Raw genomic sequence first — 57,671 nt, forward strand, 5'->3', positions numbered from 1 at the left:
ACCGATCCTCGCAATCGCAGCGACCATGCGAAAGATCATCATAACCCTCAACGCAAGGCTCAGAGACAATCAAAACCATCAGAGTTGATGACGATTAAGTATTTGCCGGAGCAAGTCAGGTTCGCAAACAGGATGAAGGACGTTGTCCGCAACTGCGTGCCCGATATGCGATGACCCTGAAACCAACCGCCCTTGCCGGTCGGGGCGGCATCGGTTAGGACAGCGCGCGGCGTGGCGAAAGCCCGCCGTACGCCATTTCATGCCCGAACCGCCGAGTACCCATCATGGCCGAACGACCGGAAAAGATGAAAGCGCGTCTGCCGCGCGGCTTTGTTGACCGCAGCGCTGACGATATCCGCGCCGTCGACCGGATGATGGCGAAGATCCGCGAGGTTTACGAGCTTTACGGCTTCGAGCCGGTTGACCAGCCGCTGATCGAATACACCGACGCGCTGGGCAAGTTCCTGCCCGATCAGGACCGGCCGAACGAGGGCGTCTTCTCCTTCCAGGACGACGACGAGCAATGGCTGTCGCTGCGCTACGACCTGACCGCGCCGATGGCCCGCTTCGTGGCCGAGAATTATGAGCGCCTGCCGAAGCCGTTCCGCTCCTATCGCGCCGGCTGGGTGTTCCGCAACGAGAAGCCGGGTCCGGGGCGCTTCCGCCAGTTCATGCAGTTCGATGCCGATACGGTCGGCACGCCGGGCGTGGCCGCTGATGCCGAGATGGCGATGATGATGGCCGACGTGATGGAAGCGCTGGGCATTGCACGCGGCGACTACGTCATCCGCGTCAACAACCGCAAGGTGCTGGACGGCGTGCTGGAGGCCATCGGCCTTGGCGGCGACGACAATGCCGGCCGCCGGCTGACCGTGCTGCGCGCCGTCGACAAGCTCGACAAGGTGGGCGCCGACGGCGTGCGCGACCTGCTCGGCAAGGGCCGTCTGGACGAGAGCGGCGACTTCACCAAGGGCGCGGGGCTGGACGAGGCGCAGGCGGATCGCGTGCTGCTCCTGACCTCCTCGACCGGCGACGACCTTGCCGGCGCGCTGGCCGCCATGCACGATGCCGTCGCCGGCTCGGCGCGCGGCGAGGACGGCGTGCAGGAACTGGCCGACATCGGCGCCATGGTCGCGGCCGCCGGCTATGATGACGGCCGCGTCAAGATCGACCCCTCCGTGGTGCGCGGCCTCGAATATTACACCGGCCCCGTTTACGAGGCCGAACTGCTGGCCGAAATTCCCAACGAGGACGGCAGGATCGTGCGCTTCGGCTCGGTCGGTGGTGGTGGCCGCTATGACGGGCTGGTGTCGCGCTTCCGTGGCGAGCCGGTGCCGGCGACGGGCTTTTCCATCGGCGTTTCGCGCCTGATGACGGCGCTGAAGAACCTCGGCAAGCTCGACATGTCCGATGTCGTCCAGCCGGTCGTGGTGCTGGTCATGGACAAGGACACGGAAAGCCTCGGCCGCTACCAGAAGATGGTGTCGGATCTGCGCCGGGCCGGCATCCGCGCCGAAATGTATCTCGGCGGCGCCGGCATGAAGGCGCAGCTCAAATATGCCGACCGTCGCGGCTGCCCGGTGGCCGTCATCCAGGGCGGCGACGAGCGCGCGAAGGGCGAGGTCCAGATCAAGGACCTGATCGAAGGCGCGCGCATGTCGGCCGAGATTTCGGACAATGCCGAATGGCGCGCCGCGCGTCCCGCGCAGGTCACCGTGCCGGAAGCCGATCTGGTCGCCGAGATGAAGAAAATCCTCGATGCGCAGGCGGCCGACCGGGCCGGCCAATGAGCGAGGAACGGCGATGACATCGCGATCCCCTTCCGTCGTGGGCGACGTAAAGGCGCTGTTCGTCGCCAAAAGCGTCGATCTGGTCGAGGTCGGCGTCTTGCAGCCGGCCGACCCGTTCCTCGACATTGCCGGCGAGGATCTGCGGCGGCGCATCTTCCTCACCGAGAGCGAGACCGGGCAGGCACTGTGCCTGCGGCCGGAATTCACCATTCCCGTCTGTCTCGACCACATCGCCTCGCAGGCCGGCACGCCGCGCCGCTACGGCTATCTCGGCGAGGTGTTCCGCCAGCATCGCGACGGGTCCAACGAGTTCTTCCAGGCCGGCATCGAAGACCTTGGCGACACGGATACGGCATGCGCCGATGCGCGGCTGGTGGCCGATGCGCATGAACTGCTGGCGAAGGCCGTTCCGGGCGCCGGCCTCAAGGTGACCATCGGCGACCAGTCGGTGTTCGAGGCGGTGCTGGCCGCGCTCGGCCTGCCGCGCGGCTGGCGCATGCGGCTGGCGCGCGCCTTCGGCTCGCATGCCATGCTGGATGCCGCACTTGCCGATCTCGCCAATCCGCCGCGCAACGGCCAGCTTGCCGGGCCTGTGGCGCTGCTCGCCGTCGACGGCGATGCGGAAGGGCTGGCCGATCAGATCGCCAGGGGCATGGAGCAGGCCGGCCTGCCGCTGTCTGCCGGCCGCACGCCGGCCGAGATCGCCCGCCGGCTGATCGAGAAGGTGCAGTTGCGCAGCGTGCGCCTGTCCGACGACGCCTTCACCGCCCTGAAGACCTTTCTGGCCATCGACACGCCGCTTACCGGGGCGACGGCCGCGCTGCGCGGCTTTGCCGCCGAGGCCGGGCTGGAGCTTGGCGCGGCGCTCGACCTGTTCGCGGCGCGCGCCGAGGCCATTGCCGGCCACGGCCTGGCTTCCGATGCGGTGCGGTACGACGCCGCCTTCGGCCGTCCGCTCGACTATTACACCGGCCTCGTCTTCGAGATCGGCGCCGAAAATGGCGAGGACCGCCCGCTTGCCGGCGGCGGCCGCTATGACCGGCTGCTGACGCTGCTAGGCGCGCGCCAGCCCATCCCCGGCGTCGGCTTCTCCGTGTGGCTCGACCGGGTCGAAGCGCTCAGGGAGGCGCGGGCATGAGCGTGACGCTGGCCATTCCCTCCAAGGGGCGCCTGAAGGAAAAGACGCTGGAAATTCTGGCGCGTGCGGGGCTTGCCGTCAGCCTGCCGGAGGACGACCGCCGCTATCATGCCCATGTCGAGGGGCGCGCCGATATCGAGGTCGTGTTCATGTCGGCCTCCGAGATTTCGGGCGAGATCGGCAGCGGCGGCATCGACCTCGGCGTCACCGGCGAGGATCTGGTGCGCGAGAACCTGGCCGACTGGGAAAGCCGCGCCGAGATCGTGGCGCGGCTCGGCTTCGGCCATGCCGATGTGGTGGTGGCGGTGCCGGACATGTGGCTCGACGTCGATACGATGGCTGACCTCGACGACGTGGCCGCCGATTTCCGCCAGCGCCATGGCCGGCGGCTGCGCATCGCCACCAAATACTGGCGCCTCACGCAGCAGTTCTTTTCCGGCAAGCACGGCATTCAGGTCTATCGCATCGTCGAAAGCCTCGGCGCCACCGAGGGGGCGCCGGCGGCTGGGTCCGCCGATGTCATCGTCGACATCACCTCGACCGGCTCGACGCTGCGCGCCAACCATCTCAAGGTGCTGGGCGACGGGGTGATCCTGCGCTCGCAGGCCTGCCTGGTGTCCTCGCGCAAGCAACGCCCGGCCGCGGACGAAACGCTCATTGGCGAGATCGCCGCCGCCGTCGAGGCCGCCGTGGGCGCGCCGGCCGCGTGAGGCAGAAGGCCCGCTCGTCGGTGGTTATCTACCCTGGATCACGCGGATGAAGCGGGGGCTCTTGGTGCGGAAATCCTCATAGGTGATGCGGCCGCTGGCGATGCCGTTGAAGGCGCGCGTGCAATAGGTGCGCGCCACATTGCTGCGCGGGCTGACATTCATGATCTTGGCCATCTGCGCCTTGCGGGCCGGCGTGGCGCGCGAGGCGCCGCTGTAGCAGCGGTCGATCGCGTCCCGCTTCATGGCCGGGCTGCCGCGCACGATCTCCTGCGCCTGCTTGTAGCTGGATTCGGTGACGCAGCCGCTGAGCATGGCGGTGGCCGCGATGGCCGTAAGCACTGCCGAAATGCGCATCTCGTTTCGTCCTCCTCTGCGAATGCACGGAAAAGTTGCCGCATGGAGGTGGTCCTGTCAAAGCCGGGCTGACTTGCCCCTGCCTCAGGCGACGACCTGAAGCTCGGTCACCACCCGGTCACGGCCGTTGTTCTTGGCCCGGTAGAGCGCCGCGTCCGCCCGCAGGAACACGCTCTCGAAGCCATCGTCCGAGGCGAGCGCGATGGCGATGCCCGCGCTTGCGGTGCTGGCGACGGCGCCATTTTCGGCTTGCAGGGAGCTTGCCGTGAAGGCGGCCCGGATGCGTTCGGCCGTGGCGATGGCGGCCGGCAGCGACGCCCGCCTGATCAGCAGGACGAATTCCTCACCGCCCATGCGTGCGGCGAGGTCGCCGTCCCTCAGGTTCTTGCGAAGCTCCAGCGCGAACTGGCAAAGGATCCGGTCGCCGGCATGATGGCCGTACTGGTCGTTTATCGACTTGAAGCGATCGAGGTCGAAGACGACCACCGCGTCGCCCGGGTTGATTCGGTCGATCGCCAAATTGTCGAACAGGGCGCGCCTGTTCAGGATTCCCGTCAGCGCGTCCGTTCGCGCCTCCAGCCGGTGCCGCCGTGCCGCCCGCGCCTGGTTGAGGCCGATCGAAAGCGCCCCGATGCCGGTTATGCCCGCTATGGACATGATCGCGTTGAAGTTCTCGGCCCAGTTGTTGGGCCGGGCGTCCAGCATCCATTTGCCGTCGCTGAGCAGCACCGCGCCGCAGGCGGCGAAGGACAGGGCGGTGAGCAGATAGAGCAGGGTGATGCCGGAAATCGAAACCGGCGATTCGCTGCGCGTGCCCCAATATTCCCACGCAGTCATCACCAGCATCACGGCCGCGAACAGATTGTAGATGGCGATGCCGATCCCGTCGAGGTCGATGGCGATGAGCGTGGCGACGGGAAGCGCAAGGCCGGCGCACAGGAGGGCGATGGTGCCCCGCCGTGTCTGTTTGCCGACGAACAGCCGGGCGGACACGTAAACCGCGACGAAGCCGATGATCTGCAAGGTGAAGCCGATCACCGAGGCCGGTTTGACGGCGATCGAGATGGTCGAATAGATGACGACGCCGCTGCCCAGCAGGGCCATGCTCAGCATCCAGCCGATGAGGAAGCGATCCATGCGGTTCTGGAGCCATACGCTCAGCATGGTCAGGGCCAGTGCGGTGGCGCAAACGCCGGCAGCGAAGAAAAGCGTGCCCGAATCCATCCCCATGCCGACCGCGCCCCTAGCCGCGACTCCCCATTCCATCACCTCTAGCACATCGAAGCGCATTGTCGGAGAGCGACTGCAAACGAGGTGAATGGAACCTATAAATAATTCTGTGCGGAGGCGCTCCATGCCGCCGCGTGCGGGCACTGGAATTGGCCACGGTCGATCTGGTACCTTGCCGGAAACGTCACTGGAAGTCACCCATGGCCCCTTCCGAGATCGCGCCTGTCGACCTTCACGCCCCCGGAACCGGGCGCCTGCCCGCCTTCACCTTCTACAATTATTTCCGCTCCTCGGCCGCCTACCGGGTGCGCATCGCCCTCAACCTGAAGGGCATCGTGCCGGCCCGCACCGTCGATCTCGATATAAGGGTGGGCGAGCAGAAGGCCGAGGAATTCAGCGAGGCGATCCCGCACGGCCTTGTGCCCGCTTTTGCCTGGGAGGGCGGCTCGCTGACCCAGTCGCTGGCCATGATCGAGTGGCTGGATGTGCTGACGCCCGATCGGCCGCGCCTGATCCCCGCCGATCCCGAACAGGCGTCCCATGTGCGGGAGATCGCGCTTGCCATCGCCTGCGACATCCATCCGCTCAACAATCTGCGGGTGCTGAGCTATCTCGGTGGGGAACTGGAGGTTCCGGAAGCGCGCCGCCTGCAATGGTACAGGCACTGGATCGCGGAAGGCTTCACCGCGGTCGAGCGAATCCTGCAACGGCGGCGCGGTGCGGCTACCTTCGCGCTCGGGGCGCAGCCGACGCTGGCCGATATCTGCATCGTGCCGCAGGTCTTCAACGCCCGCCGTTTCGATGCCGACCTGACGGCGTTTCCCCTCATCGTCGAGGTGGCGGAAAGATGCGAGGCGCTGGACGCCTTCGCCAGGGCCAGGCCGCAGGCCGGCTGATGTGAAGGCCGGGCGTCGAATCCCGATCGGGTGCAGGTAAGAGGAGGCATGAATGAGCGGTGAAGGACGTCTGAAGCGGCCGTTGCAACCGATGAGCACCCTGGTGCGCGAAGCGTTGGAGGCTCGTGGTCTGATGGACAAATACGCGGCCCGCCCCGCCTATCAGCGCAACGACTACCTGTCGTGGATCAATTCGGCCAAGCAGGAGGCCACGCGGCAGAAGCGGCTCGACCAGATGCTCGACGAGCTTGAGCGGGGCGGCGTCTATATGCGCATGAAATGGAACGGGCCGGCCGCCTGATCAAGGCCGCCGAAGGCTGACGTGGGCTCAGCAGGCCGCTGCGTGCGACCGGGGACAACCTGCCGATATTCGTCATGGCCCGCCGACTCGGGAAGGACCTGTTAACCATCGCTTCCTATTGCTTGGGGAGCAGTCAAACGGCGAGTCTCAAGTATGTCATCCATGCGTCTTTCCCGGGCCAATTTTTCGGACATGGTTTCGCAGGGCGGCACTCCTGAGCCGCGACCCGAGGCGCCGCGCGGACCGGTGCTGCAGCCGCCGGCGCAGGCGTCCCGCATGGTCGACCTGCACCGCACCGGCACCAGCTATGTGCAGGCGAAGGGCAATGGCGACGTGTTCCCGAATTTCGGCGGCACCGAAGGCGAATTCGCCCGTCCCGACTGGCAGAACTATTTCTTCCTGGCGCCCAATGTGCGCTTCACCCGCACGCCGGATCGCGAGATCAGGAAGCTGCGCGACGAGGATGACGGGCACAGCACGCCGGCGGACGAGGCTGCCGCGCAGCCGGCGGCTGTTGAGCCCGCAACGCCGGCGCCCGTCGTCGCGCCCGTCGTAAAACAAGCAGTTTCCGTGGCGGTCCCGGCATCGGCGAACAATGCCGTGGCCCGGGGGCCGCAAGCGCCGCACTCCGCTCCGCAGCGACCTGTGGCAGCGGCCGCCGTGCCGGCCCGGCCTGCATCGGTTCGCTCCCCTGAAACGCGCCTCGTGCCGAACCGGCGCTGGGCCTATATTTCGGACCATGCCTTTTTCGAGTTCGCGGCCGGGAACGCCGTCGATGTGCCGCCGCCGGCCCGCCCTGCGGTGCCGTTCACGCCGCCGGTGGTCGCGCCCGCCCCCGTTGCCCGGGCGCCTGTCGATCCGCGCGCCTTGCGCAATGCCGACATCACCACGCTCTACCGGGTCATCGAATGCGCCGTGGCCGGCAAGGCCTTCGAGGCGCAGCCGCAGCCCATTGCCGCGCAGGCGGCGGTAGAGCCCGCGGTCGCCAAGACGGAAACCCGGCCGCAGGAAAAGCAGGTGGCTTCGGTGGCGGCCGCCCCGGAAGCCGTAGCGGCGCCCGCCCGCCCGGCCCGCTCGGTCGAAATCACAATGCCTGTCCCACGTGCGCCGACGCCACGCGCGCCGGGGCTTCCGAAAGCCGGCCGCGTGGCGCAGGTTTCGTCCGGGGAGTCCTATGAATTTCCGTCCGAGGAATTGTTGCAGGAGGCGCCGGAGGGACAGGGTTACTACATGTCGCAGGAGCGGCTGGAGCAGAATGCCGACCTGCTTGAGAGCGTTCTCGAGGATTTCGGCATCAAGGGCGAGATCATCCATGTCCGCCCCGGTCCGGTCGTCACCCTCTACGAGTTCGAGCCGGCGCCGGGCGTGAAGTCCTCGCGCGTCATCAATCTGGCCGAAGACATCGCCCGCTCCATGTCGGCCATCTCGGCGCGCGTCGCCGTGGTTCCGGGCCGCAACGTCATCGGCATCGAACTGCCCAACGAGACGCGCGAGACGGTCTATTTCCGCGAGATGATCGAATCGCAGGATTTCCGCAAGAGCAGCGCAAAGCTGGCGGTGTGCCTGGGCAAGACCATCGGCGGCGAGCCGGTGATCGCGGAACTCGCCAAGATGCCGCATCTGCTGGTCGCCGGCACCACCGGCTCGGGCAAGTCGGTCGCCATCAACACCATGATCCTGTCTCTGCTCTACCGGCTGAAGCCGGAGGAATGCCGCCTCATCATGGTCGATCCCAAGATGCTGGAACTGTCGGTCTATGACGGCATCCCGCATCTTCTGACCCCCGTCGTCACCGATCCCAAGAAGGCGGTGACGGCGCTGAAATGGGCGGTGCGCGAGATGGAGGACCGCTATCGCAAGGTGGCGAAGCTCGGCGTGCGCAACATCGACGGCTACAACCAGCGCGCCGCCGCCGCCCGCGACAAGGGCGAGACCGTGGTCATGCAGGTGCAGACCGGCTTCGAGAAGGGCACCGGCGAGCCGCTGTTCGAGGAGCAGGAGATCGACCTGTCGCCGATGCCCTATATCGTCGTCATCGTCGACGAGATGGCCGACCTGATGATGGTCGCCGGCAAGGAGATCGAAGGGGCCATCCAGCGCCTCGCCCAGATGGCGCGCGCCGCCGGCATCCACCTGATCATGGCCACGCAGCGCCCCTCGGTGGACGTCATCACCGGCACCATCAAGGCCAATTTCCCGACCCGCATCTCCTTCCAGGTGACGTCGAAGATCGACAGCCGCACCATTCTGGGCGAGCAGGGCGCGGAACAGCTTCTCGGCCAGGGCGACATGCTGCACATGGCCGGCGGCGGCCGCATCGCCCGCGTGCACGGCCCCTTCGTCTCCGACGACGAGGTCGAGCAGGTCGTCGCACATCTCAAGACGCAGGGCCGTCCCGAATATCTGGAGACGGTCACTGCCGACGAGGACGAGGAGGAGCCGGAGGCCGACGACGGCGCCGTCTTCGACAAGAGCGCCATGGGTTCCGAGGACGGCGACGGCCTGTTCGAGGAGGCGGTGAAGGTGGTGATGCGCGACAAGAAGTGCTCGACCTCCTACATCCAGCGCCGCCTCGGCGTCGGCTACAACCGCGCCGCCTCGCTGGTCGAGCGCATGGAAAAGGAAGGGCTGGTCGGCGCCCCGAACCATGTCGGCAAGCGCGAGATTCTCATGGGCCGTCCCGACCGCGCCGATTGACGCAAATCTTATCGGACCGAAAGCAGGGTCCCGCTTTCGGTCCGATCAAAGCGTCGGATCGTCCTTGTGCGTCCGGAAGGACGCGTGGCGCTCCAAGGGGCAATCTGAAGCGCGTCGCGATCTTTCAGATTCGCTGCCTACGCTTTAAGCTGTTGTTTTTACGCGTGTCGTTATCCCGAAACCGGTTCCCACTTTCGGGCGACATGCTCTAGGAAGAAACCTTTTGTGCCCGCCGGGGGGGCGAGGTCTTTTCCTTGTTCGTTGCCGCCTCCGCCTCCTGTTCCAGACGGGCAGCTCTCAGGCGCGCCGTCTTGGCGTTTCGCCGCGCGACTTCCGTGTCCATGATCTCGCGGGCGACGCGGGCCGATATGTCCGCCTTGGTTTCCATGCGGGTGAGCTTCGGTACAAAAACAGCATTGACTGCGTCGTGGTCCATTTCGCTACTCCTTTGCACAAACGAAAAAAGGCCGGGTGCACAAATGAAAAAGGCCGGGAAATTCCCGACCTTCTCCGCTTCGCCTCAATGGCCAGTGCCAGTACATCCGTGGTCAAGGACCAGAGGCGATATCCCGTCAGGCAGCCTGAAGGTTCTCGGCGGCGCTCTTGCCGCTGCGATTGTCCTTCACGATGTCGAAGCTGAGCTTCTGGCCCTCGACGATGGAGCGCATGCCGGCGCGTTCGACGGCCGAGATATGGACAAACACGTCCGCCTGGCCATTGCCCAGTTCGATAAAGCCGAAGCCCTTGGTGGTATTGAAGAACTTTACGGTTCCAGTGTTCATGGCGATTTCCTTTCAAATCGGCACAGATTGTCGCCGCTTGGCCGAGTGCCAAACGCCGTAGTCTTTCGAAATTGAGAGGAGAAGATCGTCAGAACGCCGAAGCGCGAAAACAAAGTTCGTCAGCAAGATCGATATGGTAATACATATATTCCAATCATGTTGATTGCAAGGCTTGCCTCAAAGAATTTAATTTCTGAAGGCTTTTCAGCGTTTCGGGGCTGTAATCCTCTGATTGTATATAGTCGGTGAAGGTATAAGTTTGCCGGCCACGAGGCGTGATCCGATCATGGCGCAGCCGGAAGGTCCCGGCCATGCCGTGAAGCGCGGCGACGCTGGCCTTCGGCGCGGATTCTCCGCTTTGGATACCGCTACAGCGGAAAATCGCCGGATCAGGGCGCTTTGGAAATCAAGGCGGTTGGAGAATTTGGTGGAGCCAAGCGGGATCGAACCGCTGACCTCCTGCATGCCATGCAGGCGCTCTCCCAGCTGAGCTATGGCCCCACACCCGGTTTTACGGGCACCGTTTCCGGTGAGGTGATCGGGTCGGCGCGTCGCCGTCCCGATGTGGGCGGCTTCTAGCGCCGCCCGTCGTCAATAGCAAGCCTCTTTGGCCGCTTTTTCATGCCGCGCACATAAAAAATCGCGGCAGGGGGACGGATCAGATTTCGTCTTCCTCGTCGTCACCGACGCCGATCATGTCGGCAACGTCGTCGTCGCCTTCCTCTTCGTCGGCAAGGAAGGTGTCGTCGTCGTCGTCGCCCAGATCGACATCGTCGTCGTCGCCGAGATCCGGCAGGTCGTCACCCTTCGCCTCGTCGTCGGCTTCTTCGAGGGACACCAGCTCGGCGCCTTCGTCCTCGTTGTCCAGTTCCTTCTCGGCGGTCTCGTCCTCATCCTCGATGATGGAAGACTTGCTGTCCTCGAAATAGGAACGCGGATAGGTCTTGCCCGTATAGGGCGAGACGATCGGATCCTTGTTCAGGTCGTAGAATTTCTGGCCCGTTTCCGGGTCGATACGTTTTGTGCCAAGTTCGGGTTTAGCCACGGCAAGCCTCGTCGAAAAAAGTCTGGTCCCCTTAACGGCTCCCTGCAAGCCTGTCAAAGCCAAATGCTGCCAAGGGAAAACGAGCTTTCCGCCACTGTGCCGAGGGGGATGACCGTCGCTGCGGGTCGTGATACGAGACCGCCGCGCTGCCTTTGAAACTGCCCGCCAACCGGGATCTTCGCAAGAGGAATAGTCATGTCGCATACCGCCGCCCCGCAACCGGCCATCGCACGCCGTTCGTCTCCGCTCAAGGGCGAGGCGCGCGTGCCCGGCGACAAATCGATCTCGCACCGCTCCTTCATGTTCGGCGGGCTGGCCTCCGGCGAGACGCGCATCACCGGCCTGCTGGAAGGTGAGGACGTGCTGCGCACCGGCGAGGCGATGAAGGCGATGGGCGCCCATATCGAGAAGGCGGGCGACGAGTGGATCATCCGCGGCACCGGCAACGGCGCGCTGCTGCAGCCCGAAGGTCCGCTCGATTTCGGCAATGCCGGCACCGGCTCGCGCCTCACCATGGGCCTGGTCGGCACCTATGACATGGAGACCACCTTCATCGGCGACGCCTCGCTGCAATCGCGGCCGATGGGGCGGGTGCTCGACCCGCTGCGCCAGATGGGCGTGCAGGTGCTTTCCGCGGCCCCCGGCGACCGCATGCCGCTGACGTTGCGCGGCCCCAGGCATGCCGCACCGATCACCTATCGCGTGCCGATGGCTTCCGCGCAGGTGAAGTCGGCCGTGCTTCTGGCGGCGCTCAACACGCCCGGCATCACCACCGTCATCGAGCCGGTGATGACCCGCGACCACACCGAAAAGATGCTCAAGGGCTTCGGCGCCAGCATCAATGTCGAGACCGACGAGCGCGGTGTGCGCCATATCTTCATCGAGGGGCAGGGCAGGCTCGCCGGCCAGACGATTCGCGTGCCCGGCGACCCGTCCTCGGCCGCCTTCCCGCTGGTCGCCGCGCTGATCGTGCCCGGCTCCGACATCGTCATCCGCAACGTGCTGATGAACCCGACCCGCACCGGCCTGATCCTCACCTTGCAGGAAATGGGCGCCGATATCGAGGTGCAGAACCCGCGCAACGAGGGCGGCGAGGACGTCGCGGACCTGCGCGTGCGCCATTCGCAACTGAAGGGCGTGACGGTGCCGGCCGAGCGCGCGCCGTCGATGATCGACGAATATCCGGTGCTGGCCGTCGCTGCCGCCTTCGCCGAGGGCGAGACGCTGATGCAGGGGCTGGAAGAGCTGCGCGTCAAGGAAAGCGACCGGCTGGCTGCGGTCGCCGCCGGCCTCAAGCTCAACGGCGTCGATTGCACCGAGGGCGAGGCGACGCTTGCCGTGCGCGGCGTGGCCGAAGGCAAGGGGCTGGGCGGCGGCGAGGCGGTGAAGACCCATCTCGACCATCGCATCGCCATGAGCTTCCTCGTCATGGGGCTGGCCAGCGAGCATCCCGTGACGATCGACGACAAGGCGATGATCGCCACCAGCTTCCCCGAATTCATGGACCTCATGGCGGGGCTGGGTGCGCAGATCGAGGCGTCGGACGGGCCGGCGTGATGGCCACCCCGCTCGCCGCTTCTCCCCTGGTCATCGCCATCGACGGGCCGGCGGCGTCCGGCAAGGGCACGCTGGCGCGGCGGCTGGCCGATTATTACCACCTGCCGCATCTCGACACCGGCCTCACCTACAGGGCGGTGGCGCACATGCTGCTCACGAAGGGCTGGCCGCTCGGCGATATGCCGCACGCGGTGGAAGCCGCCAACCTCGTCGATCTGAGCCGGCTCGACCGCACCGCGCTTTCGGCCCACGCCGTGGGCGAGGCGGCCTCCAAGGTCGCCGTCATTGCGGAGGTGCGGCGCATACTGGTCGACAAGCAGCGCGCCTTCGCCGCGCAGCCCTCCGGCGCGGTGCTCGACGGGCGCGACATCGGCACCGTGGTGTGCCCGCATGCCACGGTGAAGCTCTATGTCACCGCCAGCGCCGAGGTGCGGGCGCGGCGCCGGCTGGCCGAGATCGAGGCCAAGGACGGCACCGGCGACTTCGCCACCATCCTTGCCGATATCGAGCGCCGCGACGAGCGCGACATGGGCCGCGCCGATTCGCCCTTGCGCCCGGCTGCCGATGCGCACTTGCTCGACACCAGCGAAATGGATATAGAAGCCGCGTTTCTTGCCGCCAGAACCATCGTTGATGATATAGTGGCGACAGGAAGCGAAGCCTGAGCGGGACTTGATCGGCGCATTCGCCTGAGAAATCCCCGCTCGGCACCGGACTGAAACCGCCTGCCGGCACTCCACGCGCCGTATTTCCGACCGCCCCTTGGCGGTCTGGGCCCGAAGGGTCCGGAATGTCGGTCAGGCAAACGCAACGCGAACCCACGGCGCCGCCTCCTTCACGAGAGGCATTTCAGGAGAACATATGTCAGTTTCAAACCCTACTCGCGACGATTTCGCGAGCATGCTCGAAGAATCCTTTGCCGACGGTCACGCCGGTGAAGGCCAGGTCGTGCGCGGTATCGTCACCGCCATCGAGAAGGACATGGCCATCATCGACGTCGGCCTGAAGGTCGAGGGCCGCGTTCCGCTGAAGGAATTCGGCGCCAAGGCCAAGGACGGCACGCTGAAGGTCGGCGACACCGTCGAGGTCTATGTCGAGCGCATCGAGAACGCGCTGGGCGAGGCCATGCTGTCGCGCGAGAAGGCTCGCCGCGAGGAAAGCTGGGTCCGCCTCGAGGAGAAGTTCTCCAAGGGCGAGCGCGTCGAGGGCGTCATCTTCAACCAGGTCAAGGGCGGCTTCACCGTCGATCTGGACGGCGCCGTGGCCTTCCTGCCGCGTTCGCAGGTCGACATCCGTCCGATCCGCGACGTCACCCCGCTCATGCACAACCCGCAGCCCTTCGAAATCCTCAAGATGGACAAGCGCCGCGGCAACATCGTCGTTTCGCGCCGCACCGTGCTTGAAGAGAGCCGTGCCGAGCAGCGCTCCGAGATCGTCCAGAACCTCGAAGAGGGTCAGGTGGTCGAGGGCGTGGTCAAGAACATCACCGACTACGGTGCGTTCGTCGACCTCGGCGGCATCGATGGCCTGCTGCACGTCACCGACATGGCATGGCGCCGCGTGAACCATCCGACCGAAATCCTCAACATCGGCCAGACGGTCAAGGTGCAGATCATCCGCATCAACCAGGAGACGCACCGCATCTCGCTGGGCATGAAGCAACTCGAGAGCGATCCGTGGTCCGACATCGGTACCAAGTTCCCGATCGGCAAGAAGATCACCGGCACCGTCACCAACATCACCGACTACGGCGCGTTCGTCGAGCTGGAGCCGGGCATAGAGGGCCTCATCCACGTTTCGGAAATGTCGTGGACGAAGAAGAACGTGCACCCCGGCAAGATCCTGTCGACCTCGCAGCAGGTGGACGTGGTGGTGCTCGAGGTCGATCCGGCCAAGCGCCGCATCTCGCTCGGCCTCAAGCAGACGCTTGAGAACCCGTGGGAAGCTTTCGCCCGCAACCATCCGGTTGGTTCGGAAGTCGAGGGCGAGGTCAAGAACAAGACCGAGTTCGGCCTGTTCATCGGCCTCGAGGGCGATGTCGACGGCATGGTCCACCTCTCCGACCTCGACTGGAACCGTCCGGGCGAGCAGGTCATCGAGGAGTACAACCGTGGCGACATGGTCAAGGCCCAGGTGCTCGACGTCGACATCGACAAGGAGCGCATCTCGCTCGGCATCAAGCAGCTTTCGCGTGACGCGGCCGGCGACGCCGCCGCTTCCGGCGAACTGCGCAAGAATGCCGTGGTGACCTGCGAGGTCATCGGCGTGAAGGATGGCGGTCTGGACGTTCGTCTGGTCGAAAGCGGCCTGGAGACCTTCATCAAGCGCTCCGACCTGTCGCGTGACCGCGACGAGCAGCGCCCCGAGCGCTTCACCGTCGGCCAGAAGGTCGATGCCCGCGTCATCCTCTACGACAAGAAGAACCGCAAGGTTCAGGTGTCGATCAAGGCGCTGGAAATCGCCGAGGAGAAGGAAGCCGTCGCGCAGTACGGTTCGACCGACTCCGGCGCTTCGCTGGGCGACATTCTGGGCGCCGCGCTCAAGAAGCAGGGCAGCTAAGCAGCTTCCGCCATTCGGCCGCGCCGTTTCCACGGCGCGGCCGACAGGAACAAAAAACCCGCCGGAGCGATCCGGCGGGTTTTTTTGGTCGGTAAAGCAGAGCTCGCGTAGCCGGCCCGTCAGGCCCTGCCATAGAGCGGCACCAGCGCCCCGCTCATCGCCTGATTGGCGGGCGACGCCAGATAGGCGATCGTCTCGGCCGCCGCCTCCAGGCTCACCCAGCGGGTGAAATCGGCATCCGGCATGGCCTCGCGGTTGGCCGGCGTGTCGAGCGTCGACGGCGCGATGGCATTGGCCAGGATGCCCTTGGCCTTGACCTCCTCGGCCAGAGCCACGGTCATGGCCGCCACGGCCGCCTTGCTCGTCGCGTAGGCGACCATGCCCGCGCCGCGCCGCGGGTCGAGCCCCGGGCGGGCGGCGACATTGACGATGCGCCCGGCCGTGCCGCTGGCGAGCATGGCGCGCAGCGCCGCCCGGCAGCAGAAGAAGGCGGTGTGGATGTTGGTTTCGAGAAGCTCCTCGAACGAGGCCGCTTCGGTCTTGTCGAGGGGAGCGGCGGCAAAACCGCCGGCGAGATGGATCGAGGCCCACAGTTCGGGCACGTCCGCATAATAGGCGTCCACGGTCCGCACGTCGGCCAGATAGATGTTGTGGCTGAGCCGGACATTGGGATGGTCTGCATGGGGAAAATGCGGCGGCGGTTCCGCATGGGTATTGGGCACGTGGCATATGGCGCCTTGTTCGACCAGTCTCCCGACGACGACGCTGCCCAGTGCGCCGGTTCCGCCGGTTACGATGATATGCTTGCCGTCAAAAGCTTTCGTCATCAGCGATAGATCACTCCTCACCCTGGCATATCCCTCCACCGTGGCCCGTTTTGGAGTGCCACTCAAATGCTATTTCCGTGAACCTGCCTTGCCTTTTCGCATGGCGGCCTTGCGTTTTTCGGTGACGGACTGTCACCCTCCGGAAACTTGAAATGTAGCTCAACTTTATTTCATTTGACCGTGAAGACCGCTTGAGGCGTTAGGAGCGCCTCCGCAACAGGAAGAAGATCGATGTCCATAACCACCGAAACCGGGCGCCCGCGCCTCATCATTCCGGCCCTTGGCGGCCTTTATGCCGCGCTGCACGAAGGTTCGGAGACGCTGCTTCGCGTCGTCACCGGCGGCATTCTCGCCATCCACGGCTCGTCCAAGATCGTCGATCCCTTCGGCGCGGCCCAGATGGTCGAGGGGCTGGGCTTCTATCCCGGCGCCTTCTGGTCGCTGCTCCTGTCCTGCACCGAATTCTTCGGCGGCATCTTCCTGATGCTGGGCTTCCTCACCCGGCCCTCCGCCTTCGCCGGCCTGTTCGTGCTGCTGGTGACGGTGTGGTTCCACTGGATCACGCTGGGCCAGGGTTATTCCGGCGCCGAAAAGTCGATCCTGTGGTCGGCCATGCTGTTCTACTTCGTCATCCGCGGCGCCAACCGCCATTCGGTCGACGCCCGCATCGGCAAGGCTTTCTGATCCGGGGCGATCGGCGGCAGCGACCACCGATCGCACTTTGCCTTCGGCGCGAAACGGACTATGAAACGGCTTCAGCCAGACCCCCGGCCGGGCCGGGGCATTTAGCCGGAGCCACTCATGACCGAAATCCTGCAAACCCCCAAGCTCGTGGTCGTCTTCGGCGGGTCCGGTTTCGTGGGACGGCATGTGGTGCGCGCGCTGGCCAAGCGCGGCTACCGCATCCGCGTCGCCTGCCGCCGGCCCGACCTTGCCGTACATCTGCAGCCGCTCGGCAATGTCGGCCAGATCCAGGCCGTTCAGGCCAATCTGCGGTTCCGCCGGTCCGTTGACCAGGCGGTGATCGGCGCCGATCACGTCATCAACCTCGTCGGCGTCCTCCACGAGGGCAGCCGCCAGAGGTTCGGCGCGGTGCATGAGTTCGGCGCCCGCGCCGTGGCCGAGGCCGCGCGTGCCGTCGGCGCCCGTCTCACCCATGTTTCGGCGATCGGCGTCGACGAGCGGTCGCCGTCGGCCTATGCCCGCACCAAGGCCCGCGGCGAGAAGGCGGTGCTGGAAACCGTGCCGGACGCCACCATCTTCCGCCCTTCGATCATCTTCGGCCCCGAGGACGAGTTCTTCAACCGCTTTGCCGCCATGTCGCGCTATGCGCCCGCCCTGCCGCTGATCGGCGGCGGCACGACGAAATTCCAGCCGGTCTATGTCGGCGACGTGGCCGAGGCCGTGGCCCGCGCGGTGGACGGCGTGGCGGTCGGCGGCCGCATCTACGAGCTTGGCGGGCCGGTGGTCGCCACCTTCCGCCAGTGCCTGGAGGAGATGCTTGCCGTGATCGAGCGCAAGCGCCTGCTGGTGCCGCTGCCGTGGTGGGTGGCGGACCTGGCCGCTTCCTTCCTCGGCCTGTTGCCCAAGCCGCTGCTCACCCGCGACCAGGTGGCGCAGCTCCGCTCCGACAATGTGGTTTCGCAGGCGGCGCAGTCCGAGGCGCGCACGCTGGCCGGCCTCGGCATCGAGGCGCAGGCAATGGCCACCATCCTGCCCAGCTATCTGTGGCGCTTCCGCGCCGCCGGCCAATTCCAGCGCCGGCAGGCGGCCTGAATTCACGCCTGTTGACCGGCTGAAGGGATTTCGTCAGCCGACGATGTAGAGGGCGGCGAGGCCGACTGTGCCCACCACCAGCCGCCACCAGCCGAACAGCCTGTAGCCATGGCGGCTGACATAGCCGAGCAGGCTGCGCACCACGATGACCGCCGCCACGAAGGCCGAGAGGAAGCCGGCCACGATGATGTTGAGGTCCGAGGCCGACAGCGCGTTCCAGTTCTTGCAGAGATCGAGCGTGAAGGCGCCGAGCATGGTCGGCATGGCGAGGAAGAAGGAGAACTCGGCCGCCGCCCGCTTGTCCGCCCCCATCAGCAGCCCGCCGACGATGGTGGCGCCGGAGCGCGAGGTGCCGGGAATCATGGCCAGGCACTGGAACAGGCCGATCTTGAGATAGAGCGACAGCGGAAATTCGCGCACTTCATGGTATTTCGGCCGGAGGTCGAGCCTGTCGATCCACAACAGCACGATGCCGCCGAGGATCAGCATGATGCAGATCAGCTTCGGCGTCTCGAACAGCACCGACTTGATGAAGCCATGCGCCAGCACGCCGATCACCGCCGCCGGCAGGAAGCCGATGGCGAGGCCGACCAGCATGCGCACGGCCGGGTCGTCGGGAAGCTGCGGCGGCACGAACAAATTGGGACGCCGGCGCCGCACGATGGCCGAGACGAACTCGACGGCGCAGCCGCCCATCCAGATCAGGGTGGCCAGGATGCCGATCACCACCTCGCTGATGACATGGAGCCGGTCCCGCCGCTTCATGAAGTCCCAGAAGCGGGCCGCATAGACCGACAATATGGCGAGGATGGCGCCAAGCTGGATCAGCACCTCGAAGGCCTTGCCGGTCGATTCGAAGCCGAGAAAATGGCCGGCGAGCAGGATGTGGCCCGTCGACGAGACCGGGATGAACTCGGTCAGCCCTTCCAGCAGGCCGAGCAGAAGGGCCTCGATGATCGTCTGATTTTCCATATGGGCGGATGATCCCAGTTTGCTTGTCAGGACGGCGTTCTGACCCTATAGGTCGCAAAGCTTGACAGTCCGTTGGTGCGGGCGGCAAGGCTTACCGGTGCCGGCATCGATTTGCCAGTGCGCTTTTTTGACCCAAGGAACCATGCTGACGCTTTTTCATCATCCGATGTCCGCTGCCTGTCGTTTCGTCCGAATCGCATTCGGCGAATATGGCGAGGAATTGGCGTTAATTGAGGAGAAGCCCTGGTCGAGGCGCAAAGAGTTCCTGGCCCTCAACCCGGCCGGCACCCTGCCGATCCTGCTGGCCGAAGGCGACGTGCCCGTGGTGGGCGCCGAGGTGATTGCCGAATATCTCGACGAAACGCGCGGCGTGCTGAAGCGCGACCGGCGGCTGCTCGCCGAAAACCCCATGGACCGGGCCGAGATCAGGCGCCTCGTCGACTGGTATCTCGTCAAGACCGAGAGCGAGGTGACCCGCCATCTGGTGCGCGAGCGCGTGCTGAAGCCGCTGATGCCGGATGCCGCGGGCGGCGGCTCGCCCGATTCCACCGCCATCCGCGCCGCGCGCGCCAATATCAGGCAGCATCTGAAATACACCAACTGGCTGGCCGGCACCCGTCACTGGCTGGCCGGATCGCGCCTCACCTATGCCGACCTTGCCGCCGCCGCCACCTTCTCGGTGCTGGATTATCTGGGCGAGATCGACTGGCGCGAGCACGCCGCCGCGCGCGACTGGTACATGCGGGTGAAATCGCGCCCCTCCTTCCGCCCGTTGCTGTCCGACCGCGTGCGCGGCCTGGCGCCGGTGTCCCACTATGCGGACCTCGACTTCTGATTCCGGCAAGCTTCGCGCGCTGATCGACAGGGAAGCCCTGCGCGCCGGCTTCGACCTCGTCGCCGTCACCTCGCCCGATGCCATTCCGAAGGCCCCGGCACGGCTGGCGCAATTCGTGGCTGACGGTTTCCACGGTTCCATGGGCTGGATCGAGGAGACGCTGGAGCGGCGCGCGAAACCCGGCGTGCTGTGGCCGGAAGTGCGCTCCATCATCGTGCTGGCCATGAACTACGGGCCGGATCACGATCCGCGCGAGCTTCTCGCCCATCCCGACCGGGCCGCCATCTCCGTCTATGCCCGCAACCGCGACTATCACGACGTGATGAAGGGGCGGCTGAAGGAGATTGCCGGCAAGATCGTTTCCCGCGCCGGCGGGGACGTGAAGGTGTTCGTCGACACCGCGCCGGTGATGGAGAAGCCGCTGGCCGAGGCGGCCGGGCTCGGCTGGCAGGGCAAGCACACCAATCTGGTCAGCCGCATGCATGGCTCGTGGCTGTTCCTCGGCTCCATCTTCACCACCGCAGAGCTGGAGCCGGACGAACGCGACGTCGATCGTTGCGGCTCCTGCCGCGCCTGCCTCGACGCCTGCCCGACCAACGCCTTTCCGGTGCCGTACCGGCTCGATGCGCGCCGCTGCATCTCCTATCTCACCATCGAGAACAAGGGGCCGATCCCGCTTGAGTTCCGCGCGGCGATCGGCAACCGCATCTATGGCTGCGACGACTGCCTTGCCGCCTGCCCGTGGAACAAGTTCGCCCAGGCCGCCTCCGAGGCGAAGCTGGCCGCGCGCGACGACCTGCGCGCCCCGAAGCTCGCCGATATGCTGGAACTGGACGATCCGGCCTTCCGCGCCTTCTTTTCCGGCTCGCCGGTCAAGCGCGTGGGACGCGACCGCTTCATCCGCAACGTGCTGATCGCGGCCGGCAATTCCGGGGATGCCGGGTTGACCGGTGCGGTGCGCGCCCTGACGCTCGACGCCTCGCCGCTGGTGCGCGGCGCTGCCGTCTGGGCGCTGTCGCGGCTTCTGCCGCAAGGCGCGTTCGACAGTCTGGCGCGCGCGGCGCTGCCTGAAGAAGAGGAGCCGGACGTGCGGATGGAATGGGTGCAGGGCATGGGTTCGGCCGGGGAGGACAGGATATGAGCATGGAGCAGGTCTTTATCTTCGGCGCCGGCTACTCGGCCCGCGCCTTTGCCGGTCTGTGTCCGAAGGATGTGCCGGTGTTCGGCACAACGCGCGCGCCCGGAAAGTTCGAGCTGCTGCGCGCGGCCGGCATCTCGCCGCTGCTGTTCGACGGTGTGGTGACGGGCGAGGTGCGGGACGCGCTGGCCGGCACCACCCATCTGATCGTCTCGGCGGCACCCGGCGAAGCCGGTGATCCGGTGCTGAATGGAGCGCGCGAGATCCTTGCGGGCGAGATGCCGAAGCTGCGCTGGATCGGCTATCTTTCCACCGTCGGCGTCTATGGCGATCACGCTGGCGCCTGGGTGGACGAGGAAACGCCATGCCGGCCGGTGTCGCGCCGCTCGGTGCTGCGGGTCGAGGCCGAGCGCCAATGGCTGGCGCTTGGCGAGGCCATCGGCCGGCCGGTCGCGGTGCTGCGCCTTGCCGGCATCTACGGGCCCGGCCGCAACGCCTTCGTCAATCTGCGGGACGGCACCGCCAAGCGCCTGGTCAAGCCGGGACAGGTCTTCAACCGCATCCATGTCGCCGACATCGCCGGCGCGCTGCTGCACCTCGCCAATGCCGCGCGGGGCGGCATCTTCAACGTCGCCGACGACGAGCCTTCGCCGCCGCAGGATGTCGTGACCTATGCCGCCGGGCTGATGGGGGTCGAGCCGCCGCCGGAAATTCCCTTCGACCAGGCCGAGCTGACGCCCATGGCGCGTTCCTTCTATGGCGAGAACAAGCGCGTCTCGAACGCCGCGCTCAAGGCGTCGGGCTATGATTTGCGCTTTCGCGACTATCGCGCGGCCCTTCGCACCCTGTGGGATGACGGCAACTGGGACCAGGGAGAATCGCGGGCCAGGATGCGCCTGCCTTGATCGTGGCACAGTTGGCGGCATCATGTGATTCGCTTTAAAGCATGTCGCCCGGTTTCGGGATGATGACATGCGCAAAAACAACAAGTTGGAGCGTACGGAGCGAATCTGAAAGATCGCGACGCGTTCTGATGGCCGTGCGCGGCGCCGGACTGGAGAGAGGGCATGCGAGCATTGCGGGGGACGATGGCGAGAGGCGTGGCCATGCTCGCCGCACTGTCCACGCTGACCTTTGCGCAGGACGCGGTCGCGCAGGAACTGGCCAAGAACCTGTTCGGGGCCCACCAGCTGCCGGCCGCGACCCAGCCGCAATCCATCGGCTTCTATTCCAAGGGTTGCTTTTCCGGCGGCGTCGCCATCGCCACCGATGGCCCCACTTGGCAGGCCATGCGCCTGTCGCGCAACCGCCGCTGGGGCCACCCCGCGATGATCTCGCTGATCGAGAAACTGTCCCGTGATGCGGTTCAGGATGGCTGGCCGGGCCTGCTGCTCGGCGATATCTCGCAGCCGCGCGGCGGGCCGATGCTCACCGGCCATGCCTCGCACCAGATCGGCCTCGATGCCGACATCTGGTTCACCCCCATGCCCGACCGCCGCCTGACGCCGCAGGAACGGGAGAACATGTCGGCCACGTCGCTGGTGAACGAAAAGACCCACCGGGTCATCGACAGGCTGTGGACGCCGGCGCATGAAAGACTGCTGAAACGCGCCGCCTCCTACCCCGAGGTGGAGCGCATTCTGGTCAATCCGGGCATCAAGAAGAAGCTGTGCGACACGGTGAAGGGCGACCGCGCCTGGCTGCGCAAGATCCGGCCGTTCTGGGGCCATGACTACCATTTCCACGTCCGCATCGGCTGCCAGCCCGGCTCGCCCGACTGCAAGCGGCAGGCAACGGTCGCGGCGGGCGAAGGGTGCGACAAGTCGCTGGCCTGGTGGTTCACCGAGGAGCCCTGGCGGCCCAATCAGAACCCCGACGCCCCCAAGGCCCGCGACGTGATGACCATGGCGTCGCTGCCCAAGGCCTGCCGCGCGGTGCTGGAAGCGCCCGATCCGGTGTCCATCGCCGCCGTCACCTATCCTTCCGCCGGCGCACCCACCATCTCCAGGGCCGATCCGATTGCGGCGCTGGCGGCCTCGGACGGATTGTCCACGGCCGTGAGCTCCTTCGCGGCGACGCCCGAATATGGCGCGCCTCTGCCGTTTCCGCGCCCGGCCGATTGACCGGAAAGGGAGCTCCGCTGTACTGCTGCCATTTCAATCGGTTTAAGCTTGGGCTGGAAAGGTGTTTTCCTTTGGCCCGGCATGCGCTAAAGCATGTCGCCCGAAAGCGGGAACCGGTTTCGGGATAACGACATGCGAAAAACAACAACATGAAGCGTATGGAGCGAATCTGAAAGATCGCGACACGCTTTGGAGCGCCGTGCGTCCTTTCGAACGCGCAAAGGACGCTCCAACACTTTGATTGAGCATCGGAACAATCCGAAAACCGAGTACACTTTTCGGTCCGATGCTCTAGCCTTTTGCAGCCGGATGGAACCATCCGGCGCCGCGCAAGAGCGGCAAGACCACACATATCGAGCATCGACCCGGAAAGGCGATGGCTTGTCGGGGACCAGAATGACAGGTTCGGATGATGGCGAGGTTCGGTTCAGGTTTCCGGTCCTGATCGGCGACATAGGCGGCACCAATGCCCGCTTTTCCATCATCGACGGCGAGACTTCCGGGGCCGGCGAGCCGCGCATCGTCAAGACGGCGGATTTCGCCGGTGTCGACGAGGCGATCCGCGCCGCGGTTCTGGACGGTGCCCCGCGCCGTCCGCGCACGGCCATCTTGGCGGTGGCGGCTCCCATCGAGGGCGACGAGGTCCGGCTCACCAATTGCCCGTGGGTGATACGGCCCAGGCGCATGCTGGCCGAGCTCGGCCTCGACGACGTGGTGCTGCTCAACGATTTCGAGGCGCAGGCGCTGGCCGTCGCGGCGCTCGGCATGGACCACATGGAAAAGATCGGCGGCGGCGAGCCGGTGGCCAATGCGGCGCGCGTGGTGCTCGGCCCCGGCACGGGGCTCGGCGTAGCCGGTCTCGTCCATGCCTTCGGCGGCTGGGTGCCGGTGCCGGGCGAGGGCGGCCATATCGACCTCGGCCCGCGCACGCGGCGCGACCACGAGGTCTTTGCGCATCTCGAGACGCTGGACGGGCGCGTTTCCGGCGAGGACATATTGTGCGGCCGCGGCCTCACCAATCTCTATCGCGCCATTGCCCGGGCCGGCGGCGGCGAGCCCGCCTTGACGGCGCCTTCCGACATCACCGCCGCCGGGCTGGCCGGCAGCGACGCGACCGCCGTCGAAACGCTGGAAATCTTCACCACCCTGCTTGGCCGCGTTGCCGGCGACGTGGCCCTGATCTTCAAGGCGCGCGGCGGCGTCTATCTGAGCGGCGGCATCGCCCAGAAGATCGTGCCGGCGCTGAAGGCCGGCAATTTTCGCGCCGCCTTCGAGGACAAGGCACCCCACAACGCGCTGATGCGCTCCATTCCCGTCCATGTCGTCGGCCATCCGCTGGCGGCGCTGGCCGGGCTCGCCGCCTATGCCCGCACGCCGTCAGGCTTCGGCGTGGAAACGGCGGGACGGCGCTGGCGAACGTAAGCTCTCCGGCTGCAATTTTGGGCTCGGCCATAGGCAAATGGATGCAAAGGCTCTAAGAGGGTGCCCGACCTCATCCGGCGTCTTCGGACGCAGACCAATGCAACGGACCCAACCTTGACCGTCGGCAGCAACCGCAGCAAGCCCCAGCCCGGTGAAGTCATCGCCGTTCTGAAGCGCATTTTCGCCGAGAACGGCCGCGAATATATCGGGTACTATGCGCTGACCATATTCTGCCTGCTGGTGTCGGCGGCCACCGCAGGCCTCGCCGCCTGGATCATGCAGCCGCTGGTCGACGACATCTTCGTCAGGCAGCGCTATGACCGCGCCCCGCTGATCTGCGGCGGCGTGATCGCCATCTTCCTGATCCGGGGCATCGCCACCTATGGCTATTCGGTGACGCTGGCTAGGATCGGCAACAATGTCGTGGCGCGCTACCAGAAGCGTGTCTTCCAGCACCTGATGCGGCTGGGCATCGACTTCTTTGGCGACACGCGCTCGGGCCGGCTGGCGGCGCGCATCAACGAGAACGTCGCCGGCATCCGCGACCTGATGGGCATGACGCTGCGCTCCGTCGCCGGCGATCTCGTCGCCCTCATCGGCCTCGTCGCGGTGATGATCTGGCAGCAGCCCTATCTCGCCGCCTCGATCATCGTCATCGGCCCGCCGCTGGTGTGGGCGGTGAACTACATCATGCGCCGCGTGCGCACGGTGACGCGCGAATCCGTCACCATCAACTCGCACCTCATCGGGGCCATGCAGGAGGCGGTGCAGGGCATCGCCGTGGTCAAGGCCTTCACCATGGAAGATCAGCTTTCGGCCCGCATCGGCCAACTGGTCGATCAGGCCGAGAGCCGCTACAACAAGATCGCCCGCGTTTCGGAGCGCCTCGGCCCGATCACCGAAAGCCTTGCCGGCTTCGCCGTCGCCGGCGTCATCGGCTACGCCTCCTACAAGGCGGCCACGACCAACCATCCGCCCGGCGACGTCATGGCCTTCATCACCGCGCTGCTGCTGGCCTATGACCCGGCCCGCCGGCTGGCGCGCACCCAGGTCAATGTCGAGCGCGCGCTGGTCAATGCCCGCATGATCTACGAGATCCTCGACCTCGAGCCGCGCCAGGGCGACGTGCCGGGCGCCGCCGCGCTGGCCGTGCCTAAGGGCGAGGTGCGCTTCGAAAACGTCTCCTTCGGCTATGTGCCGGGCCAGCCGGTGCTGCATGGGGTGAGCTTCACCGCAGCCCCCGGCAAGACCACGGCCATCGTCGGCGCCTCGGGCGCCGGCAAGTCGACGCTGGTAGCGCTGCTGCAGCGGTTCCACGATGTCGATGGCGGCGCCGTCACCATCGACGGGCAGGACGTATCGAAGGTGACCAAGCGCTCGCTGCGCCAGTCCATCGCCTATGTCTCGCAGCAGCCCTATCTGTTCGAGGGCACGATCCGCGACAACATCCGCTATGGCCGCCCCGAGGCGGCCGACAACGAGATCGAGCTGGCGGCGCGGCTGGCGGCGGCGGACGAGTTCATCCGCCAGCAGCCCGAAGGCTACGACACCCAGGTCGGCGAAAACGGCGCGACGCTTTCCGGCGGCCAGCGCCAGCGCGTGTCGATCGCGCGCGCCATGGTGCGCAACGCGCCGATCCTGCTGCTCGACGAGGCGACCTCGGCGCTGGACAACGAGTCGGAGGCGCGCGTCCAGCAGGCGCTGAACGAAGCGATGCGCGGCCGTACCACCATCGTCATCGCCCATCGGCTTTCCACCGTGGTCAATGCCGACCATATCGTCGTGCTGGACGAGGGGCGGGTGGTCGAGCAGGGCACCCACGCCGCACTGATGGCCAATCCGGACGGTGTCTACGCCCGCTTCTACCGGTTCCAGGGCGACAAGGGGCTGGGCCTCGTCGACGACGAGGCCACGGATATGGCCGGTACATCCGCAACATCGGGGAGCAGCATATGAGCGATATGGGTCTTGTCGTCGTCGGGGCGGCCGGCCGCATGGGGCTGGCGCTGGTGCGCGCCGTGCACGAGGCGGAAGGCGCGCGCATCGTCGGGGCGGTGGAGCGCAAGGGCTCGCCCGCGCTCGGCAAGGACATCGGCGAACTGGCCGGCCTCGGCCCTTCCGGCGTGGCCGTCGGCGACGATCCGCTGGCCGCCTTCGCCACCGCCGATGGCGTGCTCGACTTCACCGCGCCCGCGGCCAGCGTCGAGTTCGCCGGCTATGCGGCGCAGGCGCGCATCGTCCATGTGCTCGGCACCACCGGCCTGTCGGCGGAAGACAACGCCCGCATCGAGGCGGCCGCCCGCCACGCCACCATCGTCAAGTCCGGCAATATGAGCCTCGGCGTCAACCTGCTGGCGCTGCTGGTCGAGCAGGCGGCGCGCGCCCTGGAGGCCAAGGATTTCGACATCGAGGTGCTTGAGATGCACCATCGCCACAAGGTCGATGCGCCCTCCGGCACCGCCCTGCTGCTGGGCGAAGCGGCGGCCGTCGGGCGCGGCATTTCCCTTTCCGGCAACGATGTGCGGGTGCGTGACGGCCACACCGGCCCGCGCCAGACCGGCAGCATCGGTTTCGCCACGCTGCGCGGCGGCTCCGTGCCGGGCGACCATTCGGTCATCCTCGCCGGCAATGGCGAGACCATCACCCTTGCCCACCACGCCCAGGACCGGGCGATCTTCGCGCGCGGCGCGGTCAAGGCGGCCCTGTGGGCGCGCGGCCGCAAGCCCGGCCTCTATTCGATGCGCGACGTGCTCGGCTTCTGAGCCGGGTCGTTTCGCGAAACGCAACTGAAGAAGGAGCAAACATGTCCGGAACCCTCGTGCTCGTGCGCCATGGCCAGAGCGAATGGAACCTGAAGAACCTGTTCACCGGCTGGCGCGACGTGGACCTGACCGAAAAGGGCCATGACGAGGCGCGCGCGGCCGGGCAGAAGCTGAAGGAGCGCGGCCTGAAGTTCGACATCGCCTTCACCTCCGATCTGCAACGCGCCCAGAAGACCTGCCGGCACATCCTCGATGCGGTCGGCCAGGGCGATCTCGAGACCATTCGCGACCAGGCGCTGAACGAGCGCGACTATGGCGACCTCTCCGGGCTCAACAAGGACGACGCGCGCCAGAAATGGGGCGAGGAGCAGGTGCATGTCTGGCGCCGTTCCTACGACGTGCCTCCGCCCGCCGGCGAGAGCCTGAAGGACACCGGCGCGCGCGTGTGGCCCTACTATCTGCACGACATGCAGCCGCATGTGCTGCGCGGCGAAACGGTGCTGGTGGCGGCCCACGGCAATTCGCTGCGCGCCCTCATCATGGCGCTCGACGGCCTGTCCGGCGAGGAGGTGGTGAAGGTGGAGCTCGGCACCGGCGTGCCGATCGTCTATCGCCTGAACGCCGATTCCACCGTTGCCTCGAAAGAGATCCTGGCCGGCTAGAGCATTTTGCGGCCAGACGGGCTCGTCTGGCGATGCAAACCAACCTGGAGCCGCGGGCGTTCTTCGTAACGCCCGCGGCTCCATGCTTTTCCGAAGCGGTTCCGGCCTCGAAACCGCTTCGTCCTTTTTCCGGAATGGGCCTGAACCGTCCGCGAATACCCTTTTCGTTTCGGTCTGATCGCTGCGCACCCACCCGAGGGGCGGCCGAAGCGCGGCGATTTTTTGTCGCGGCGCGCGGTGCGTAAAAGTGGTATATTATTTGCCACATTAATGTGGAGGCCGACGACAATGAACGACAGCGAAAAGCGCGACCGGGTTGTTCTATCCGGCGAACACGCCAGCGGCAGGGACTTGGAAGGCAGCAGCCTGATGCCCATGCTCATCGCGGGCCTCATCCTCATCACGGTCGGCGCGCTGGTGGTGATGGTGTTCGTCTAGATCATGCCCGAAACCGGCATCCGGCCTGCACGCGGCCGCATCACGCTGGAACTATCGGATCTGGAAAAAGAGTGGTGCAGCTAACGGGAGAAAGTACGAACCAAATTTGGCAGGCGATTGAAGATATGTCGACTTGGAGGAATGTTTTGGAGAATACATCTCGATGGTGAATTCCTGAGAGCTTGGTTGGCAATTTAGATCGCGGAGGGTCGATCTGACCTGTCACTACCGCATCCATCGGAATGCGGTAGTTGACCGCATCTCGGCGATAGGTTCGCCAGTTGCCGCAATCATGCATCCCGAGCGCGCAGCGCCTCGATAATCGCCGCCGCCCTGCCGAGCGCCGCTTTTGCGGCATTCAGTTCGATGGCCAGCTCGAAAAGATCGCGGTCAGCCAGCTTCAGGAGAGTGTGCAGGACGGCATCCGAATTCCTTGCCAGGAGGATCAGGTGCCAGCCGTCCGGCCCCCGCGTTCCGGCAATCCAGTATTTGGCCGTGCGGTCGCTGGCGCCCGTCCAGCGCATGACCGTCTTCGTGGCCCTGAAACTTGAACCCAGTTCTGATTTTAGCGCCTCGGAGATCGCAGCGGCATAGATGCCTCCTGGCTTGCCACCATCCTGCGGAACAACTGTGCCCTTCTTCGGAAACATCTTTCCGGTCTCCTTGCTTTACACTCCCGGTCCGCAAGGCGAGACAATACAGAATCCAATGGCCAGAAATGGTGATCGACTGGAGCCAGAGGGGCAGTGACGCAGCCCAACAGAACCCGCCGAAAATCAGGGCCGCGGAATACGTCCGCATGTCGACCGAGCATCAGAAATACTCCACGGACAACCAGTCCGCAGTGATCCGACGCTACGCGGAGAAACGAGGCTACGAGATCGTTCGGACCTATGCCGACGAAGGCAAGAGTGGCTTGCGGCTCGTCGGCCGTGACGCCCTTCAGTCCTTGCTCGATGATGTCGAACGCGGTCGCGCCGACTATGCTGCTGTCCTGGTGTATGACGTCAGCCGGTGGGGGCGTTTCCAGGACCCCGACGAGGCAGCCGAAATCGAGCTTCGGTGCAAGCGGGCGGGAATCCTTGTCCACTACTGCGCGGAGCAGTTCGAGAACGACGGCAGCATCGGTTCCTCGATCGTCAAGACGGTCAAGCGGGCAATGGCCGGAGAATACAGCCGCGAACTATCGGTGAAGGTTTTCGCGGGACAGGCAAACCTGATCCGGCTTGGATATCGACAGGGAGGCGCGGCCGGCTACGGTCTTCGCCGAGTCCTGGTGGACCAGACCGGGAAACCAAAGAGTGAACTGGCGCGCGGCGAGCAAAAAAGCATCGCCACCGACCGGGTCATTCTTGTTCCGGGTCCAGAGGCGGAAATCATGGTAGTCAGGGAAATTTACGACCACTTCACGTCTGGAGGCCGCTCCGAGCAAGAAATTGCCGGCATCTTGAATTCCCGCGGAGTCCTCACCGATCTTGCCCGCCCGTGGACGCGAGGCACTGTCCATCAGATTCTCATCAACGAGAAATACATCGGGAACAATGTGTGGGGGCGCACCTCTTTCAAGCTGAAACAGGTGCATTGCAGGAATCCTGCGTCTGCGTGGGTTCGGGCGGACGGTTCGTTTCAGCCGATCGTGGAGGCGGCGTCCTTTGAAGCGGCGCGGGCGATCATCGCGGCCAGATCGGACAGACTCTCCGACGAACGGATGCTGGAACTGCTTTCCGAAATCCTTAGCCGGCGCGGCTACCTGTCGGGAATCATCATCGACGAAGCGGAAAGTTGCCCATCAAGCAGTTCCTATTCCTCCCGTTTCGGGACCTTGCTCAGGGCATATGCCCTCGTAGGATTCGTTCCGGATCGCGACTATCGCTACCTCGAAATCAACCGGGCGCTCCGCCGGATGCATCCTGGAGTAATCGCTGAGGCAATGAGCGGAATAGAAAGGGCCGGAGGTCTGGTGGTTCAGGACCCGACGACGGACTTGCTTTCGATAAACGATGAATTCACCGCATCCATTGTCGTCGTCAGGTGCATCAATACCGCCGCCGGCTCTCTTCGTTGGAAGGTGCGGCTGGACACGGCGCTGGAGCCCGATCTGACGGTCGCCGTCCGAATGAACCAGACGAACGAGCACCCCCATGACTATTACTTGCTGCCACGGCTGGACATGCATGACGCCGTCCTGCGCCTTTGTGAGTTCAACGGGCTTTCCCTTGACGCCTACCGCTTCGATTCCTTGAGCCGATTCTACGAGATGGCGGCGCGGGCGCCCCTTCCGGAGGCAGCGTGATGGCCGCGACACCCGCACAACGCGTCGAGATGATCCCGATCAACCGCATCACCGTGGTCAATCCGCGGATACGGAACAAGAAAGTCTTCAAGGAAATAATCGAAAACATTGCGCAACTCGGCCTCAAGCGACCCATCACAGTCACCAGAAGAGCGGAAGCAGGAGGCCCCTATTACGACCTGGTGTGCGGGCAAGGAAGGCTTGAAGCCTTTCGCTCGCTTGGTCAACGTGAGGTTCCGGCCCTCGTTGTCAGCGCGAACCAGGAAGACTGTCTGGTGGCGAGCCTTGTCGAAAATTGCGCCCGTCGCCAGCACCGTGCCATCGACCTGCTGCAGGATATCGGCGGCATGAAGCAGCGCGGCTATGGCGTCCCGGAGATTGCCCGGAAGACGGGACTTTCGGGCGAATACGTGCACGCTGTCATTCGGCTTCTCGAAAAGGGAGAGCAGCGTCTGCTGCGTTCGGTGGAGGCAGGCCAAATACCGTTCAGCGTCGCGCTGGAGATTGCCGAAGCAGACGATCAAGGCGTACAGGCTGCCCTTCAGAACGCCTACGAGAACAACCTGCTCCGAGGCCGTAAGCTGCTGGCGGCCAAGCGTCTCGTGGAAATACGGCGACAGCGGGGAAAGTCCCTCAGGATTAACCCCGGGGCCAAGCCGCGACCGATGTCATCGGAAGCCTTGGTGCGGGCTTACCAGGAAGACACGAACCGGAAGCGCATATTGATCCGTCGCGCGGAGACCGCGAGGGGGCGCTTGCTCTTCGTGGTCGAAGCCATGAGGCGCCTGATCGCCGACGAGCTTTTCCAGCGCCTGTTGGCTGAAGAAGGTCTTGTCACCCTTCCGGAGCCATTGGCGGCTAGGATTGGCCGAGCCAAGGCAACGAATTCATGAAAGCGTCCCGCAGCCCGGCGGCAGTTCGGCATGCATTCGAAAATGCCAGCCTTAGGATTCCGATAGCCGATATCATGCCACTGAGACAACTGACGCCTGCCATCTTGAAATCGGTCAAGTACGCGCAGATCGCGGCGTCCATTGCCGAGATCGGTATCATCGAGCCTCCTGTGGTCGTGCGAGACAAGTCAGACCCGGACCGCTTCCATTTGCTTGACGGGCACATAAGGATCGACGTTCTCGCCAAACGAGGCGATATCGAGGTCGTCTGCCTCGTGGCCATGGAGGACGAGGCCTTCACCTACAACAAGCGGGTAAGCCGTATAGCGATCATCCAGGAGCACAAGATGATCCTGATGGCGATTGAGAAAGGTGTGCCAGAGGAGCGGCTTGCCCGCGCGCTCAACGTCAATATTGCCAGTATCCGACACAAGAAGAGCCTCCTCGAAGGCATCTGCCCGGAAGCCGCCGATCTGCTGAAGGACAAGCACGTACCCATCAACACCATCAGCGAGCTGAAGAAGCTGAAATCGGTGCGGCAGATCGAGGCGGTCCAGCTGATGATCGCGATGAACAAGTATACGATCAGCTATGCGCGCTCCCTCGTCGCCGCCACGCCGGACAGCCAACTCGTCCGCGGCAAGAAAGGCATGAAGGGACTGAGCGCCCATCAGATCGAGCTGATGGAAAACGAATCCGCAAGCCTGGATCGGGAATTCAAGACAATCGAACAGGACTACGGAACCGATCATCTCGAACTGGTGCTTGCGACCGGATACGTGGCCAGATTGCTGGGCAGCGCCAGGATCGTGCGCCATTTGGCCCAGCATCATCCTGACATCTTTTCCGAGTTCCAGAAGATCGTGGAACTACAGAAAGCGGCATGACGGGAACCCGGATCCGATAAACGTGGGGACCGCAAGGGACGCTGCACCGTGGGGCAGATCAAGTGTGGTGTAGGAATGGCGGCGAACCCGTCGCCACTCTCATCTCGGCGGCGTCAGTCCCGAGGCGTTCGAAAGCGCCGCGGCGTGAGGCTGGGAATTGTCTGCCAATCCAGGGGCAGTCCACAAATGTAACCCGAGGGTGTCTATGAAACTTGGGGCTATTCAGCATGCTGGTTTTAGTTGGATACGAGCCCTTGCTCCTTCAATCGTTGGAGAACATTTATAGCATGCTTGGATTGAAGTTCGCTCGGAAGCTGCCGGGGCATCGAGGCACATACACCAAGGATCTGTTGATCCTTGGGAGTGAGTTTCCGGCCCGCGACACCTCGCGCCAAGATTTCTCGCCAGAATTCAGGTCCGCGATTTACAACCTCGGATTGGGCAGAAATACCGTCAATTTGTCGTTCCTTGCTCCTTTGATCGCGCTCGCTGGTGCGGGCAACCTCCTTCAGAACCAAGCACCCATCGAATTCGGCGCCATAGTCTAGCTTACGTCCCTTCAAGCCATTCCAGCAAGCCTGCTGTTTGGCCCATTCCGACATGTTGCGTACGCCAGACGGAGGGTGAGTAATAACGAAATGAGCCTCGGCCGCGGCAAGAAGCAGCGCACGCAGCAATGCCTCGGGAACCGCCTGTCGCCGCCAGATCGTGTCAAGATCAAGCACCTGCTTTTCACCATTGGCATCGTGGAACACCTTCGCCATGGCGTAAGTGACGATGTTCGCGCGGTAGCCACCCTCGTACCAGGGTTGCTTCGGAACCTCTGCCTCGAGCTTGCGGAAGATGATGGCCTTGGCGATCAGCCGACGATACCAGAGCTCGTCATACTTCGTGTCGCTTTTCGACCACGCCTCTCCAATCTCTTTAGCGAATTCGGCAAAGTTCTTCTGCGCGCCACGCGATACGATATGAGGGTGCTCGTCGGCTGAGTACGCGATCTTGGCGAGGTCAGTCTTGTTAAATAGTTGCGCCTTGGGAAACTCCAGATCGAACTTCTTCTGCTGCGCAGCTGTCAGTCGGCCGCGTGCGTTGATGAACTGCCCACGAGACCGCTCGTAGAACCACTTGCTGTCGTGCCGTTCTCCCTCGCGCGCCGTGAAGATGACATCCCGCGAGAATTGCTCTATCCGGATATGGAATGGGTGGTTTGAGAAGAAGTCGGCCGCATTCACCTTGTTCTGCGTGTTGGCGTATTCCGAGATCTTCGGCACGATGTCTTCGGATCGTTCGGGGGGCACAACCGTCAACTTCATCTGAACGAAGACCTGCGGAAGCTGTTCCTTCGCAGATCTCAACCCGGTATGGATCGATCCCGTTGTCTGTGCGCCGTTCACGATCTGAAGGTTGCTGATTGACGAGATCGCGAACCCTTCGTCGGTCCGGACACAACTCACGTCATCGGCCGTGGCAGACAGACCGTTGTTGTAGGGAAAGAACAACTCCGGCTCGTCCCTGATGGTCTTCTGGATCCCTTTGTTCGTCTTGGCCCTAGCTTGGAGGAAGGAGCGGACATTGGCTTCCAGGAGACGCGCCCCCCACCGATCGTAGATGGCGGCCAACTGTTCGCCAGGCACGATCAGCAGATAGCTTTCGAGCGCTGCGCCGGTCTGCGAGGCCTTTAGCGCGGGAAGCGGGGCACCGAAGTCGTTCGCGAAGTCGATCACCATGTCCTCGCGCGCCTGGCCAGATCGGTCGAACCGCTCGAACCGGGCGAGATCCCAGACGGACCAGGTGATCGGCACATCCTCGATGTCCGCCAGCTTCACGGCATCATCGCGGCCGATGTATTGGCGGTTCGAGACGAGGATCAGCTTGACCTTGGTGACCTGTGACCAGGTCGTGATGATCAGGTCGGACGTCTGGAAGGCGGGGTTTGCCTCATTCAGCGCATCGCGAAACGTCTCGGTCCGAGCCTTCTTCAGAAAGCGAATCAAGGGGTTGAGGATGGGGGGCACATCGCCCTTGCCGAAGGTCTGAACATCGTCGCTGTCGACAAAGTCGCAGACGATCAAGCCAAGCACCCCCTCGCTGTCGCGCGGGTCGCCAGCATATCCGTCGATCCTGAGCTTCTGGGCACCTTCGCCGCTTTGGTAGTACGCCCGGTCGGCCACCTCGAGTTCACCCGCCTCTGTCAGCCGCTCGGTCATCCGGTCGAAGAATGCCTCTACCATCAGAATGCCACTTGCGTCGGCCTCGCGGCGGATATCGGCCACCAGGCTCTGGTGGTATTCTTCAAGTTCCTTCATTGCTGGCCCTCATTGACAAGACCCGACCGCACGTCGTCCCAGCGCGCCCGGAAAGGTGCGCAGGCAGACAGCGCGAGTGCATAGGTCACGCCTGACAAACCGAGCGGAACAGGGGCGGCGATCCGGGGGAAACCTTCTGTGATGGTGTGGAAATCAGGGGGGGAGACGATCCAGCGCCATGCCGAATAGTCGTGCAGCACGTCGTATCCTGCGTCGGCAAGGTGCAGATCCCAATCCATGATTGCGGACGGCTCCGTCCACTCAAGCAGTTCGGTGACCTCGGCCACGTACTCGGTCAGCGTTCTGCCATGGGGTGGCTGAACCTTGTCGACTGCGAGGATCGCCAACCAAAGGTGACGGTCGGGCACATCGGCCAACTGGTGTTCGTTGCTGATCTTCACGAAGGGTTGGGATGCCCCGCGCCGCGCCTTGACTTCGATGCAGTCGGTCTTGAGCTCAAAATCCTTTGGGGCCCCGGAAGGGCCGGTCCAAGCCGTGAGGGCGGGTTTCGCACCCAGACTGGCGATCAGCAGCTTCAGGACTTCGATCTCGCCGATCAAACCCTTCTGTGCCTCTTCCGGCAGGACATCTAGCTTTCCGCCCCGCAACAGGTAGTGCCAGCGGAACGTGCGCCCGATGGCTCGCTCCAATGCTTCAGCCTCGGTTTCGGCGAGCTCGCCCGCTGCCATTACATCGCGGCAAAGGGTCTCGAACAGCTCCAGCTGTGCATTGTCCTTCAGCCGGATGTAGAGGATCGGCCCGCCCGGCAGCGTCTGGAACCGGATATCGAGGTTCCTGAGCTTAGGCAGATCGGGGGCCGGTTGCGGGAGGTTCAACAGCTGCAGGACAAGGGCGACGTCGGCGCGCGGCATTACGGCCCAGAACCAGTTCCACCGCGCCGCGGCCGAAATCCGCCGCGTGTCAATCTTTCCGGCTTCGAGACCGGACCACGGCGTGTCATTCGGGATCACCGAGCGCCTCCTCCTCGACTTCCTCTTCGCCGAACATCTCGCGCATGCGGATCGTGTTGACGACATATTCGACGGTGCCGCCCTGAACGTCAGACGGCGGAAAGCAGATGCTCCAGGCAAGGACGATACCGGGCGGTTTTCCGTTCAGCGCTTCGTCTGAGACGGTGGGGGCCACGAAACGGAGGATAATCAAGGGACGGCGCCCCGGTATCTCGCAGAAAATGCGCGGCGGAAGAGTTTTCGGGACTTCTTTCCCTTGGCGGTCGCACTCCTCGCGGAAGGCTTGGGTCGCGGCATCTATCTGTTGCGCAGTCAGGCCGACGCGCTCATCCCCGGGCGATCCCACCCGCCTGCTGGTGCCACTGATTGCAAGCACTCCCTGGCGCAGATCGGGTTCGCCAACCGATCGGCCGAAGGCGCGCATCCCGAGTTCGCCCAGTTCAACCTCGGGGACGTCTGCCTTCTGGGCGCTGGCAAACAGGACATCCCATTCCTTCAGTTCCCCGTCGGCACGGGCATCGATGTAGTCGCTCATCAGGCGCGGATCGGTCAGGGGATCGGCGGCGTCGGCGCGGAACACCCGGAGGAAGTCGCGCACCAGATCGACGGGCACAGACTTGTAGAGGATGCCTCTGGACGGGTGTTCCGCAGCCAGCCCGCGCGCCCTGATGGCCGCCACCAGATCCCGTCCCGCCTTCCGGTTGCGATCCAGTTGCTCACGATCGGCCCGTATCCGCGTGGTCTCGACCAGCTTGCCCGCCAGCCCGACTTTCATGGGAAATTCACGACCAGTGCCCATCTTGTTTCGGGCTGTCACGATCAGCGATTCCGGATGACTGCGGACGGCAAGCCCGAACTGCTCGGGCGTGGCATTCACCAGTTCCATGCGCTTCAGCTGGGCCTGGAGATCGTCCATCGCCTCGTGGATGTGGGCATACCAACCGACGCCATCAGCGGGGATCCACACCCGGCACAGATCCTCGTAGCCCGGCCGATATCCGAACCAACGCCCCATCTGCATGAGCGTGTCGTACATCATGGAGTTGCGCAGGAAGTAGCTCACCGTCAGCCCTTCCAACGTCAGTCCGCGCGACAGGGAGAACCCGCCGACAGCAATGACGGTCACGCCATGTTCGCCAGCCTGATCATAGTCGAGCGCCTGCGACCGTTTCGACGCGTTGACCTCGACCACCCGGGCGGCGACCAGCACCTCATGCAGTCTTGCCTGCAAGTCGAACCAGTCGGCATTGTCTGCATCTGCGTATTCCACCTCCCATACCGCATGCAACGCCGCGATCTCCGGATTACGCAGCGCAGCACGGCCCTTGCCTCCGTCCACGACGACAGCATCCCGGATTCGCCCGACGACATCGGCGATCCTCGACCGAAGCCGGCCCTGGACGTCCGTGAAGCGGGAGGCATTGACCAGCATCGAGGCATGCGCCGCCTGCTGGCCCCGCGCGTTGCGGATCGCACGGGCAACGATGAAGGCGCGAACGGCCCGCACGAGGCTGTCGGGCAGCACATCGACCGGATGGTCGATCTTGTGCTTCATCGGGAGGATATCCTCGTTGTCGTCGATCAGGCGAACGTGCCGGTCGCGAGCGTCGAGGAACACCTTCTGAGCACCGAAATAGTTCGACGGCGCGTCCAGACCAATGATGAAATGGCGCGGAAACAGGTCCTGCTTCAGCGCCTCGTCATCCGTGTCCGGGTCGATGAAGATGTTGGCGAAGGGCGTTGCCGTGTAGCCAACATAACAGCAACGGTGAAACAGCGAGAGCAGCTCGCGGATCTGGCCGTTGATGCGGGTGACCTCATCGCGGGAATAGGCGGTGTTGATCGAGGCGTTGTCGGCCTCGTCGTCGATCAGCAGCATCGGCTGGCTGACCATCTGGGTGCCCTGATGGACGGAATGCTCCTTCAACCATTCCAGCAGGTTCTTCAACGTGCTCGAATTCTTCTTGATCACCAGGACCACGGGGACGTTGTATTGCCCGATCTGGCTAGTGTTCGTGGTGGCCGTCGCCTTGTTGAAATCGCGCAGAGTGTTGGTCAGGGAAACTGGGAATTCGCGCTGATCGAACGTGCCCACCCCGATGATCTTCTGCCGCTGCGCCTTGTTGGAATGGGCCAGGCGCCCAGTGTCACGGCCGATGAAACCCTCGTCAATCCGGGCCTGGGTCTGATTGCGCAGGTTGTTGTGAATCCCCGCGATCACCACGATCAGGCGATAGCCCGCATCGGCGGCCTTGCAGATCAATCCGGTATAGTTCGCCGTCTTGCCGCTCTGGACGTGGCCGACGACCATGCCCCGGCGGCTCCAGGGGCTCATGTTCTTGGGATCGCCGAGACGGTCCAGCACCCGGTCCGTCACCTCGTCTGTCGCGTCGATCACCGACTTCGGCAACCCCTTGAGGTTCAGGAGTCGGCGGTACCGACTCCAGTAGAAGTCCCCGATCTTGCCGTTGATCCGCGCATCACGCAACCATGGACGAAAATCCTCCGCATCGACGATGGCCCCGAGGCCCATGCTGATGCCGTACTTCTCCTCGATAAGGCGGGCGAGTTCCTCGACTTCATCATCCTCGACCTTCCCGGCAAACATCGGCGTACTGCGCAGCTGCGCAATGATGTCCCGGATGGACTGCGCGGTATGCGGCCCGGTCTGCGATGCCATGTACATGGACGTCATGCCTTCAAGGCTGCTCAGCAATGGCTTCACGACTCTTCCCTTGCCTCGATCAATGTCGAGATGATGCGCTGGGTGTCCTCCCAAGCCGACCGGAAAGGATCGACGTCTTTCATAAGCGACATGATTTCCTTGATGTCCTTCCGGGCGCCCATGAGTGCGGACAGCGTCGCTTGAACGGCCTGGGCCAGCGTATCCTCGTCCACTCTGTCGGGCACGATCTCCTCGGCTGTGCCCGCCATGTCCGCATGCAGGGTTTCAACCGGGAGTGACGCCCCGACCAGTGCGATGCAGTTGAAAAAGCCGCGCCGGAGCTCTGGTGGCAGGTTTTCGGCGAAATCGGCGAAGGCGGGATGCTCGACATTCGGCCGATATCTGATCTGCCCGTCTGATTGGATACGATGCCACATCGGCAGTCGTTCGTGATTGACCAACTTTTGTCCGCGCTTGTTGTAGGTCCGCTTGGAGCCTGCCTGAATCCGCTCGATCACCTTTTTCAGGCGGTCGCGGACGATGGGGGGCAACTGCGCCGAGGATTTCTTGACGTCGATCTTCCAGTCGGCGTCCATGCTGTTGGGGATGTCGATCCTGACGCGGGACAGCTTGGTGAGCTCGGACTGGCGGCACAGGCGGAACCAGGTTCCGAAAAGGATCAGGCGCTTGCCGCGGTAGAGGTAAAACCCTTGGGACTTCAGATGCCCTTCGGGGCCGGCTAGATCCTCCCAATCCGTCTTGTTCATCTGCTTGTGATGCGGAAGCGTGAAGCTCTGGATTTCGACATCACCATGGGGGAGGGCAAGTCGTTCCTCCGGATCCGCGATGGTCGCCGGGTTCTTTCGGGCGAAGGGATCCAGCGGTCGCAACATTCGGCCGTTCAGCAGTATGCGGAGTGGTTTGGCTTCCTCCATGAAGCGATGAAACACGAGGCGCAGATGCCTTTCGGTTTCGGCAATCCTCTGGTTGATGGCTTCTGCGCGCTTGGCGGCATCGTGGGAATAGCCGCCGTTCAGTCGATCCAGCTTCTGCCAGAGAACGAGCGTGCCCGCGGCGCCCAAGTGATCAACCGCGGGGATTAAGGACGTGTCCTCGGGCAGTTGCACTGCCCATTCGTTCCTTTCCGCGATGTCATCAAGATCCCAGATAGCCGCACTCGTTTGGCCTGCTTTTCTGGAAACAACCGTCAATCGTCTGCATTGCGAAAAGCTCGCGCTCTTCAGGCCAAGACCGAAACGCCCGAGATCGGGTTCGTCGCGGGTTGCTAGCGGGTTCTGGCTCCCTGGGCGCATGGCGGCGACAAGTTCACCTTCGGTCATGCCTTCGCCATCATCGACAATCGCGATGTATGGTTCGTCGGAATAAGTCTCTGTGATGATCTGGATTCGGCGGGCGCTTGCCGTAACGGAATTGTCGATAATGTCGGAAATTGCAGTTTCGAGGGAGTACCCGATGTCCCGCAGTCCCTCAATCAGCGCTGATGCATGCGGGGTTGCATCAGCCCATCTTGAAACACCCATTTCCTTCATTCAAACCATTACCCAAGCAACCCGCCCCACTCTTGCGCGAACAAGAAGGAGTTACAAGGCTCGAAACGAGACAAGCAGCGCGCTCAGCCGCCGTGGGTGCCGGATTTTGTCACGGATGCATGGATCAAGGCCGCAATCTGCCGTGCAAGAAATGGCGGGACGGCATTCCCGACCTGAACATACTGCTGAGTCCGATTGCCGAGAAATAGGTAGTCGTCAGGGAAGGTTTGCAGGCGCGCCGCCTCGCGCACAGTCAGGCTTCGGCATTGCATCGGATCGGGATGTATGAAGTAGTGCCCGTCCTTGGAAATGTGGCTCGTGACGGTGGTCGAAGCCTCGTTCGCCAACTGAACCCGGAAGCGGTCATTGAAGACACCGCTATGCCAGTTGCGGTGATCCGGACTGAGCGACAACGGGAAATCAGTGGCCTTCGGGCTGTAGCCCCGGACGGTGCCGAACACGGCCGCGAACAGGTAGCGACCGAGATCCGAGGCCATATGCCCGCGTGTCTCGTGCTGGGCAATTGCGCGCAGTTCCGGTCGCTCGAGCCACCGCAGCAACTCGTCGTTCGAAGCGCCATAGCCCTCCGGCAACCATGACACCGCCCGAACGGTCGGTGAGCCGTCCCTCAATCGCCTTGATACGGACAGGAAGGCTTCACGGAGCGTGCTTTCGTCCTTCTCCCTGCAAATGCCGACCAGACGCTTCGCTGCGGCACCGACCTCACTTCGCCAGACAGCCGCGTCGTCGAGACCGCGGCTGATGCCGCTGCGCAGGGCGGGCATCGTTCCGATGACTTCGTTGACTGTCCGAGCCGCCCCGGAGACGGCGATCTCGGCATCTGCGGCCCTACCCGCGAGGTCGGACCGGATCCCGACAATGATCACCCGATGGCGCCGCTGCGGGACCCCGAATGTTTCTGCGCGTACGATGAAGTCCGACGGCTGCGCCGCCTCCTGAAGCCTCGCCTTTCCATTCTCGACCCGTATTGCGCGCAACTCGTAGTGATGGCCGTGACCCATGCCGAGCGAGGACAGGTCCTCCATCAGCATCTCGAAGACAAGTCGGCTCTCGACCGTGGACGAGAGCATGCCCTTGACGTTCTCCATCACGAAGGCGGCCGGGCGAAGCTTGTCGAGAACCCGGATGTACTCGCGGAAAAGATAGTGCCGCGCATCCTCCTCGGGAACATAGCCGACCTTGCTCCTCGATCGGGCGCGCCCGACGAGGGAATAGGCTTGGCAGGGCGGACCGCCGATCAGGATCGTGTCGTCGTACTTGGCCTTCAACTTCTCGATTGCGCCATCAATGGCGGTCGCCGCAGCCTTGGTACCTAGCTCAAGCGCGCGCGCTTCATCGATGGCATGCCGCCACGCCTCGGCGTCGACGGTTGACCAGTCCGGTTCGGAAGCAAGGCCTGCATGAAAATTGATGAATTGTCTCGGCAGCACATCATGGCGCGTACGGTACTCGCGCAGGAACGCTCGCAGCGTCAAGGTCCGGTGAGCTGACGTCTCTTTCTCAACCGAAATGCCGATCCGGAACGGCAAATGGCCGTCTTCGACGAGGGAAGCAAACCCCTCACCAAGTCCGCCCGGACCGGCAAACAGATCAACAACGCCGAAAGTAGAAGGCAAATCAGGCTCCTGACGCATTTCGTTCAGCTGGTGTATACTAGGTTCAGTGACGAAGACCAGGGCGCATGTGACTGACATCGTGGACCAGAAGACCCGATCTCGGATGATGTCGGGAATACGTGGAAAAAATACGAAGCCAGAGCTAGCTCTTAGGCGAGCATTGCACGCACGTGGCTTTCGCTTCCGGCTCCATTCCGGCAGAGTTCAAGGGCGACCCGACCTAGTCCTTCCGAAGCATCGAGCTATCGTTTTCGTCCATGGCTGCTTTTGGCACCGCCACGAGGGCTGTCGCTATGCCACCAACCCGGCGAGCCGCCAAGGGTTCTGGCAGGCGAAGTTCGAAGCGAACGTCGTTCGGGATGGCGCTGTTCGCAGTGCCCTTCTGGAGGAAGGGTGGCGCGTAGCGACCGTCTGGGAGTGTGCACTTAGGAGACCCGCGCAGGTGGAAATCAGTTCCCTTCTTCTGGCTGAATGGCTTTTAGGTTGTTCTGCTGAGGTTGAGATCGGGGGCGCAGATGTAAGTGGCGACAATCTCCACGTCCCCCAAAGATAGGTCACGTCTAGCGCGGGATTGGCGATTCGAGCTTCGGCCTTGCCGCCGGTGATACCGCTCTTGATGAATGAGTTTGTCGCGCCGAATCCTTGAGGGCGCCAGAAAATTAATCGTGAGAAAGTTGCGGCCCGAACGGAAGGAACGCGCCTTCATCGCGGACGTCGAGGCACACTTTGCGTTCCCCCCGAAAGCGGACGTGGCGGTCGAGCCGTCTGAACGACCGCATGATGCCACCCATTCAGTCCTCCAACTCGCGATACGCCGTGATCAAAAGCGGCCGTTCGTTCATCTTTACTAAGCGACCTATACGAGTCGCGCTACGCCACCCAAGAAATGGGGCCCCTTAGAAGGGGTCGCGCCGCTTTCGCCTGTCGTCGAGGCCATAGAGCGGCATTGAGCTTATGAGCTGGCCGGGATTCGCAAGTTGCTTCTTCCGCTCTTCGGCGCCGATCGCGAAGGATACGTAGAACAGCGCGGATCGCGCCATCTGCATGACGCGGATCGCCTTGGCTTCGAGTTCGTCGCTGCCGATGGAGATGCCGAAGCCATTGTTGCTCGTCCCGTTGATCCTGAATGGCTTGGCCCAGCCTTCGCTCACACGCAGATAGGTGTGCTCCAGCGCATTACGGATGCCGTGCAGCTCATGAGCATCGGCTGCCGTGGTCTGCTTGAGTTGGTCATCAAACAGCTCCTTCGACAACCAGAACAGGCCGCGCAATGGCAGATTGTCCCGCTTCTCGAACTGAGGCAGCAGGCGCGCCTTGTTCTCGACCATCCACACGTTCTTGAAGCTAATCCTTTCCGGCACCTTTCCTAAGGCCCAGTAGCGATCAACGAGAAAGGCGACCTTATCGAGCAACGAATAGGCGATGCGGAAGGCAGTACGAACCCGCTCGCTGGCCAGCGAATATAGCGGATAGTCGAGCGTGTCGATGAGCGCGACTCCGCGATCAGAGAAATGGACCCGCGTGCTGCTCATCCCCTCGAACAGCGTGAAGCGCGCGGAGGCGTATTCCTGCTTCATCTGATTGAAGAAGCCGACGATCGGCGGCGGCAGATGGCCGTCGGGACGGTCGTTCAACCCTTCGGTCAGCGGCGGCAGCATCAGCTCGTCGGTGGCCGCCGCAAGATGCGGTCCAAGATCGTTCAAGGGGCATAGAAAGAGACGATGCTTAAGGCACCAGTGGCGATAGGCGCGTTCGATCTTCGACCGGCCCTCATCGCCACGATCGAGGTCCTGCATCGCCCGGACCGCGTCGACATTGACCGCACCAGCGAGTTCCGTCGCTTGATTGGCAAAATACGCGAGTGCCGGTCGCGGATCAGCGGAATCATAGAAAGCGTCCTCGGCCATCGTCGAACGAAGACTGTCGAAGGCATGCAAAGCCAGGACCGCGCGCTCGCGGTCATCAACCACCATGCCGGCATAGCCCCTGAGCCCACAGCCTCGGTTGCCCCGTGCCATCGCAAAACCTGGAATGATCCTCAGAGCAGCATCCCAGACGGCGACCGCGTCGATCGTGCGACCCACCATATCGAGGAGGTTCGCGTGGTTAGTGAGAATCTGGCATTGACGCACCTTGTCGAGACTCGCAAAGCCGGGATGGTTTGAGGCACGCGACAGCGCGAGCAGTTCCGCCTGCCGCTCGGGCACCTCCCAGGACCAAGATCGTCGAACATTCGCGATATGCGACCGTGCTGCCCAAGCATTGGCTCGGAAATGCTCGACCAGCGCGCCATCGGTGTCGGCGAGCTCACGCTTCGACAATTCGTCGAGCAGATGGAGTGCGCGCTTAGCGCCACGCTCGAAGGCCGCGTCGAAGGCGTCGTCGATCAACTGCCCGATGTGTGCGAGCGCCTCGGCATCGCTCATTCTCGTGATGCTGCGTTCGCACCGCTTGTTGAGGTCTTCGAAGCCAGGATTCGGCGGCATCGCCTTCATCGTTTCATCGACGGCAGGTGACTCGCATTTAGGGCGAGAGCACGACCCGGAACTTCGCCTGGGTCGTCTTGAGCAGATAGAGTTCAGTCGTTGCCAGCAGTCGCAAGGCGTCATCGGTGATGGAAGAAACCGAGCCGCCCGGCTGGACAAGGATCATCTCGAACTCGAGTCTCGCGCGGCGCGACTTTTCCTTGAAGTAGGAGAGGTCTTTGATGTCGCCCTTCAGGAAGCGATTGTGGCCTTCGCGGGCCCAGGTTTCCTGCCGCCTTTTCAGGTCGTGATAGAGTGTCGGAAGGCCGGCATGCTTCGCTACAATGCTCTTCTGCGCCTGGCCACAGACAATGTAGAAGTTCCGGATATCTTGTGACACCCGCGCCTCATGGGCGCCCTTGCAGTGGACGAGGCATAGCCGGATCGTGGTGTCGTCTACATCCCTTAGGCACACGAGGTCAGCGGCCTCTCCGTGACCGTCATCGTTGAAGATGACGTCGAACTCGCCCTTGAGCCGCTCGAACGTCCGGAACTGAATAGTCTTCTGGTCGCCTGACTTATGCATAGACTCCTTGTTCAGGTCGATGCCGTCCCAGTTCCACGCCTCCAGCCTGCCACGCTGATAGAGTCCGACGTCCAGCTTTACTGGAATATGGTAGCAGTTGTACGAATAAGTCCCGTCTGCATACCGAACGATGAAGGGATCCTTCTGGAGGTACTCCTCCAGCGGCACCGCCGGCAGTGTACCGTGGCGGAACATGATAGCAGGACCGGACACGTGGTCGTGGCGGTATCCGCCTGGAATCTGTTCACTGATGATGAGGGCGTATTCGGACATCGCGCCGTCAGCCTCGACACGGAAGACGATTTCGCCGTTCGGCCCGACATCACCGAGATTCAGATCGACGGCGAATACCGGGACTTCGGTCGCACCGAATATGACGAACTGGCGGTCATTGAAGCGCATCTGCGCCTGCTCGCCCCATTGGGCGGATATCGGCCATGCGGAGTGCTGCTTTGCGAGTTTCTCCGGGCGAAGGAAGTCGCGGACGATGTTGCTCTCGCTCTCAACTTCGGACGAGACCTTCGCCCACGTCGCGGCGGTCCACTCGATCCAGTCGGATATGGTACCGGACTTTTGCTGCCAGACCTTGCCGCGTCGCTGGGTTCCTCCCCAAAGAACGCGTTCGCCGTTCTCGTATCCAAGACACGCAAGGTTATTGAGCGAGGACTCGGCTTTCTCGATACTTGCGAGCCCTTCGGTGACATTCGGCCCGAAATAAGAGGTGAAACTGATCGCGCCAATACGCGACGATCCAAGGCTCTTCACCAATGGCAGTTCAACATTGTTCAGAATGTTGAAGATGGGCGTGCCCGACACCAGCGTAGTGTCGTCGTTCGTGACTGCCTTGGCAAGCCTTTCCGACCGCAACGCGTCGTAGTCGCTCGCAAAGAGGCAAAGCGCTCCAACAGCCTTATCCCACTTGAGAATTAGGAGGTCGTAGATCGTATCGTACACGTTCTGGTAGTTACCCCAGGCCACATCGCTAGAACGACACACGACGGCAACCAGAACGCTGTCCTGTTCACTGAGCGCGTACCAGCTCTCTGAGTCTTTCTGAAGCACCGACTCGAAGGCCAAAGGGTTCCAGTCCTCGCATTTCGTCCGAAAGAGCTGCGCTGAAAGTGCCGGTCGGAGGTTCCAAAGCGAAAGGTTCGCATGAAGATCGCCGGACTCTTTAAGCGCAAACACCACGTCCTGCAGCCGCAGCTCCTGAGCAATTCTTTCCTCGCTCAAGCGCTTGATGAGCAGATCCCAGTCGGCTCCTTCTGCGTAAAGGGCGGCGAGTTTTGCCTCGGCATCGGGGTCGGCAATGTTGGTGACGACCGTGGCTTCGCCGATTTTTTCGGCGGGGCCTTTGCGGGTGAAGCGGCCGATGAACTGAAGTGTCACTGCCAGCGACTTATGCGTGTCGTGAAGGGCCGCGACCTTGAGGTAAGGGAGGTCGAATCCTTCGCCCAGCATGTCGACGCAGATGACGATCCGGGCTCCATCGACCCCTCGATCGAAGAGCTGGGTCATAGCCTCGCGATTAATTAGGGTGCGCCCGGTGCCAGAGTAGACGACCACCGGTTTGAGGTCCGGCGCGAGGCGCTGATAGATGCGGCCCACCGCTTCGGCGCGGTCTTTTGATGAGGTCCGCGCCATCAGCAGGTGATCGAGCTTCAGGTCGTCCCGGTCATGTCGGAGCGTCGCAATGGCTTCCTTGGCAATCGCGACATCGCGGGCTTCCTGGTCACCGTATTCTTCGATCGTTCTGAGGTTGATAGGGCGGTAGTAGCCGGCGGCTTGGGCATCGCCGAGCTTGTAGTTGAAGATGATCTTGCCATCGACGCGCTTGCCGTCGCGCCGGAACGGCGTTGCGGTGAACTGGAGAATACGTTTTGCAGCGAAGTGCTCCCGAACGCCCTGCCACGTTCTGGCAGTGATGTGGTGGGCCTCATCTACGATGAGATCGGAGCATGCGCCCGCGAGACGGCGGACGACTTCGGCATCCGAGGCCTCGAGGACGTTCGGAAGGGCAACGATTACGTTTGCGTTCCGGATGAGCGACTCCAGTTCGTCCGTTGACATGATGCCGGTCGTGATGATCGCGACGCGGGGCTTGGCGAGGTCGTGGGTGATGACCTGGGCCTCAGGGAGGACGCCGAGGCTGATGAACTTGCTGGCGATCTGGCTTCGCAGTGTATCGCTGGGAACGAGGACAAGTGTGCGCCCAAGCCGGCGATAGACGAGCGTTGCCAGCATGGTTTCTGTTTTGCCGGTGCCGGTCGGAAGGACGACGGTGGCCGGTTCAAAGGTGGACCCGACTGCAAAGTGGGCGGAGATAGCGTGCAGCGCGCCGATCTGCGGGGTGCGCAGGCCCGGAAGGTCGTGCTCTTCGTCCTCGGTCCGAAAGTCGAACCTGTTGATCCATGACTGCAGGACCTTTTCCGGCGTATCCGCGTAGGTCGCCAATTCGCCTTGGGAATCCCATTGGATTGCAAAGGTTTCAGGAAGATTGTCGGGGTCGTCGACGCCTGGCGCTACGACCACGGGCAGCGGCGTGGATATTCGGCGCGCCCCCTTTCGGCGAAGCAGAATCTCGCCGTACGGAGGACTGAGCTCCGTGGTGATGAGATCGTGCCCCTTGATCTGTGAGGATGAAATTCGCGCCTTGGTGGAAGCGCCGCCGAAGACGCGCTGGACGATGCGATTTCCGCCGACCTTCAGACCGCGCTCTGGAAGTGCTGGAAGATCAAGAATCCCCCGCCAGGTAACGAACAGGCTCATGTCGCAGTGTCGTACAGAGTTGAGCAGTTCTTTCTACGTGCGCACTCGCTGTGTGACGTTGAAGACATCATAACATCCATCCAATTCGTCAGGTCGCTACAAATACCCTGCCGGTGGGCACTGGGGATGTCGCAACGCTCTTGAAGCGGCTTGTATTCGGGCCAGACGGCGAGAGTGGCGTCCCTGGAGCGGCGCATTTCAGACCATTTTAGCATGGCGCGTCCTCAATCTCCGACGACTTGGGGACCGCGGCGCAGAACGCCGACAGGCATGGGCGGGACATTCGCAGCGGTCAGCACGCTCGTCGCCCCTTCGGGTCCAAGATCGATGTCGTATCTGCGGCCGGGCTCTACGGTCGTGCTGACCAAACGTCGGCACAAAAGGTCGGCGAGCGCCGGGTCTTCGACCGCGCAGATGATCTGACGCCGATCGAGGCGGAGCGCGGACAGTACCTCGACGAGATGAAGCGCGCGAAAATCGTCGATATGCTGGACGGGATCGTCGAGCAGGAGGGCGCGCCACGGCGTCCAGGCGCGGGCTAGGTGGACCGACAGGAGGAACGCCAGTCCGGCCGCGCGACGTTGGCCCGAGCTGAACACGAACTGCGGATTAAGGCCGTCGCCGACCTTGAGGCTCAGGAAGCGTTTCACATCGCCGCGGATGCTGTAGTCGATGGTCCTCCAATCCGCGTGCGGTCTCAGACGTTGATAGAGCTCATTGAGCAAGGGACTGATCTGAGCTAGGCTTTCATCGATGATCTCGGCGCTGACTCGCTTGACCGCCCGTTCGATCTTGCGGGCGCTGGTAGCGGCTGCCTGTGACTGGCTGACGACATCGGCGAGCTTGTCGATCTCCTCGCGCAGACCTTCGATGGTCTTCTCGATCGACGCCATGCGCGAGACCGACTGGGACGCCTCTAGGACTATCAGGGCGCGCTCGAGGTTGATTAAGCGGTCACGTTCGGCCACCACATGGGCTTCGAGCTCATCCGGATTAGCGAGGAAACGCGGATCTATCTTCCAACGCGCGAAGAACGCGGCATGAGTCTCTTCTGCTTCGCGCAAGGCGCGTTCTTCGGCCTGATGGGCGGCGACATCACGCTCGACCAGGGCGAGGGCCGCTGATGCTTCTCGCGCCGCATCATCGGCCGCAGCCATTCTTCGGCGCGCGTCTTCGACGCCAGAGGCGAGGCCTGAAATGCGCCGTCGGGCCGCTTCGACGCCTGCGGCGAACTCGGCGGAGGTGCGATGGGCCGCGCAGAGAGGGCAATGGTCCTCATGAACCCCAAGGCGCTCACCGTGCTCGACCAGAATGGCGAGCGAGGCAGCGACCGCATCCACGTCCTCTTCCCGGGCAAGCAGCGTCTCGGCGGCGTCTGCCGCCTTCAGAGCGAGGTCTTTCGCCTCCCTTGCCTTTTCAAGTTCGGCTTTGGCGGTTTCCCGCGTCGCCACCGCATCAGGCGCCTGGAAGGCCTGCTGACCGGCGAGCAGCGTCCGACCGGCTTCGACCGCTTCCGCACTGCGGGCAATACCTGTTCGTCCGTCGGCAAGCGCGTTGCGAGCGGCCTCGAGACGAGCCACCATGTCGGTCGGCGCATTCGGCACGGCGGCGCTCACGATCTCCAGAGCGGCTGAGACGTCGCCGGAGCGGCTAAGCGTGGCCTGGATTTCTGACTGCTGGGTCAAACGCTCGCCTAACTTGGTGCGTGCATTCTCATAGGCGGCTTCGTTGCGGGCGTGCGCGGCATCGGCCGCAGTCACAACATCCTTGGCCTTCGCGGCCGCCTCGGCCCCTTCGAGAGCGCCGAGGGCTGAGCGCACGAGGTCGAAGCGCTCTGTCTCAGACAGATCGAGACTTAGGGCTGCGATCCATTCGTCGCGAATAATAGAGGTACGGGTCAGTTGCCGCAGCGCGTCCTCTGGCGCCGGCCCGCTGCACAACGCCGCTTGGATTTCTTCCGGTGACACATCGGCGCCGCTCTCGCGCGTCCGGGTGATCTTGAAGGACTTACCCTCGTCGTTGACGAAGACGGCGGTGACATAGTGAGCTTCCGGTTCGCCGGCGCCGCGCCACCATAGATAGTCCGCGAGGCTTTCCTTGGCCGCCTTCTCGACGGCGTATTTTTCGATGAGTCCGGTGATCGCGAATTCGACGGCGTCACACAGGGTGCTCTTGCCAACGCCATTGCGGCCGGTGATGACGGTGAAGCCACCTCCGAAATCGATCCTGGCCTTATCCCGGAAACCACGGAAGCCGCAAACCTCCACATAGTCGAGCTTCATGATCTGGCTCCTAAGATGCGAGCGACGTCCACGGCCGACGTTTCGTTGAGGAAGGCTGTCACGGCTTCAGGGGGAACATCCTTCAAGCGGGTGCGGAGGCGGTCTTCGAAATTCGTCGCCCCCAGGATCGGCTGCGCGCGGATTCCCATCAAGGGTAGCAAAGTCCTTTCGATGTCCTCCGCCGTCGTCACCGCAGTGCGCGCGATCTTCCGGGTGAGCGTGAAATCTTCCTCGATCCGCTCGATGGCGCGGGCATGCGTCGGTGCGTGCTCGGCGGTTAGAAACACCGAATAGACATTCCAGGCCTTGGCGCCGGCTCCCCGCAGCATCGCAGCATGACGTGCAAGGGTGGTCTTCTGGCTGACCTGCCAACCGGCCAAGAGCCCATCCGCCGTTTCAAAAACGTGGACGAAGCCCATTAGGGCGGCGCTCTCGAAACAGGTCACTGGGCCACTCGGACCCGACCAGGACCAGGTTTCATACTGTGCATTGCGAAGCACGATTTCGGCTTGGGTCGCGATGTCCATCAGATATTCAGCTCCGCGCGTGCGCCGTTGAGGTCGAACCAGTCTCCGCCGGCGGCCGGGCGTATGAGATCGCCGGTTCGCCCGCCTCGAATGACATTGCCGGGAAGACCGAGATCGGTGGCGCCCACGGCGACCACGATGTCGGAGCTGACGGCAACAGGAGGTTCGATGAATTTCGTTCTAAGCGACCCGAGGATCGCCTCGGCGCCATTGATGACCCGGATGCTGCGGCCGTTCAGTTCGTAGCCATCGGGGAGTTGGGTTGCGCCAGCTTGGCGCAACAGGAGGTGAAAATACCCCAGCGCCTCGACATTGCCGGGGCGAAGGCGCGTAGCCGGCTGCACGGCAGGAACGCCTTCGGCGTCCCTACGCAGCCCATAGAGGATCTCGCTGTCAAAATCGGCGATCTGGAGCCAATCCGGGTGGCATTGAACACCAGTCGTCTGCTCGAAGACGGTGCGGCCTGCGGCCAGGACTTGGCGCAGATAATTCATGGAGAACGCCCTGCGCAGTTCGTCGAGGACATCCGCGCCGGATGCGCGAACATGCTCGAAATGTACGTTGTCGGCATGAGCAACCTGCCAGAGCTGAGGCGCCTTTTCTTCGAGGGCGACCGTCGGCGAGAGATCGACGACTGTGACGGAGAGCGGCTGCACGTCCGCAAGGGCGCCGCCGATCACCGCGTTGAGATATTCCCAGTCTGACCAGAAGCCGACGACCAGCAGGTCCTTCTGCCGCAGGTTCGCGGCCATCCAGGTTTTGCTGCGTTCGATACGGGCCGAAATGACGGGATCTTCGAGTTGGGATGGGGCCCAGACGGTCGACACGGGATCGCGCTGCGCGCATCCATGAAATTTCAGGAGCGGGGCTTGGCGCGTCGCATCGACATTGGCTTCGTCGCCATCGAGAGAGCCTCTGAAGGCCGCGCCATAATCCCATGCGCGGCGTTCGATGAGGATATCGTAGTTGCTGGATATGCCGGCGACGGCAGCGCGGGTAATCAGAAAATCAGCGATCGCGGCATGACCGGGATTGTACGGCCGCGCAAAGGCCGGCCATGGTACCAGATGTTCGATAAAGACGGACTGCAGCGTATTGGTGGCGACGAAGTGCTCGGCCAGCGCCTCGAGATTATCGCGCAGGGCGATGTCGCAGGCGGGATCGACCTCGAGCTGGTACTTGTCGAAACAGCATTCCGCTACAGTGCGTGCCGATGGTAAGCTGCTCGGCGGCGCCATCGAGAGGCCCGCGCCGCAGACCACAAGAAGCCGCCCGGCATTCATGGATGCGAGAAGTCGCGCTTGGATCTCCGGACTCAAACTGCATTCCCCCGACCACATACAGCTATTGCCACCGGATCCCATTTACCAGTGGAGTTTCTCTTGGTCACAACATAAGCAAAAATTGCGCTCCCCGAGAATGTCCGTTGTCGACTATTATCGGGTCGCGAGCGGCTAGACCGTTCCGGACCAGAGGCTAAACCAAGCCGAAAAGCTTGGAAATGGCGAATGGCTGCTTCGAGGAGCTCGCGACTAGATCCCAAACAGGCGAATTGGTTCGAGTAAGGAACGGCAGCTTTTCGCCGAATGCTCTCCAAAACCGGACTGTCCGGAGACGGCCCCCATTCTGCCTGAACGAATCCTCTCCATGGGCAACGGACATCTTGCTGCCGCGACGGGCACAGCTATGGTGATGCGATGCCGCTCGATCATTTCATTCCCCAGGTGCATCTGCGGAATTTCTACTCGGCCGACGACAAGGGCCGCCTGGTCGCGGTCAAGAAGGACGACCTCAAGACCTTTCACCCCTGGTCGGAAGATGTGTGCCGAAGGTCGGACGGAAGCACGAACCTCTACCTGCATGAGCCTCGGGCAATCGAAGAATTTCTGAAGCGCATCGAGCCGAACTACAATGCCGCGCTCGATGCGCTGCGCAACCGCGCGATCGGCGTCGAGCATGTGTATGTGATCGCCGGCTTCGTCGCTTACATCGTCTCCTGCTCGCCTACGGCCATGCGGATGAACACGCCGCATATCGCGGCGACCGTCCGATCGGCGGCCGAGCTGCTGGACGCGCAAGGGCTGATTCCGCCGATGCCGGAAGCGTTCGGCAACCGGGGCCTGACGGAACTGCTTGACGACGGCTCGGTAAAAATCACCATTGATGAGAAGTATCCCCAGGCGATCGGCATCTCGCAGATAGAGGGCCGGGTGTATATTTTCGGCAACGCCTTATGGGACATCATGTTCGCCGACCCGTCCGACGGGGCGTTCTTCACCAGTGATTTTCCGGTCAGCCTTGGGCCGTCCTACGATCCCCGCGTCGTCAGCAAAACGGTGCCGCTGGCGCCCGACGTGGCGGTATGCATCCACCCGCAAGTACGGGAGCGGGGGAAGGAGCCTGACTTCTCGTTTCCCGAATTCCGGGCAAAGTTCCGGCGCCTGAAGGCGAAGGAGATCAGGCTTATCAACCGCGGGCTCGTCGAGTCGGCAGAGACCATGGTCTTCTATCATCGAGATGCCGACTGGCTGCTTCCGTTCGTGCGGAAGCATCGTGATTTCCGCGCAGATGCTATCGTGACGAGGATCCCCATGCCGACCGGCGGAAACATGATCGCGGCCCGGCAAGGCATCGTGCCCTTCAAGCGACCCAGTCTCGCCTGACTTGGGCGCGTGACCTGTGAATATTCGGGACAACCCCCTATATCTGCGTAAGTGTTTTCTTGACGACCCAATATCTAGTATACTGCGTGATGGAATCAGTCGTCATTCTCTCTAAGGAAGAGGACGATCATGCAGACCCAGACGGCCGCGATCGGCGGCGAGCAGTTTGAAGGGTATTGGGACCGGCTCAGCGACGAAGAGTTGCTGCGGATATCCTTCACCACCGACGACCCGGAAAATCTTGAGGGACTCGTTCTCCAGGTTCCATCGGTGAAAGAGCGGCCCTTCGTCGAATTTGCCTACGATTTCCGGGGCTCGCGGCGATCCAAGATCCGATGCGCCCATTGCAAATATCCAAACCATCTTGCTGGGTTTGTCATCAAGACCGATAGCGGACAGCGGTTCCTGTGCGGCCATTTATGCGGCGCGAAGATCTATGGTGCCGACTTCGCCCATCTGCATAAGGATTTCTCCCATGCCCGCGACCGCGCCGGATATCTGCGGCGCGTCCAGGGGCTTCGGGAAGCCCTGCCCGGGTTCATGCGATATCTCACACAGTTGAGGAGCGATCCGGCCTTCGATCTTTATGACCGCACGCGCCAAACGCTGGTCACGCGAATGCCGCGGCTGCGGGGAGCGCTGCAGGTCGCCATCGACCGCGGCGGCGGCACCCTCAGTGTCGACGAGAACGTCCGCGATTTCGCGGCCGAAGGGCGTGACGAGGATCGCTACGACCGTGAGATGGAGGAGTGGAATAGAACGACCGTTACCGAGCGCAAGAAGCTTCGCCGGCAGGGGCAACAGCCCGATAAGCCGAGAAAGCCTCTATATAAAAGCGTGTCGCGTCCGATCGGAACGGTGGCGACGAAGACGCTGTTTTCGACGGCAAACAGTCCCAGACAGGTCGTCGAGGATATCGCGGCGCAATTTGCCAATCTGGCTGATGACCCGGTCAAGCAGATGAGCGCAGCGGACAAGCTGGCGTTCTTCGGCTATCGCGGCAAGCAGGATGCGCAAGGCAGTCAGTGGCGCGTGCTGGTGGGATTCGGGGACACCAGCAATAAGGGGATGGCGAACCTGCTAAAGCAAGTCGGCATCCTGCTGGATCGTCTTGAAGAGCAAGTCGAGCGACTCGCGGAATTGCCGTCGTTTTTTCAGCCCAGGACGCTGTCGGCCGTCGCTAGCTGGGCGACGGCCGCCAAGCTGGCGGGCACCTACACCGCCGGCCTCAACAGCCTGGTGTTCGAGAACAACCATGGACAGACGGTTGCGGCGCAACTGCCGCCGGAGTTCAAAGTGCCGTCGGTATCGGGTATCGAACGGCTCCGCCTCGCCATGCGCGAGGGTACGTAACTTGTTGGAACGCTTTAGACGTACGGCGGCTACTGAGTCGGGGTCGGACGCCGAACGACAGCTTTACGCTTGGTGAACCCCAGAACCGGACAGTCTGGAATCGGCCCCGGGTCTGCCGTCCGAAGGAAGTAAACGAATGGCAAATTTCGAGCGGCGACGGCAGCACGAAGCAATCCGCTGTATCCGATGCACTTCCCCTCACTCAGTAGATTCTATCTCCACAGGGACCGCGGGCATGATCTGAGTCGCAACTGGGGTATAGAGGTCGATGTCGACTTCTGGCGAGACCAGCGTGACGATCAGCGAATAACGGGCCTGTTGCTCGCAGACCACCGTTTTGCTTCGCTCCTTCCACCAGCCGGACACAGGCTTGACGCAAATCAGGTCTCGCGCAGCCAATCTCGCGCCGCTGCCGGTCCATTGATCATAATGGATCGACCCGGCCGATATGTTGCTTGGGCCGAACTCCCAACCGGAATCTGTCGGACGCCCGGCTGCGACCAGCCCGGGCGGCAGGGTTTCTTCAGCATTGATGCCAGTGCGAAACTGAATCTCCGTCTCCTGCGAACGCTTAAGATCGAACCGTAACCCAAATGACTGGTAGTTCTGAGGGTCGATGGCTGCCGCACGGCCCGGATTGGGTTCAATGAAATAGGAGAGGGTCACCTTCAGGATGAAGTCGTTGTCGGCGTACTGCTCCAGAAGCGCTTTCGGCCACGGCAACGGATAGTAGTGGCACTCATTGAAGCCCACGCTGTAGGTCTTCTTACCGTCCTTGATCGTGACCTTCTTTTTGTAGGGCTGGATGGTCTGCTGTGCGACAAGCGCCAGATGCTCTTTGGCCGATGCTGTTGCACGCTCGTAGGACGGCACGCCATAGCCGAAGCAACGCGCGAGGCGTTGTTTCTCACGGAGACCTTGGGCTGCCTGAAGCCGCTGCCACATCGGAGCGGTCCATTCCGCGCTATGCACCATCAGGGCGCGAATGGTTTCCGGCCAGTAGTCGGGATGATCGGCTTTCAACCGGGCGGCGAGGCGCGATGCGAGCGCGGTGGACGCGCTGGTGGCGGCAAAATTAACGATCGGCAGACGATCAGCTTCGCTGCCGGTCGTCAGCAGTTCCAGCGAGGGACAGGATATGAGGCCCTGGCCATTCGGCGATCGGGCGCGGTTTCCCGCCTCCATGACGATTTCGGGTTTGACAGGGGTCTTGCCCTGCACCCAGGCAAGCGAATTGCGCGAGTAAGGGCTGAGGTCGCCCATCGGAGCCATGGGCTGATAGCCGTCCAGCCCGTCGTCATCAATGACCTGCTTTTCCGTGTATCCGCCGACTGTCAGCGCATTCCATGCCTGTGCGGGGTCTTCGATCGGATAGTGCTGGAGTGACTGGAGGTCGGCGAAGTTCATCACGGCAGGCACGTTTCCGGCAGAGATGAAGAACAGGCGGTGCGGGGCGCTCGTGTCATCACCCTCCATCCTGCCGATTGCGGCTCGATCGACGGATGCGCTCCAGCTTGTACCTCGCTCGCCCGACACATCCTCATTGGTGATGGCCATGCAGAAGACGCGATCGGAGTCCGGGTTCTGGATTTCGGCAAGGGCGACGGCAGTGGAGGTGATTGTGCCCAATCTCGCCGGTTCGTTCGGCGGGAAGCCATCGGCGGGCATGATCCGCACCGATTCCAGCCGATGGCGGAGTGGCCTTTCGCCCTGATCCTGAAGGGCGGCGAACAGGTCGCCGTGTAATACAAGCCCGGCCATTTCCGTGCCGTGGCTTGCAGCCTGATTGTCGCTCGGCACCCAATCGGGATTGGCGGTGAGCAAGTCAGCTTCGGCCAAGGCCGGTTCGATCAGAACGTGCGCCCGGTTGACGCCGGTATCGAGCAGGCAGACGCGCGGGGCCAGACGATCCGCTCCGCCAAATCACCAGCCCAATCATGTTGGTTCTCGCGTTCGTCCTCCACAAAGAAGGAGGGTGTATCGGAGCCGCGCCGAAGCTCGGTGATGCCTTTGCAGGCGAACAATGCCACCTCAATGTCAGCGCGGCGCGCGAAGACTGGAACGACGACAGTTTCCGGGAAGGTCAGACGATAATCGTCATCGGCAATCTGGCATTCGAGTTGCCCCAGAACATGAAGCACCTCGCCTTCGAAGCCGCGCATACACCAGACTTCCCACCAGATTTGCGCCTGCGGATCGTCAGGAAGCGCAGTGGGCTTGTCGGTCCAGAATGAGAACAGTCGCGCGCGCCGGATCGCTTCGATCGGCTCGACATAGGATTTGTGCTGGGGTCTTTCCTTCGCGGTCAGCGGTCCCGCGCGGTAATCCTCCAGGATCGTTTCCAGAACCGGCAGGGATTCGTCCGGCACAAATAGGACGGCGGTCAACTTCTCAGTCTGGGCGTCCCGTTTCGCGGCACCGGACAGGATGCCGGATCGGCTCTTGTCGAGGTCTTCTGCGTCAGAGCCTTTCCGCAGTTCCACCTCGTAATAAGCTCCTTCCGATCGCTCAAAACGCTCGTCGGGCGGTGGCGCTTCAACGACTTCCTGAAATGCGGCGCGCAACTGCCCAAGCAGAATTGCCCCATGCTGTTCGCGAATGCGCGGCGCGCTTCCGCCGCCCATGTTGCGCGAAGGTGCCTTGTAAAGGCTTGGTTGACGGCGATCGGAAATGTCGAGATGTGGCAGCACGAAATCGGGCATGTCGTATCAGCCGGATTTCGTGTTGGAGAAAGCCTCCTGCATGGCACGCCGTTCGGTTAGCCGCCGGACGAGTTGATCGGAAGTGACGGTATCGGTTTCGCTGAGGATCGCCGATTTCACGGCATCCTCCGTCGCACGGGTAATCTCCGCCTGGCTCAACCCTTCTGCGGCTCTGAACAGGGTTTTCCATGCGAGGCGCGGTGCCTTGAACGGACGTAGCGCAGCGAGGACGATATGCTTCACCTGCTCCTGAGACGGCATCTCGAAGGCCAGCACAAGGTCAAACCGACGTAGCAGGGCATTGTCGAGCAGGCCGGGGTGGTTCGTAGCGCCGATGATCAGACTGTCAGTAGAGTTCTCTTCCTCCATATACTGGAGGAAAGAATTCAGGACACGGCGCATTTCCGCCACGTCGTTGGTGGCATTGCGCCGCCCGCCGACCGCATCGAATTCATCGAAAAGATAGACGCCTCGCCGTTTTGCCGTTTCGTCAAAGACTAGCCGCAGCTTTGCGGCGGTTTCGCCCATGAACCGCGTTATCAGGCCTTCCAGCCGGATGACAAAAAGCGGGAGGAGGAGCTGCCCTGCCAGCGCCTCGGCAGTCATTGTCTTGCCGGAGCCGGGTGGGCCCACAAACAGGGCACGGCGATTTGGCGTCTTGCCGTGCTCGCGCAGCCAGCTCCGCTTTTGCTGCTCACGTACCAATTCATCGAGACGGGCGCGAAGCGTCTGATCCAGCACCACGTCCCTGAGGGTGTAACGAGGTTCCCGATGCTCGATCAGCCCTTCCAGCTCACCACGCGGTTTGGCGAACTGGATGGCGACAGGCGATTCCCTGCGCGATTTCCGTGCGATTTCAACGGCGGACCGAAGCGCCTCGGCACTGGAGCGGCGGCCCTGTCGCGCCTCGGAAGCGGCTACCTGCAACGCAATCGAATAGAATTGCTCGTCGTCGCCTTCAGCGCGACTGTGCAACATCGCCAATATTTGTTTCGCGTTGGACAAAGATTCGAACCTTCCAAGCTGCCGACTTCAGCAGTTCCCTCGTTCGATCTTATACAGGAAACGCAGAAACAAAAGGTCAACCTGAGACACCGAATCGGTGACG

General features: G+C 63.2%; 47 protein-coding genes and 1 tRNA gene. 26 read left to right on the plus strand and 22 right to left on the minus strand.

The genetic code is table 11. The features are described from left to right. Window positions 1–284 precede the first annotated feature (284 nt). From hisS to hisG, 3 genes are read left to right on the plus strand one after another with little or no spacing between them, the layout of a single operon-like run. Window positions 285–1,790, plus strand: a complete 1,506-nt coding sequence (gene hisS / locus ABID37_RS10260; RefSeq protein WP_354194310.1) for a histidine--tRNA ligase — start codon at window positions 285–287, stop codon at window positions 1,788–1,790. A 13-nt stretch (window positions 1,791–1,803) separates the two neighbouring features. Next, a complete protein-coding gene (locus tag ABID37_RS10265; protein ID WP_354194313.1) occupies window positions 1,804–2,928 on the plus strand; it encodes an ATP phosphoribosyltransferase regulatory subunit in 1,125 nt (374 codons plus the stop codon). Next, on the plus strand, window positions 2,925–3,638 hold the full coding sequence (gene hisG / locus ABID37_RS10270) for an ATP phosphoribosyltransferase (RefSeq protein WP_354194315.1): 714 nt from the start codon (window positions 2,925–2,927) through the stop codon (window positions 3,636–3,638). Before ABID37_RS10265 ends, hisG begins: the two co-directional genes overlap by 4 nt. Before the next feature lie 24 nt (window positions 3,639–3,662). On the opposite strand, the gene ABID37_RS10275 is transcribed toward hisG, so the two are convergent. Beyond that, complete coding sequence (locus ABID37_RS10275; protein WP_354194317.1) at window positions 3,663–3,992, minus strand: hypothetical protein; 330 nt, start codon at window positions 3,990–3,992, stop codon at window positions 3,663–3,665. An 84-nt stretch (window positions 3,993–4,076) separates the two neighbouring features. Continuing rightward, entirely contained in the window at window positions 4,077–5,222 is a 1,146-nt protein-coding gene (locus ABID37_RS10280; protein WP_354194319.1) for a GGDEF domain-containing protein, read from the minus strand. A gap of 200 nt (window positions 5,223–5,422) precedes the next feature. Here ABID37_RS10280 and maiA point away from each other — a divergent pair, with 200 nt between their 5' ends. The 3 genes from maiA (at window position 5,423) to ABID37_RS10295 (ending at window position 9,116) form a co-directional block, all read left to right on the plus strand. Beyond that, window positions 5,423–6,118 carry a maleylacetoacetate isomerase gene (gene maiA, locus ABID37_RS10285; protein ID WP_354194321.1) on the plus strand — a complete coding sequence of 232 codons (696 nt, stop codon included), beginning with the start codon at window positions 5,423–5,425 and terminating at the stop codon, window positions 6,116–6,118. A gap of 52 nt (window positions 6,119–6,170) precedes the next feature. Further along, on the plus strand, window positions 6,171–6,419 hold the full coding sequence (locus tag ABID37_RS10290) for a YdeI/OmpD-associated family protein (protein WP_354194323.1): 249 nt from the start codon (window positions 6,171–6,173) through the stop codon (window positions 6,417–6,419). Window positions 6,420–6,572: 153 nt separating this feature from the next. Further along, window positions 6,573–9,116: a DNA translocase FtsK gene (locus ABID37_RS10295; RefSeq protein ID WP_354194325.1), complete on the plus strand. Its 2,544-nt coding sequence runs from the start codon at window positions 6,573–6,575 to the stop codon at window positions 9,114–9,116. A gap of 208 nt (window positions 9,117–9,324) precedes the next feature. Here the strand turns inward: ABID37_RS10295 and ABID37_RS10300 are convergent, their stop codons facing one another. The 4 genes from ABID37_RS10300 to ABID37_RS10315 form a co-directional block, all read right to left on the minus strand. Beyond that, window positions 9,325–9,552 (minus strand): hypothetical protein, encoded by a 228-nt coding sequence (locus ABID37_RS10300; RefSeq protein ID WP_354194327.1) that lies wholly within the window; start codon window positions 9,550–9,552, stop codon window positions 9,325–9,327. Window positions 9,553–9,688: 136 nt separating this feature from the next. Next, window positions 9,689–9,898 carry a cold-shock protein gene (locus ABID37_RS10305; protein ID WP_354194329.1) on the minus strand — a complete coding sequence of 70 codons (210 nt, stop codon included), beginning with the start codon at window positions 9,896–9,898 and terminating at the stop codon, window positions 9,689–9,691. Window positions 9,899–10,323: 425 nt separating this feature from the next. After that, window positions 10,324–10,399 (minus strand) — tRNA-Ala (locus ABID37_RS10310). Between the two features lie 157 nt (window positions 10,400–10,556). Next, the gene (locus ABID37_RS10315) at window positions 10,557–10,943 is read right to left on the minus strand and encodes a TIGR02300 family protein (RefSeq protein ID WP_354194331.1); all 387 of its coding nucleotides are present in this window, start codon (window positions 10,941–10,943) and stop codon (window positions 10,557–10,559) included. Between the two features lie 195 nt (window positions 10,944–11,138). On the opposite strand from ABID37_RS10315, the gene aroA reads away from it, so the two are divergent. The 3 genes from aroA (at window position 11,139) to rpsA (ending at window position 15,059) form a co-directional block, all read left to right on the plus strand. Beyond that, on the plus strand, window positions 11,139–12,500 hold the full coding sequence (gene aroA, locus ABID37_RS10320) for a 3-phosphoshikimate 1-carboxyvinyltransferase (protein WP_354194333.1): 1,362 nt from the start codon (window positions 11,139–11,141) through the stop codon (window positions 12,498–12,500). Further along, on the plus strand, window positions 12,500–13,165 hold the full coding sequence (cmk, locus tag ABID37_RS10325) for a (d)CMP kinase (RefSeq protein WP_354194335.1): 666 nt from the start codon (window positions 12,500–12,502) through the stop codon (window positions 13,163–13,165). The genes aroA and cmk overlap by 1 nt, the downstream gene beginning before the upstream one ends. Window positions 13,166–13,361: 196 nt before the next feature. After that, window positions 13,362–15,059 (plus strand): 30S ribosomal protein S1, encoded by a 1,698-nt coding sequence (rpsA, locus tag ABID37_RS10330; protein WP_354194337.1) that lies wholly within the window; start codon window positions 13,362–13,364, stop codon window positions 15,057–15,059. Window positions 15,060–15,178: 119 nt separating this feature from the next. Here rpsA and ABID37_RS10335 read toward each other — a convergent pair whose 3' ends face one another. Then, on the minus strand, window positions 15,179–15,886 hold the full coding sequence (locus tag ABID37_RS10335; protein WP_354194339.1) for an SDR family NAD(P)-dependent oxidoreductase: 708 nt from the start codon (window positions 15,884–15,886) through the stop codon (window positions 15,179–15,181). Between the two features lie 231 nt (window positions 15,887–16,117). Between ABID37_RS10335 and ABID37_RS10340 the strand changes: the two genes are divergently transcribed. Then, window positions 16,118–16,570 (plus strand): DoxX family protein, encoded by a 453-nt coding sequence (locus tag ABID37_RS10340; RefSeq protein WP_354194341.1) that lies wholly within the window; start codon window positions 16,118–16,120, stop codon window positions 16,568–16,570. Between the two features lie 117 nt (window positions 16,571–16,687). Continuing rightward, window positions 16,688–17,662, plus strand: a complete 975-nt coding sequence (locus ABID37_RS10345; RefSeq protein ID WP_354194343.1) for a complex I NDUFA9 subunit family protein — start codon at window positions 16,688–16,690, stop codon at window positions 17,660–17,662. Window positions 17,663–17,695: 33 nt separating this feature from the next. On the opposite strand, the gene ABID37_RS10350 is transcribed toward ABID37_RS10345, so the two are convergent. Continuing rightward, the gene (locus tag ABID37_RS10350; protein WP_354194345.1) at window positions 17,696–18,634 is read right to left on the minus strand and encodes an undecaprenyl-diphosphate phosphatase; all 939 of its coding nucleotides are present in this window, start codon (window positions 18,632–18,634) and stop codon (window positions 17,696–17,698) included. 142 nt (window positions 18,635–18,776) lie between these two features. On the opposite strand from ABID37_RS10350, the gene ABID37_RS10355 reads away from it, so the two are divergent. The 9 genes from ABID37_RS10355 to ABID37_RS10395 all read left to right on the plus strand — a co-directional run bounded on the left by ABID37_RS10355 (window position 18,777) and on the right by ABID37_RS10395 (window position 28,014). Beyond that, window positions 18,777–19,469: a glutathione S-transferase family protein gene (locus ABID37_RS10355; RefSeq protein ID WP_354194347.1), complete on the plus strand. Its 693-nt coding sequence runs from the start codon at window positions 18,777–18,779 to the stop codon at window positions 19,467–19,469. Continuing rightward, entirely contained in the window at window positions 19,450–20,610 is a 1,161-nt protein-coding gene (gene queG, locus ABID37_RS10360) for a tRNA epoxyqueuosine(34) reductase QueG (RefSeq protein ID WP_354194349.1), read from the plus strand. The genes ABID37_RS10355 and queG overlap by 20 nt, the downstream gene beginning before the upstream one ends. Continuing rightward, on the plus strand, window positions 20,607–21,512 hold the full coding sequence (locus ABID37_RS10365; RefSeq protein WP_354194351.1) for an SDR family oxidoreductase: 906 nt from the start codon (window positions 20,607–20,609) through the stop codon (window positions 21,510–21,512). Before queG ends, ABID37_RS10365 begins: the two co-directional genes overlap by 4 nt. A gap of 183 nt (window positions 21,513–21,695) precedes the next feature. Beyond that, window positions 21,696–22,730, plus strand: coding sequence for a penicillin-insensitive murein endopeptidase (mepA, locus tag ABID37_RS10370; protein WP_435521554.1), 1,035 nt, complete (start codon window positions 21,696–21,698; stop codon window positions 22,728–22,730). 396 nt (window positions 22,731–23,126) lie between these two features. Next, on the plus strand, window positions 23,127–24,152 hold the full coding sequence (locus ABID37_RS10375; RefSeq protein ID WP_354194353.1) for a glucokinase: 1,026 nt from the start codon (window positions 23,127–23,129) through the stop codon (window positions 24,150–24,152). Window positions 24,153–24,266: 114 nt separating this feature from the next. Continuing rightward, window positions 24,267–26,108, plus strand: a complete 1,842-nt coding sequence (locus ABID37_RS10380) for an ABC transporter ATP-binding protein (RefSeq protein WP_354194355.1) — start codon at window positions 24,267–24,269, stop codon at window positions 26,106–26,108. Then, a complete protein-coding gene (gene dapB / locus ABID37_RS10385; RefSeq protein WP_354194357.1) occupies window positions 26,105–26,914 on the plus strand; it encodes a 4-hydroxy-tetrahydrodipicolinate reductase in 810 nt (269 codons plus the stop codon). The genes ABID37_RS10380 and dapB overlap by 4 nt, the downstream gene beginning before the upstream one ends. A gap of 41 nt (window positions 26,915–26,955) precedes the next feature. After that, complete coding sequence (locus ABID37_RS10390) at window positions 26,956–27,576, plus strand: 2,3-bisphosphoglycerate-dependent phosphoglycerate mutase (RefSeq protein ID WP_354194359.1); 621 nt, start codon at window positions 26,956–26,958, stop codon at window positions 27,574–27,576. A 288-nt stretch (window positions 27,577–27,864) separates the two neighbouring features. Beyond that, window positions 27,865–28,014, plus strand: coding sequence for a hypothetical protein (locus tag ABID37_RS10395; protein ID WP_354194361.1), 150 nt, complete (start codon window positions 27,865–27,867; stop codon window positions 28,012–28,014). 290 nt (window positions 28,015–28,304) lie between these two features. On the opposite strand, the gene ABID37_RS10400 is transcribed toward ABID37_RS10395, so the two are convergent. Next, window positions 28,305–28,664 carry a hypothetical protein gene (locus ABID37_RS10400; RefSeq protein ID WP_354194363.1) on the minus strand — a complete coding sequence of 120 codons (360 nt, stop codon included), beginning with the start codon at window positions 28,662–28,664 and terminating at the stop codon, window positions 28,305–28,307. Between the two features lie 68 nt (window positions 28,665–28,732). On the opposite strand from ABID37_RS10400, the gene ABID37_RS10405 reads away from it, so the two are divergent. Genes ABID37_RS10405 through ABID37_RS10415 form a run of 3 tightly spaced genes read left to right on the plus strand, consistent with a single transcriptional unit; the run spans window position 28,733 to window position 32,087 of the window. Then, the gene (locus tag ABID37_RS10405) at window positions 28,733–30,307 is read left to right on the plus strand and encodes a recombinase family protein (protein ID WP_354194365.1); all 1,575 of its coding nucleotides are present in this window, start codon (window positions 28,733–28,735) and stop codon (window positions 30,305–30,307) included. After that, window positions 30,307–31,200, plus strand: coding sequence for a plasmid partitioning protein RepB C-terminal domain-containing protein (locus ABID37_RS10410; RefSeq protein WP_354194367.1), 894 nt, complete (start codon window positions 30,307–30,309; stop codon window positions 31,198–31,200). Before ABID37_RS10405 ends, ABID37_RS10410 begins: the two co-directional genes overlap by 1 nt. Then, window positions 31,197–32,087 carry a plasmid partitioning protein RepB C-terminal domain-containing protein gene (locus tag ABID37_RS10415; RefSeq protein WP_354194369.1) on the plus strand — a complete coding sequence of 297 codons (891 nt, stop codon included), beginning with the start codon at window positions 31,197–31,199 and terminating at the stop codon, window positions 32,085–32,087. The genes ABID37_RS10410 and ABID37_RS10415 overlap by 4 nt, the downstream gene beginning before the upstream one ends. A 236-nt stretch (window positions 32,088–32,323) precedes the next feature. On the opposite strand, the gene ABID37_RS10420 is transcribed toward ABID37_RS10415, so the two are convergent. From ABID37_RS10420 to ABID37_RS10440, 5 genes are all read right to left on the minus strand, one after another. Beyond that, window positions 32,324–34,393: an AIPR family protein gene (locus ABID37_RS10420; RefSeq protein ID WP_354194371.1), complete on the minus strand. Its 2,070-nt coding sequence runs from the start codon at window positions 34,391–34,393 to the stop codon at window positions 32,324–32,326. Then, window positions 34,390–35,364, minus strand: coding sequence for a PD-(D/E)XK motif protein (locus ABID37_RS10425; RefSeq protein WP_354194373.1), 975 nt, complete (start codon window positions 35,362–35,364; stop codon window positions 34,390–34,392). Before ABID37_RS10425 ends, ABID37_RS10420 begins: the two co-directional genes overlap by 4 nt. Next, window positions 35,351–38,089 (minus strand): Z1 domain-containing protein, encoded by a 2,739-nt coding sequence (locus tag ABID37_RS10430; RefSeq protein ID WP_354194375.1) that lies wholly within the window; start codon window positions 38,087–38,089, stop codon window positions 35,351–35,353. The genes ABID37_RS10425 and ABID37_RS10430 overlap by 14 nt, the downstream gene beginning before the upstream one ends. Then, the gene (locus ABID37_RS10435; RefSeq protein WP_354194378.1) at window positions 38,086–39,579 is read right to left on the minus strand and encodes an ATP-binding protein; all 1,494 of its coding nucleotides are present in this window, start codon (window positions 39,577–39,579) and stop codon (window positions 38,086–38,088) included. The genes ABID37_RS10430 and ABID37_RS10435 overlap by 4 nt, the downstream gene beginning before the upstream one ends. A gap of 83 nt (window positions 39,580–39,662) precedes the next feature. Further along, on the minus strand, window positions 39,663–41,216 hold the full coding sequence (locus ABID37_RS10440) for a DNA cytosine methyltransferase (protein WP_354194380.1): 1,554 nt from the start codon (window positions 41,214–41,216) through the stop codon (window positions 39,663–39,665). A 79-nt stretch (window positions 41,217–41,295) separates the two neighbouring features. Between ABID37_RS10440 and ABID37_RS10445 the strand changes: the two genes are divergently transcribed. After that, the gene (locus tag ABID37_RS10445) at window positions 41,296–41,769 is read left to right on the plus strand and encodes a very short patch repair endonuclease (protein ID WP_354194382.1); all 474 of its coding nucleotides are present in this window, start codon (window positions 41,296–41,298) and stop codon (window positions 41,767–41,769) included. Between the two features lie 343 nt (window positions 41,770–42,112). Here ABID37_RS10445 and ABID37_RS10450 read toward each other — a convergent pair whose 3' ends face one another. The 5 genes from ABID37_RS10450 to ABID37_RS10470 all read right to left on the minus strand — a co-directional run bounded on the left by ABID37_RS10450 (window position 42,113) and on the right by ABID37_RS10470 (window position 51,164). Next, window positions 42,113–43,711, minus strand: a complete 1,599-nt coding sequence (locus tag ABID37_RS10450) for an LA2681 family HEPN domain-containing protein (protein ID WP_354194384.1) — start codon at window positions 43,709–43,711, stop codon at window positions 42,113–42,115. A 28-nt stretch (window positions 43,712–43,739) separates the two neighbouring features. Further along, window positions 43,740–47,036 carry a DEAD/DEAH box helicase gene (locus ABID37_RS10455; protein ID WP_354194386.1) on the minus strand — a complete coding sequence of 1,099 codons (3,297 nt, stop codon included), beginning with the start codon at window positions 47,034–47,036 and terminating at the stop codon, window positions 43,740–43,742. Between the two features lie 224 nt (window positions 47,037–47,260). Further along, on the minus strand, window positions 47,261–49,318 hold the full coding sequence (locus tag ABID37_RS10460) for an AAA family ATPase (protein ID WP_354194388.1): 2,058 nt from the start codon (window positions 49,316–49,318) through the stop codon (window positions 47,261–47,263). Continuing rightward, window positions 49,315–49,845: a hypothetical protein gene (locus tag ABID37_RS10465; protein WP_354194390.1), complete on the minus strand. Its 531-nt coding sequence runs from the start codon at window positions 49,843–49,845 to the stop codon at window positions 49,315–49,317. Before ABID37_RS10465 ends, ABID37_RS10460 begins: the two co-directional genes overlap by 4 nt. Further along, window positions 49,845–51,164 (minus strand): SIR2 family protein, encoded by a 1,320-nt coding sequence (locus ABID37_RS10470; protein WP_354194392.1) that lies wholly within the window; start codon window positions 51,162–51,164, stop codon window positions 49,845–49,847. Before ABID37_RS10470 ends, ABID37_RS10465 begins: the two co-directional genes overlap by 1 nt. Window positions 51,165–51,542: 378 nt before the next feature. Here ABID37_RS10470 and ABID37_RS10475 point away from each other — a divergent pair, with 378 nt between their 5' ends. Beyond that, window positions 51,543–52,508, plus strand: coding sequence for a DUF4238 domain-containing protein (locus ABID37_RS10475; RefSeq protein ID WP_354194394.1), 966 nt, complete (start codon window positions 51,543–51,545; stop codon window positions 52,506–52,508). Between the two features lie 129 nt (window positions 52,509–52,637). Continuing rightward, complete coding sequence (locus tag ABID37_RS10480; RefSeq protein ID WP_354194396.1) at window positions 52,638–53,861, plus strand: hypothetical protein; 1,224 nt, start codon at window positions 52,638–52,640, stop codon at window positions 53,859–53,861. A gap of 198 nt (window positions 53,862–54,059) precedes the next feature. Here ABID37_RS10480 and ABID37_RS10485 read toward each other — a convergent pair whose 3' ends face one another. Genes ABID37_RS10485 through ABID37_RS10495 form a run of 3 tightly spaced genes read right to left on the minus strand, consistent with a single transcriptional unit; the run spans window position 54,060 to window position 57,568 of the window. Continuing rightward, complete coding sequence (locus ABID37_RS10485) at window positions 54,060–55,700, minus strand: S8 family peptidase (RefSeq protein ID WP_354194398.1); 1,641 nt, start codon at window positions 55,698–55,700, stop codon at window positions 54,060–54,062. 11 nt (window positions 55,701–55,711) lie between these two features. After that, window positions 55,712–56,563 (minus strand): hypothetical protein, encoded by an 852-nt coding sequence (locus ABID37_RS10490; protein ID WP_354194400.1) that lies wholly within the window; start codon window positions 56,561–56,563, stop codon window positions 55,712–55,714. 6 nt (window positions 56,564–56,569) lie between these two features. After that, entirely contained in the window at window positions 56,570–57,568 is a 999-nt protein-coding gene (locus ABID37_RS10495; protein WP_354194402.1) for an AAA family ATPase, read from the minus strand. Window positions 57,569–57,671: the final 103 nt, after the last annotated feature.

This window comes from Aquamicrobium terrae (assembly GCF_040545735.1).
Taxonomy (GTDB): Bacteria; Pseudomonadota; Alphaproteobacteria; order Rhizobiales; family Rhizobiaceae; genus Mesorhizobium; species Mesorhizobium terrae_A.

Bases quoted from the DNA above. Each gene is read 5' to 3' on its own strand.
- ABID37_RS10475 (WP_354194394.1), top strand. From the start codon at position 51,543: ATGCCGCTCGATCATTTCATTCCCCAGGTGCATCTGCGGAATTTCTAC.
- ABID37_RS10305 (WP_354194329.1), bottom strand. From the start codon at position 9,898: ATGAACACTGGAACCGTAAAGTTCTTCAATACCACCAAGGGCTTCGGC.
- ABID37_RS10415 (WP_354194369.1), top strand. From the start codon at position 31,197: ATGAAAGCGTCCCGCAGCCCGGCGGCAGTTCGGCATGCATTCGAAAAT.
- ABID37_RS10275 (WP_354194317.1), bottom strand. From the start codon at position 3,992: ATGCGCATTTCGGCAGTGCTTACGGCCATCGCGGCCACCGCCATGCTC.
- ABID37_RS10435 (WP_354194378.1), bottom strand. From the start codon at position 39,579: ATGAAGGAAATGGGTGTTTCAAGATGGGCTGATGCAACCCCGCATGCA.
- cmk (WP_354194335.1), top strand. From the start codon at position 12,500: ATGGCCACCCCGCTCGCCGCTTCTCCCCTGGTCATCGCCATCGACGGG.
- ABID37_RS10375 (WP_354194353.1), top strand. From the start codon at position 23,127: ATGACAGGTTCGGATGATGGCGAGGTTCGGTTCAGGTTTCCGGTCCTG.
- ABID37_RS10345 (WP_354194343.1), top strand. From the start codon at position 16,688: ATGACCGAAATCCTGCAAACCCCCAAGCTCGTGGTCGTCTTCGGCGGG.
- dapB (WP_354194357.1), top strand. From the start codon at position 26,105: ATGAGCGATATGGGTCTTGTCGTCGTCGGGGCGGCCGGCCGCATGGGG.
- maiA (WP_354194321.1), top strand. From the start codon at position 5,423: ATGGCCCCTTCCGAGATCGCGCCTGTCGACCTTCACGCCCCCGGAACC.
- ABID37_RS10455 (WP_354194386.1), bottom strand. From the start codon at position 47,036: ATGAGCCTGTTCGTTACCTGGCGGGGGATTCTTGATCTTCCAGCACTT.
- ABID37_RS10295 (WP_354194325.1), top strand. From the start codon at position 6,573: ATGTCATCCATGCGTCTTTCCCGGGCCAATTTTTCGGACATGGTTTCG.
- ABID37_RS10390 (WP_354194359.1), top strand. From the start codon at position 26,956: ATGTCCGGAACCCTCGTGCTCGTGCGCCATGGCCAGAGCGAATGGAAC.
- ABID37_RS10400 (WP_354194363.1), bottom strand. From the start codon at position 28,664: ATGTTTCCGAAGAAGGGCACAGTTGTTCCGCAGGATGGTGGCAAGCCA.
- ABID37_RS10355 (WP_354194347.1), top strand. From the start codon at position 18,777: ATGCTGACGCTTTTTCATCATCCGATGTCCGCTGCCTGTCGTTTCGTC.
- ABID37_RS10465 (WP_354194390.1), bottom strand. From the start codon at position 49,845: ATGGACATCGCGACCCAAGCCGAAATCGTGCTTCGCAATGCACAGTAT.
- hisS (WP_354194310.1), top strand. From the start codon at position 285: ATGGCCGAACGACCGGAAAAGATGAAAGCGCGTCTGCCGCGCGGCTTT.
- ABID37_RS10450 (WP_354194384.1), bottom strand. From the start codon at position 43,711: ATGAAGGCGATGCCGCCGAATCCTGGCTTCGAAGACCTCAACAAGCGG.
- ABID37_RS10490 (WP_354194400.1), bottom strand. From the start codon at position 56,563: ATGCCCGATTTCGTGCTGCCACATCTCGACATTTCCGATCGCCGTCAA.
- ABID37_RS10480 (WP_354194396.1), top strand. From the start codon at position 52,638: ATGCAGACCCAGACGGCCGCGATCGGCGGCGAGCAGTTTGAAGGGTAT.
- ABID37_RS10395 (WP_354194361.1), top strand. From the start codon at position 27,865: ATGAACGACAGCGAAAAGCGCGACCGGGTTGTTCTATCCGGCGAACAC.
- ABID37_RS10410 (WP_354194367.1), top strand. From the start codon at position 30,307: ATGGCCGCGACACCCGCACAACGCGTCGAGATGATCCCGATCAACCGC.
- hisG (WP_354194315.1), top strand. From the start codon at position 2,925: ATGAGCGTGACGCTGGCCATTCCCTCCAAGGGGCGCCTGAAGGAAAAG.
- ABID37_RS10335 (WP_354194339.1), bottom strand. From the start codon at position 15,886: ATGACGAAAGCTTTTGACGGCAAGCATATCATCGTAACCGGCGGAACC.
- aroA (WP_354194333.1), top strand. From the start codon at position 11,139: ATGTCGCATACCGCCGCCCCGCAACCGGCCATCGCACGCCGTTCGTCT.
- ABID37_RS10420 (WP_354194371.1), bottom strand. From the start codon at position 34,393: ATGAAGGAACTTGAAGAATACCACCAGAGCCTGGTGGCCGATATCCGC.
- ABID37_RS10290 (WP_354194323.1), top strand. From the start codon at position 6,171: ATGAGCGGTGAAGGACGTCTGAAGCGGCCGTTGCAACCGATGAGCACC.
- ABID37_RS10365 (WP_354194351.1), top strand. From the start codon at position 20,607: ATGAGCATGGAGCAGGTCTTTATCTTCGGCGCCGGCTACTCGGCCCGC.
- ABID37_RS10460 (WP_354194388.1), bottom strand. From the start codon at position 49,318: ATGAAGCTCGACTATGTGGAGGTTTGCGGCTTCCGTGGTTTCCGGGAT.
- ABID37_RS10340 (WP_354194341.1), top strand. From the start codon at position 16,118: ATGTCCATAACCACCGAAACCGGGCGCCCGCGCCTCATCATTCCGGCC.
- ABID37_RS10265 (WP_354194313.1), top strand. From the start codon at position 1,804: ATGACATCGCGATCCCCTTCCGTCGTGGGCGACGTAAAGGCGCTGTTC.
- rpsA (WP_354194337.1), top strand. From the start codon at position 13,362: ATGTCAGTTTCAAACCCTACTCGCGACGATTTCGCGAGCATGCTCGAA.
- ABID37_RS10405 (WP_354194365.1), top strand. From the start codon at position 28,733: ATGGTGATCGACTGGAGCCAGAGGGGCAGTGACGCAGCCCAACAGAAC.
- queG (WP_354194349.1), top strand. From the start codon at position 19,450: ATGCGGACCTCGACTTCTGATTCCGGCAAGCTTCGCGCGCTGATCGAC.
- ABID37_RS10350 (WP_354194345.1), bottom strand. From the start codon at position 18,634: ATGGAAAATCAGACGATCATCGAGGCCCTTCTGCTCGGCCTGCTGGAA.
- ABID37_RS10300 (WP_354194327.1), bottom strand. From the start codon at position 9,552: ATGGACCACGACGCAGTCAATGCTGTTTTTGTACCGAAGCTCACCCGC.
- ABID37_RS10280 (WP_354194319.1), bottom strand. From the start codon at position 5,222: ATGGGGATGGATTCGGGCACGCTTTTCTTCGCTGCCGGCGTTTGCGCC.
- mepA (WP_435521554.1), top strand. From the start codon at position 21,696: ATGGCGAGAGGCGTGGCCATGCTCGCCGCACTGTCCACGCTGACCTTT.